Source organism: Lysobacter sp. cf310 (assembly GCF_900114355.1).
GTDB lineage: Bacteria > Pseudomonadota > Gammaproteobacteria > Xanthomonadales > Xanthomonadaceae > Lysobacter.
The window spans coordinates 1,429,026-1,486,696 of the sequence record NZ_FOSS01000001.1 but is presented as its reverse complement, the minus strand read 5'-3'; the positions used below and the strand labels follow the sequence as shown (position 1 = coordinate 1,486,696).

42 protein-coding genes (2 of these 42 cut by a window edge) are annotated in these 57,671 nt (G+C 70.3%); 20 read left to right on the top strand and 22 right to left on the bottom strand.

The features are described 5' to 3' along the window. The 6 genes from BMZ45_RS06535 to rpoH form a co-directional block, all read left to right on the top strand. Positions 1 to 499: the 3' end of a dipeptidase gene (locus tag BMZ45_RS06535; protein ID WP_091633844.1), read on the top strand. The gene continues 653 nt to the left of window position 1, outside the view; the window shows 499 of its 1,152 coding nt (coding positions 654-1,152); its start codon lies beyond the left edge, outside the window; its stop codon occupies positions 497 to 499. A 61-nt stretch (positions 500 to 560) separates the two neighbouring features. After that, positions 561 to 2,816: a TonB-dependent receptor gene (locus BMZ45_RS06530; RefSeq protein WP_175488954.1), complete on the top strand. Its 2,256-nt coding sequence runs from the start codon at positions 561 to 563 to the stop codon at positions 2,814 to 2,816. Between the two features lie 72 nt (positions 2,817 to 2,888). Further along, on the top strand, positions 2,889 to 3,944 hold the full coding sequence (locus tag BMZ45_RS06525) for a DUF1611 domain-containing protein (protein WP_091633839.1): 1,056 nt from the start codon (positions 2,889 to 2,891) through the stop codon (positions 3,942 to 3,944). 138 nt (positions 3,945 to 4,082) lie between these two features. Next, a complete protein-coding gene (locus BMZ45_RS06520; RefSeq protein WP_175488953.1) occupies positions 4,083 to 6,059 on the top strand; it encodes a serine hydrolase domain-containing protein in 1,977 nt (658 codons plus the stop codon). 271 nt (positions 6,060 to 6,330) lie between these two features. Continuing rightward, positions 6,331 to 11,478 carry a non-ribosomal peptide synthetase gene (locus tag BMZ45_RS06515; protein WP_091633833.1) on the top strand — a complete coding sequence of 1,716 codons (5,148 nt, stop codon included), beginning with the start codon at positions 6,331 to 6,333 and terminating at the stop codon, positions 11,476 to 11,478. 408 nt (positions 11,479 to 11,886) lie between these two features. Then, positions 11,887 to 12,765: an RNA polymerase sigma factor RpoH gene (rpoH, locus tag BMZ45_RS06510; protein WP_056177941.1), complete on the top strand. Its 879-nt coding sequence runs from the start codon at positions 11,887 to 11,889 to the stop codon at positions 12,763 to 12,765. A gap of 63 nt (positions 12,766 to 12,828) precedes the next feature. On the opposite strand, the gene BMZ45_RS06505 is transcribed toward rpoH, so the two are convergent. The 3 genes from BMZ45_RS06505 to tal form a co-directional block, all read right to left on the bottom strand. After that, positions 12,829 to 14,313, bottom strand: a complete 1,485-nt coding sequence (locus BMZ45_RS06505) for a hypothetical protein (protein ID WP_091633830.1) — start codon at positions 14,311 to 14,313, stop codon at positions 12,829 to 12,831. A gap of 163 nt (positions 14,314 to 14,476) precedes the next feature. After that, on the bottom strand, positions 14,477 to 15,751 hold the full coding sequence (locus BMZ45_RS06500; protein WP_091633827.1) for an NAD(P)/FAD-dependent oxidoreductase: 1,275 nt from the start codon (positions 15,749 to 15,751) through the stop codon (positions 14,477 to 14,479). Between the two features lie 10 nt (positions 15,752 to 15,761). Further along, positions 15,762 to 16,715, bottom strand: a complete 954-nt coding sequence (gene tal / locus BMZ45_RS06495; RefSeq protein WP_091633825.1) for a transaldolase — start codon at positions 16,713 to 16,715, stop codon at positions 15,762 to 15,764. A gap of 149 nt (positions 16,716 to 16,864) precedes the next feature. Between tal and BMZ45_RS06490 the strand changes: the two genes are divergently transcribed. The 4 genes from BMZ45_RS06490 to BMZ45_RS06475 all read left to right on the top strand — a co-directional run bounded on the left by BMZ45_RS06490 (position 16,865) and on the right by BMZ45_RS06475 (position 22,075). Further along, positions 16,865 to 17,644 carry an NYN domain-containing protein gene (locus BMZ45_RS06490; protein WP_091633822.1) on the top strand — a complete coding sequence of 260 codons (780 nt, stop codon included), beginning with the start codon at positions 16,865 to 16,867 and terminating at the stop codon, positions 17,642 to 17,644. Positions 17,645 to 17,729: 85 nt separating this feature from the next. After that, entirely contained in the window at positions 17,730 to 19,448 is a 1,719-nt protein-coding gene (locus BMZ45_RS06485) for a VanW family protein (RefSeq protein ID WP_254776543.1), read from the top strand. Between the two features lie 114 nt (positions 19,449 to 19,562). Continuing rightward, positions 19,563 to 20,237, top strand: a complete 675-nt coding sequence (locus BMZ45_RS06480) for a response regulator transcription factor (RefSeq protein ID WP_091633819.1) — start codon at positions 19,563 to 19,565, stop codon at positions 20,235 to 20,237. Positions 20,238 to 20,329: 92 nt separating this feature from the next. Then, complete coding sequence (locus BMZ45_RS06475) at positions 20,330 to 22,075, top strand: sensor histidine kinase (protein WP_175488952.1); 1,746 nt, start codon at positions 20,330 to 20,332, stop codon at positions 22,073 to 22,075. Positions 22,076 to 22,093: 18 nt separating this feature from the next. Here BMZ45_RS06475 and BMZ45_RS06470 read toward each other — a convergent pair whose 3' ends face one another. Beyond that, on the bottom strand, positions 22,094 to 24,325 hold the full coding sequence (locus BMZ45_RS06470; protein WP_091633814.1) for a primosomal protein N': 2,232 nt from the start codon (positions 24,323 to 24,325) through the stop codon (positions 22,094 to 22,096). Positions 24,326 to 24,765: 440 nt separating this feature from the next. Between BMZ45_RS06470 and BMZ45_RS06465 the strand changes: the two genes are divergently transcribed. Together BMZ45_RS06465 and BMZ45_RS06460 are read left to right on the top strand one after the other, a co-directional pair. Then, positions 24,766 to 25,794, top strand: coding sequence for a hypothetical protein (locus BMZ45_RS06465; RefSeq protein ID WP_091633812.1), 1,029 nt, complete (start codon positions 24,766 to 24,768; stop codon positions 25,792 to 25,794). Next, positions 25,781 to 26,440 (top strand): DUF3106 domain-containing protein, encoded by a 660-nt coding sequence (locus BMZ45_RS06460; RefSeq protein WP_091633809.1) that lies wholly within the window; start codon positions 25,781 to 25,783, stop codon positions 26,438 to 26,440. The genes BMZ45_RS06465 and BMZ45_RS06460 overlap by 14 nt, the downstream gene beginning before the upstream one ends. 275 nt (positions 26,441 to 26,715) lie before the next feature. Here BMZ45_RS06460 and BMZ45_RS21560 read toward each other — a convergent pair whose 3' ends face one another. Both BMZ45_RS21560 and BMZ45_RS06450 read right to left on the bottom strand, forming a co-directional pair. Next, on the bottom strand, positions 26,716 to 27,027 hold the full coding sequence (locus BMZ45_RS21560; RefSeq protein ID WP_175488950.1) for a DUF4286 family protein: 312 nt from the start codon (positions 27,025 to 27,027) through the stop codon (positions 26,716 to 26,718). Further along, entirely contained in the window at positions 27,024 to 28,517 is a 1,494-nt protein-coding gene (locus tag BMZ45_RS06450; RefSeq protein ID WP_091633807.1) for a DUF3667 domain-containing protein, read from the bottom strand. Before BMZ45_RS06450 ends, BMZ45_RS21560 begins: the two co-directional genes overlap by 4 nt. Before the next feature lie 124 nt (positions 28,518 to 28,641). Between BMZ45_RS06450 and BMZ45_RS06445 the strand changes: the two genes are divergently transcribed. Both BMZ45_RS06445 and sppA read left to right on the top strand, forming a co-directional pair. After that, positions 28,642 to 30,054: an MATE family efflux transporter gene (locus BMZ45_RS06445; protein WP_091633804.1), complete on the top strand. Its 1,413-nt coding sequence runs from the start codon at positions 28,642 to 28,644 to the stop codon at positions 30,052 to 30,054. 130 nt (positions 30,055 to 30,184) lie between these two features. Continuing rightward, positions 30,185 to 32,074, top strand: a complete 1,890-nt coding sequence (gene sppA / locus BMZ45_RS06440; RefSeq protein ID WP_091633801.1) for a signal peptide peptidase SppA — start codon at positions 30,185 to 30,187, stop codon at positions 32,072 to 32,074. 108 nt (positions 32,075 to 32,182) lie between these two features. On the opposite strand, the gene BMZ45_RS06435 is transcribed toward sppA, so the two are convergent. Then, positions 32,183 to 32,431, bottom strand: coding sequence for a hypothetical protein (locus tag BMZ45_RS06435; RefSeq protein WP_091633798.1), 249 nt, complete (start codon positions 32,429 to 32,431; stop codon positions 32,183 to 32,185). A gap of 123 nt (positions 32,432 to 32,554) precedes the next feature. Between BMZ45_RS06435 and BMZ45_RS06430 the strand changes: the two genes are divergently transcribed. Beyond that, positions 32,555 to 33,331: an SDR family oxidoreductase gene (locus BMZ45_RS06430; RefSeq protein ID WP_056177972.1), complete on the top strand. Its 777-nt coding sequence runs from the start codon at positions 32,555 to 32,557 to the stop codon at positions 33,329 to 33,331. Between the two features lie 283 nt (positions 33,332 to 33,614). Here the strand turns inward: BMZ45_RS06430 and BMZ45_RS06425 are convergent, their stop codons facing one another. From BMZ45_RS06425 to BMZ45_RS06380, 10 genes are all read right to left on the bottom strand, one after another. After that, entirely contained in the window at positions 33,615 to 34,250 is a 636-nt protein-coding gene (locus tag BMZ45_RS06425; RefSeq protein ID WP_091633795.1) for a hypothetical protein, read from the bottom strand. Continuing rightward, positions 34,250 to 34,933: a DUF4124 domain-containing protein gene (locus BMZ45_RS06420; RefSeq protein WP_091633792.1), complete on the bottom strand. Its 684-nt coding sequence runs from the start codon at positions 34,931 to 34,933 to the stop codon at positions 34,250 to 34,252. Before BMZ45_RS06420 ends, BMZ45_RS06425 begins: the two co-directional genes overlap by 1 nt. A gap of 76 nt (positions 34,934 to 35,009) precedes the next feature. After that, a complete protein-coding gene (locus BMZ45_RS06415; RefSeq protein ID WP_254776542.1) occupies positions 35,010 to 35,579 on the bottom strand; it encodes a Sua5/YciO/YrdC/YwlC family protein in 570 nt (189 codons plus the stop codon). A gap of 233 nt (positions 35,580 to 35,812) precedes the next feature. Beyond that, the gene (locus tag BMZ45_RS06410) at positions 35,813 to 36,895 is read right to left on the bottom strand and encodes a lytic polysaccharide monooxygenase (RefSeq protein ID WP_254776571.1); all 1,083 of its coding nucleotides are present in this window, start codon (positions 36,893 to 36,895) and stop codon (positions 35,813 to 35,815) included. Between the two features lie 410 nt (positions 36,896 to 37,305). Next, positions 37,306 to 39,840 carry a DNA topoisomerase I gene (locus BMZ45_RS06405; protein ID WP_091633783.1) on the bottom strand — a complete coding sequence of 845 codons (2,535 nt, stop codon included), beginning with the start codon at positions 39,838 to 39,840 and terminating at the stop codon, positions 37,306 to 37,308. A 204-nt stretch (positions 39,841 to 40,044) separates the two neighbouring features. Beyond that, positions 40,045 to 40,977 carry an RDD family protein gene (locus BMZ45_RS06400; protein WP_091633780.1) on the bottom strand — a complete coding sequence of 311 codons (933 nt, stop codon included), beginning with the start codon at positions 40,975 to 40,977 and terminating at the stop codon, positions 40,045 to 40,047. 6 nt (positions 40,978 to 40,983) lie between these two features. Continuing rightward, the gene (locus BMZ45_RS06395) at positions 40,984 to 41,766 is read right to left on the bottom strand and encodes a pilin (protein ID WP_091633777.1); all 783 of its coding nucleotides are present in this window, start codon (positions 41,764 to 41,766) and stop codon (positions 40,984 to 40,986) included. 97 nt (positions 41,767 to 41,863) lie between these two features. Continuing rightward, the gene (locus tag BMZ45_RS06390; protein ID WP_056177988.1) at positions 41,864 to 42,352 is read right to left on the bottom strand and encodes a DUF494 family protein; all 489 of its coding nucleotides are present in this window, start codon (positions 42,350 to 42,352) and stop codon (positions 41,864 to 41,866) included. 77 nt (positions 42,353 to 42,429) lie between these two features. Then, a complete protein-coding gene (gene dprA / locus BMZ45_RS06385; protein WP_091633774.1) occupies positions 42,430 to 43,572 on the bottom strand; it encodes a DNA-processing protein DprA in 1,143 nt (380 codons plus the stop codon). Between the two features lie 87 nt (positions 43,573 to 43,659). Beyond that, complete coding sequence (locus BMZ45_RS06380) at positions 43,660 to 44,823, bottom strand: LysM peptidoglycan-binding domain-containing protein (protein ID WP_091634167.1); 1,164 nt, start codon at positions 44,821 to 44,823, stop codon at positions 43,660 to 43,662. 161 nt (positions 44,824 to 44,984) lie between these two features. On the opposite strand from BMZ45_RS06380, the gene def reads away from it, so the two are divergent. From def to BMZ45_RS06360, 4 genes are all read left to right on the top strand, one after another. Next, positions 44,985 to 45,506, top strand: coding sequence for a peptide deformylase (gene def, locus BMZ45_RS06375; RefSeq protein ID WP_057163512.1), 522 nt, complete (start codon positions 44,985 to 44,987; stop codon positions 45,504 to 45,506). A gap of 220 nt (positions 45,507 to 45,726) precedes the next feature. Beyond that, the gene (gene fmt / locus BMZ45_RS06370; RefSeq protein ID WP_091634164.1) at positions 45,727 to 46,650 is read left to right on the top strand and encodes a methionyl-tRNA formyltransferase; all 924 of its coding nucleotides are present in this window, start codon (positions 45,727 to 45,729) and stop codon (positions 46,648 to 46,650) included. Next, positions 46,647 to 47,948: a 16S rRNA (cytosine(967)-C(5))-methyltransferase RsmB gene (gene rsmB, locus BMZ45_RS06365; RefSeq protein WP_091633771.1), complete on the top strand. Its 1,302-nt coding sequence runs from the start codon at positions 46,647 to 46,649 to the stop codon at positions 47,946 to 47,948. The genes fmt and rsmB overlap by 4 nt, the downstream gene beginning before the upstream one ends. Positions 47,949 to 48,995: 1,047 nt before the next feature. After that, positions 48,996 to 50,678, top strand: coding sequence for an ArnT family glycosyltransferase (locus tag BMZ45_RS06360; protein WP_091633769.1), 1,683 nt, complete (start codon positions 48,996 to 48,998; stop codon positions 50,676 to 50,678). Between the two features lie 559 nt (positions 50,679 to 51,237). Here BMZ45_RS06360 and BMZ45_RS06355 read toward each other — a convergent pair. Next, positions 51,238 to 52,089, bottom strand: coding sequence for a glycosyltransferase family 2 protein (locus tag BMZ45_RS06355; RefSeq protein WP_091633766.1), 852 nt, complete (start codon positions 52,087 to 52,089; stop codon positions 51,238 to 51,240). Beyond that, entirely contained in the window at positions 52,086 to 52,901 is an 816-nt protein-coding gene (locus BMZ45_RS06350; RefSeq protein WP_091633764.1) for a glycosyltransferase family 2 protein, read from the bottom strand. Before BMZ45_RS06350 ends, BMZ45_RS06355 begins: the two co-directional genes overlap by 4 nt. 22 nt (positions 52,902 to 52,923) lie before the next feature. Between BMZ45_RS06350 and BMZ45_RS06345 the strand changes: the two genes are divergently transcribed. Beyond that, on the top strand, positions 52,924 to 53,979 hold the full coding sequence (locus tag BMZ45_RS06345) for a CDP-glycerol glycerophosphotransferase family protein (protein WP_175488949.1): 1,056 nt from the start codon (positions 52,924 to 52,926) through the stop codon (positions 53,977 to 53,979). A 422-nt stretch (positions 53,980 to 54,401) separates the two neighbouring features. Here BMZ45_RS06345 and BMZ45_RS06340 read toward each other — a convergent pair whose 3' ends face one another. The 3 genes from BMZ45_RS06340 to BMZ45_RS06330 form a co-directional block, all read right to left on the bottom strand. After that, entirely contained in the window at positions 54,402 to 55,850 is a 1,449-nt protein-coding gene (locus BMZ45_RS06340; protein ID WP_254776570.1) for a PH domain-containing protein, read from the bottom strand. Between the two features lie 82 nt (positions 55,851 to 55,932). Next, the gene (locus BMZ45_RS06335; RefSeq protein ID WP_091633754.1) at positions 55,933 to 56,463 is read right to left on the bottom strand and encodes a PH domain-containing protein; all 531 of its coding nucleotides are present in this window, start codon (positions 56,461 to 56,463) and stop codon (positions 55,933 to 55,935) included. Continuing rightward, positions 56,460 to 57,671 carry the 3' portion of a tetratricopeptide repeat protein gene (locus BMZ45_RS06330; RefSeq protein WP_139215411.1) on the bottom strand. Its footprint extends 210 nt past the window's final position, so 1,212 of the gene's 1,422 nt are visible here — the last part of the coding sequence; its start codon lies beyond the right edge, outside the window; its stop codon occupies positions 56,460 to 56,462. The genes BMZ45_RS06335 and BMZ45_RS06330 overlap by 4 nt, the downstream gene beginning before the upstream one ends.

The window sequence follows — 57,671 nt, the reverse complement described above, 5'->3', positions numbered from 1 at the left end:
CGGCGCGCGCACCACCCTGGACGCGATCGAGCTGGCCAAGGGACCGATCGCGATCACCCATTCCAACTGCCGTGCGCTCAACGACCATCCGCGCCTGAAGACCGACGAGGCGATCCGCAAGCTCGCGGCCAAGGGCGGCGTGATGGGCATCACCGGCGTGCGCATGTTCGTCGGCGCCAAGGAGCCGACCACCATCGACGGCATCGTCGATCACATCGACCACGTCGCCAAACTGGTCGGCATCGAGCACGTGGGCATCGGCTCCGACGCCGATCTGTACGGCTACGACGCCATGCCGGCCGACCAGCTCAAGGCCCTGCGCGCGGCCTACAAGGCCAGCTACGGCTTCCGCGAGCGCATCGACATCGAGGGCTTCGACCGCCCGACCAAGATCTACGAGCTGACCGAAGCGCTGATCAAGCGCGGCTATGCCGACGCCGACATCGAAGCCGTGCTCGGCGGCAACTTCCGTCGCCTGCTCGGCCAGGTCTGGCGCTGAGCGATCGATCCGCACCATTCGTGCTTCATCCGCAGTCGCATTCCATTCCCGGGGGGAACTCATGCAGAACCAAGATCGCCGTCGTCTCGATCCCAATGCCTTGGGCTGGTGCATCGCCCTGGCCCTGTCCGCCGCGCCCGCCATCGCCCTGGCGCAGGACGCCGCCGCCGAACCGGAGCAGCGCAAACCCTCGGCGACCCTGGAAACCGTCACCGTCACCGCGCAGAAGCGCGCCGAGGACGAGCGCAAGGTACCGGCGGCGATCAGCGTGGTCGGTGAGCAACAGCTGGAGAGCCAGCACGTCACTCAGTTGTCCGACCTCAACGGCTACCTGCCGGCGATGACCATCGACGACGGCGGCACGCCCGGGCAGACCAGCGTGTCGTTGCGCGGCATTCCGACCCTGGGCCCGAGCGCGGTGGTCGCGGCCTACATCGACGACACCCCGCTGGGCTCCAGCGGCAACCTCGCGCGCTCGGGCGCCTTCCTGCTCGATCTGCTGCCCTACGACATCCAGCGCGTGGAAGTGCTGCGCGGCCCGCAAGGCACGCTGTACGGCGCCAGCGCGATGGGCGGCTTGCTCAAGTACGTGCTCAAGGATCCCGATCTGGACGCCCGTGAGGGCCGTGCCGGCGTGGGCGTGTCCAACGTCAAGGGCGCCGATGGCACCGGCTGGAACGCGCGCGCCAGCGTCAATGCGCCGTTGATTCCCGGCAAGCTCGCCTTGCGCGCGTCGTTCGCCAACGAGTTCACCCCGGGCTGGGTCGATAACCACTTCAGCGGTCGCCAGGGCATCAACGACACGCGCCAACGCAGCGGGTTGGCGTCCGTGCTGTGGCAGCCCAACGACGATGTGCGCTTGAAGGTGACCGCCCTGCATCAGCTCATCGATGCCGACGACAACAGCCTGGTCACGCTCGATGCCCTGAGCCTGCGGCCCAGCTTCGGCCGCGACGCCACCGGCAAGCCGGTGCGCGAGCGCTTCGAGAAGCAGGTGGATTATCTCGCAGCTACGCTCAACTGGAATCTGCAATGGGCGGACTTCGTGTCCGCCACCAGCTACTCCAAGACCGACTTGCTGCAGGTCAACGACTTGAGCAAGTCCTACGGGCCGATCATTCCGGCGTTGCTTGGCGAGCCCGAGGGTCGATCCGTGTTTCCGCTGACGCTGGGATTGGAGAAATGGACCCAGGAGTTCCGCCTGGCGTCCAAATCCGAAGGGCCGGTGGAATGGATGCTGGGCGCGTTCTACACCGACGAGCGTTCCACCAACCATCAAAGCGCCAGCGCCGAATCGCTGGCCGGCGTGCCGACTGTTTTGGACCCGCTGCTGGTCGCCGATCTGCCGTCGAGCTATCGCGAGCACGCACTGTTCGGCAATCTGACCTACAAGTTCAGCGAGCGCTTCGACGTTACCGCCGGCCTGCGCTATGCGAGCAACGACCAGAGCTTCAAGCAGATCATCAGCGCCGGCAGCCTGGCCGACGTCGGGGTCACGCCTGGCGCCTCGTCCGAGGAAGTCGTCACCTACCTGCTCGGTTCGCGCTGGCATCTGAGCGACGACGACATGCTGTACCTGCGCGTGGCCAGCGGCTATCGGCCCGGCGGGCCCAATATCGCCTTGCCGGGTGTTCCGCCGACGGTGGACGCCGACAGCCTGGTGAACTACGAACTGGGTTGGAAGTCCTTGCTGCTCGACGGACGCGCGTCGATCGATTTGGCCGCGTACCGGATCGATTGGAAAGACATACAGCTCTCGGCTACGACGGCCAACGGCTTGAGTTATCTGACCAATGCCGGACGGGCGCGAAGCGAGGGTGTCGAGCTGACTTCGGCGTTCAAGCTCACTCCCAATTTTCTCACCGGCTTCAACGCGTCCTATACCAACGCGAAGCTGCTCGACAACAAAGCGGAGCCGGCTTTGGGTGGCCGCAAGGGTGACCATCTGCCCGGCGTCCCGAAGTGGACTATGGCTGCGACCGCCGACTACAACTTCGCTTTGCCCGCGGGCATGTCCGGCCACATCGGCGGCAGCTATCACTGGCTCGGCGAGCGCAAGACCAACGTCGATAGCAATCCGCGGGCGGTGAAGCTGGATAGCAGTGGCCAGCTCAATCTCAATGCCGACATATCAAAAGGCCGATGGACGTTGCGCCTGTACGTGCGCAACCTGACCGACAACCGCGACTACAGCTCGATCGGACCGGTCTTCGATGCCGTCAACGGGCGTAGGGCTCCGAATGAGGGCTTGCGCGAATGGCAGGCAGTCCGCCTGCAACCGCGCACCGTGGGCCTGGAATTCGATGTCTGGTTCTGAGCCCGCCCGTACCGGGGCCGCGCGTCGCCGCGCGGCACGCTCCCGTGGAATGTCTCGCAACGGAATGCCCGCATGTCGCTAGCTACCGCCTGTTCGAACGATGCCCTGCCGATGCTGGATCTGCCGCAGCCCTATCTGCTGTTTCTCGGCGACACCGCCGCGCCGGCGTATGCCAAGACCGCGTTCGGCCTGCGCGATTGGGCCAGCGAGCGCTGCCTGGGCGAGTACGCCTTGCCCGGCGGCGTGAGCCTGGGCATGAGCGCGCTCACGCCGGCGCAGGCGCGCGCGGCCGGTGCGCGCGCGATGGTGATCGGCGTGGCCAACGTCGGCGGCGTGATCCCCGCGCACTGGTTGCCGGCGCTGCTGGAGGCGCTGGCGCAGGGCTTGGACCTGGTCGCCGGCATGCACGCGCGCCTGGTCGATATCCCGGCCTTGCGCGAACAGGCCTCGCGGCATGGCCGGCGCTTGATCGACGTGCGCGAGCCGCCGCCGGGCCTGCCGGTGGCCAGCGGCCGCAAGCGCAGCGGCCAGCGCCTGCTCACGGTCGGCACCGATTGCGCGCTGGGCAAGAAGTACACCGCGCTGAGCCTGGCGCGGGCGATGCGCGCGCTGGGCGTCGACGCCGATTTCCGCGCCAGCGGCCAGACCGGCATCCTGATCGCCGGCCGAGGCCTGCCCATGGACGCGGTGGTGTCCGACTTCGCCGCCGGCGCCGCCGAGTGGCTGAGTCCCGACGCCGATCCCGCGCATTGGGACGTGATCGAAGGCCAGGGCTCGCTGTCGCATCCGGCCTACGCGGGCGTGGCGCTGGCCTTGCTGCACGGCAGCCAGCCCGATGCGATCGTGGTTTGCCACGAGCCGGGGCGGCGCGAGGTGCTCGGTTATCCGGGCTATGCGCTGCCGTCGATCGAGGAGACCATCGAACTCAATCTGTTGCTGGGCCGGCGCACCAATCCGGCGATCCGCTGCGCCGGCGTCAGTCTCAACACCGCGCATCTGGATGCCGACGCCGCGCAGGCGCTGATCGCCGGCGAAAGCCTGCGGTTGGGCCTGCCGGTGGCCGACCCGATCCGCGGCGGCCCCGCCTTGCAGGCGCTGGTGCGTTCCTGCCTCGGGCCTGCGCCCTAGCTCTGCCGTGCATCGAATCGCACGTACTGCAGTTCCCTATCGCGGCGCCTACGCCGTCGCGGCCGATCCGCGTACGCAATGCGGACGCGCGCGTCGGTATCCCTGGCGCTATCCATCGATCGAATCCGGAGCATTAGCATGAAGTTGTCGCGCTGCACTCGTCTGCTCGCCGTCGCCGCGCTGGTCGCCGGCCTCGGCTACGCCCATGCCGATCCCGCATCGACGCCGGCGCCATCGCCGCCGACGGCGTCCGCCGAGGTCGCGCCCGCGCGCCTGGACGCGCAGGACGTCGCCGCCTATGTCGACGGCGTCGTCGATGCTTACCGCCGTCGCTACGGCATCGCCGGCGTCACCGTGGCGGTGGTCGATGCGCAGGGGCCGTTGTTGTTGAAGGGCTATGGCCTGGCCGGTCAGAACCCGGCGCGGCCGGTCACCGCCGACGCCAGCCTGTTCCGGATCGGCTCGGTGTCCAAGACCTTCACTTACCTGGAAGCGCTGAAGCTGATCGAGGCCGGCAAGCTCAAGCTGGACGCGCCGGTCAACGACTACCTGCCCGACGAACTCAAGCTGCCCGACGACGGCTACCGTCCGGTGCTGGTGCGCCATCTGCTCACCCACACCGCCGGCTACGAGGACTCCGCGTTCGGCCATCTGTTCGCCAAGGATCCCAAGGCCGCGCTCAGCCTGCACGACTATGTGCAGCGCCATCGCCCGCAGCGCGTGCGCGAGGCCGGACAGCATGCGGTCTATTCCAACTACAGCGTGACCCTGCTGGGCCTGGTGCTGTCGCGCGTGGCCGGAGTGCCGTTCGAGACCTTGATCGAACGCGACCTGTTCCAGCCCATGGGCATGCACCGCACCACCTTCCGCGAGCCGCTGGGTGCGCAGGATCCGCGCAATGCCGGGCCCGCCTTCAAGGGGCTGTGGTCCGACGGTCACCTGCGCAGCCAGGGCGGCTACAAGACCGAGGGTTTCGAATACATCGCCCAGGTCGGTCCGGCCGGCGCGGTGTCCAGCGATGCCGCCGACATGGCGCGCTACCTGCGCATGCTGCTCAATCGCGGCGAACTCGATGGCCAACGCATCGTGCCGGCGGCCGCGTTCGCCAAGCTCGAAGGCGCGCCCTTGTTCCGCACCGCGCCGGACGCGACCGGTTTCGCGTACGGCTACTTCCGTCGCCAGTACGGCCAGGTGCACAGCCTGGAGCACGGCGGCGCGACCCTGTACTTCCATTCCAATCTGGTCGCGGTGCCGGAGCTGGGCTTCGGCGTGTTCGTGTCCACCAACACCGACACCGGCGTGCGTCTGGCCGCGGAGCTGCCGGCGCTGTTGCTGCAGCGCTATTTCGAGCGCGCGCGGCCGGGGCCGTTGCCGGCGCTGTCCAAGGACGCGGCCAAGCTCGCCGCGCCTTATGCAGGCAAGTACCAGGGCGAGCGCCGCAACTACCGCGCCTTCGAGAAGCTGCTGACCGCGTCCAACGCCGACGTCGGCGTCACCGACGAGGGCTATCTGACGTTGACCGCGGGCGGCGAGACCTCGCGCTGGGTGCTGGAGAAGCCCGACGTGTTCCGCGCGGTCGACGGCCCCGGCCGGCTAGCCTTCCTGCGCGAGGGCGGGGCGGTGGTCGGCTTCGTCTCGCCTTACGGCCACGACGTGCTCGATCGGGTCAGCGCTTTCAACGATCCCAACCTGCTCTACGCGGCGCTGGGCCTGGCGCTGTTGGCCGCGTTGGGCGTGCTGACCGGCGCCTGGCTGCGGCGCAAGCGCCCGGCCGCCGACCGCAAGGCGGCCGGGCAGGGCAGCGCGCGCCTGCTGGCCTGGACCGCGGCGAGCTGGCTGCTGTTCGCGGTCCTGTTCGGCGTAGCCTTCGCCCAGATCGCCTCGGCCGGCAACGACGCCATTTTCAGCTACCCCGCGCCGCTGCTGCGCCTAGCCCTGTGGTCGGCGCTGCTGCCGCTGGCGCTGAGCCTGCTCAGCCTGGTCCGGCTGTGGCCGGCCTGGCGTGCGCCGGACTTCGGGTTCTGGCGCAAGGCGCGGCACAGTCTGGCCCTGCTGGTGTTCCTGGCGGCGGCCTGGGGCCTGTGGTTCTGGAACGTCCTGCCCTGGAAGGTCTGAGCAAAGGGCGCGCCGGTCCCTAGGGGCCGGCCGCCTGCCGAAGGCCAGGGCCTGGGGCCGCCGAGAGCGGCCCCACGTGCTTTGCCGGTGGCGCAACCGGCAACACGCCGCGTCTCGCCTGCCGATCTGACCGGATTCCCCGAAGGCCGTCGTTAGGCTTATTGAGTCGCCGTCTCGGGTGGTTGGGCGTGACCGATCTAGCCGGCCTCGCCGCAGGCGGATCGCCATCGTCTCGTCTGTCCCGCGTGCGACGAAGGGGGGCATCGGGCTCATGTCGGCGACAGTACAGGTCGCGTTCGCGCGTGAAGAAATGCGCTTCGATCCTGTGCACGGACCGATCGAGCGTCAGGCCGCGTGTTCGCCGGATGCGGTGGCCGCGCTCTGCGGCGAGCAATCGCTGCGCTACGCCGAACTCAACGCCCGCGCCAATCGCCTGGCCCGGCACCTGCGCGCGTTGGGCGTCCGGGAGGAAGTCTGCGTCGGCGTTCTGATGGAGCGCTCGCTGGATCTGCCCGTGGCGCTGTTGGCGGTACTGAAGGCGGGGGGCGCGTTCGTACCGCTGGATCCCAGCTACCCGGCGGACCGGCTGGCGTTCATGCTCGCCGACACCGCCGCGCCCGTGGTCCTGACCCAGTCGTGGCTGCGCGAGCGACTGCCCGCGAACAGCCATGACGTCGAATGCGTATGCGTGGATACGGCCTGGGACGCGCTCTCGCAGTGGGCGGCGAGCGATCTGGACATCGAGATAGCGCAAGAGCAACTCGCCTACGTCATCTATACCTCCGGCTCGACCGGGTCGCCCAAGGGCGTGGAGTTGCTGCACCGGGGGCTGGCCAGTCATGCGGCATGGTTGCGCGAGGCTGTCGCCATCGTTCCCGACGACCGCATCCTGCAGTGCAATTCGATCAGTTTCGACGCCACGCTGGTGGAATTCTTCGCGCCCCTGCAAAGCGGCGCCGCGCTGGTGCTGGCCCATCCCTCGCGGCAATTGGACATGCCCTACCTGGCCGCCTTGATCGCGGGGCGGCAAGTGAGCCTGGTGAACTGCGTGCCCTCGTTTCTGCGCGGCCTGCTAGGCGAGCCCTCGCTGGTCCCGGCCAGCTTGCGTTACGTGGCCTGTGGCGGCGACGCGCTGACCGCGGATCTGGCGCGCCGGTTGCGCGAGATTGCGCCCGGCGCGCGGTTGGGCAACTTCTACGGGCCGACCGAGACCACCATCGACGCGACCCACTACGAAGTCCCCGCCGAGCTGGCGGGCGATGCGGCGGTGTCGATCGGCCGACCGATCGACCACGTCTGGTGCGAAGTGCTGGATGCGCAGCAACGGCAGGTGCCGCCGGGCGTGGTCGGCGAATTGCACGTGGGCGGCGCGGGCGTGGCACGCGGTTACCGCAACCAGCCACGGCTGACCGCCGAGCGCTTCATCGAGCATCCCTCGCGCCCCGGCGCGCGCATGTTCCGCACCGGCGATCGGGTGCGCCAGCGCGCGGACGGCAATTTCGACTTCATCGGCCGCACCGATTCGCAGGTGAAGGTGCGCGGCTATCGGATCGAACTGGGCGAGGTGGAGTCGGCCTTGGCCGCGATCGACGGGGTCGAGGACTGCGCGGTGGTGCTGCGCGAGGATGCGCGCGGCGAGCCGCGGCTGGTGGCCTATGCCTCGGGCGCGGATCTGAAGGCCGACGCGCTGCGTGTGGCGCTGCGGTTGCGCTTGCCCGGGCACATGCTGCCCTCCGCCTTCGTGCTGCTTGCGCAGCTGCCGATGCTGGCCAGCGGCAAGATCGATCGCGCGCGGCTGCCGGCGCCGTCGCGCGCATCCCTCGCCCAGCAGGCCTTCGATGCGCCGCGCGGCGAACTCGAGCAGGAGGTCGCCGGCCTCTGGCGGTCGCTGCTGGGTCTGGAGCAGGTCGGCCGCGACGACCACTTCTTCGAACTCGGCGGGCATTCGCTGCTGCTGGTCGCGATGCTGCACCGGCTGCGCCAACACGGGTGGACGGTGGACGCGCACATGGTGTTCGCCCATCCCACGCTTGCGGGCCTGTGCGTCGCGATGACCGCCACGCGGCCGCCGGCCGCCGCCGCGCTGCCGGCGTCGCACGTGCCCGAAGACGCGGTCGTCATCACCCCGGAGATGTTTCCCCTGCTCGATCTCGATGCGCAGGAACTGGCGCGGATCGCGGCCGAGGTGCCGGGCGGGGCGGGCAATATCCAGAACATCTATCCGCTGCTGCCGCTGCAGGAGGGGATGCTGTTCCATCACCGTTTGCAGCAGCAGGGCGATGCCTATCTGTCGCGACGCCTGCTCGGCTTCGATTCGAGTGCGCGCGCGCAGCGGTTCCTGGCCGCGCTGCAACAGGTCATCGACCGCCATGATGCGTTCCGCACGGCGATACTCTGGCGCGGCCTGTCGCGGCCGGTGCAGGTGGTGTTGCGGCGCGCGCAGCTGCCGGTGCTCAAGCTGCGCGGCCGGCGCGATGGCCGCGCGCGCCTGCTGGCGTGCACCGATCCGCTGATGCAGCGCATGGCGCTGGACCAGGCGCCGCTGTTCTCCGCGGTGATGGTGAACGATGCGACGGGCGAGGGCTGCACGCTCGCCTTGCTGTCGCACCACATCATCAACGACAACGTGTCCGAGGATGTGCTGTGGGATGAAGTCGCGGCGATCCTGGCCGGCGCGCCCGAGAGCCTGTCCACGCCGGTGCCGTCGTTCCGCACCTTCGTCGGCCAGACCTTGTCGCGCGACCAGGCCGGCGCGAAAGCCTATTTCGAACGCGAGCTCGGCGACCTGTGCGAACCCACCACCCCGTTCGGCCTGGTCGATGTCCGCAACGATGGCCACCAGGCGACGGAAAGCCGGATCCGGCTGGACCCGGCGATGTGCGCGCGGTTGTCCGCGTCGGCGCGCGCGGCGGGCGTCAGCGCGGCCGTGCTGTTCCATGTGGCCTGGGCGATGGTGCTCGCGCGCTGCGACGGCCGCGACGACGTCGTGTTCGGTACCGTGCTTTCCGGCCGCCTCGCCACCGGCGACGAGACCAACGGATGCGTGGGCCTGTTGATGAATACCTTGCCGCTGCGGGTCAGATTGACGCAGGGCAGTGTGCGCCGGACCGTCGCGGCGGTGCATGCGCAGTTGGCGGAGTTGCTGGAACACGAACACGCCTCGCTGGTGCTGGCGCGATCCTGCAGCGCCGTGCCGGCGCCTTCGCCGCTGTTCAACGCCCTGCTCAACTACCGCCATGGCGACGCGGGGCATTTCCAATCCGGGAGCGGCGCCGCCCGCGATCCGCGCCTGTCCGGCATCACCCTGCTGTCCGACGAGGAGCGCACCAACTATCCGATCTCGCTGACGGTCGACCAGTGCGGCGACGGCTTTCTCCTCACCGCTCAATGCATCGCCGGTGCCGATCCGGCGCGTATCGCCGCCTATGCGTCCACCGCGATCGCCGCCTTGGTGTCGGCCTTGGAAGCCGGCGGCGACGACGACATCGCCACTCTCGACGTGCTGCCAGGCGAGGAGTATCGGCGGCTCGTGGTCGACGGCAATGCGACCGCTCGCCCGCTGGGGCAGGACGGTCGGGTCGTGGACCAGCTGGCCGCGCGCATGGCCCATCGCCCCGATGCGCCGGCACTGCGCTACGGCGACGAATGCTTGAGCTATCGCGAGCTCTGCGCGCAGGTGCACCGCGCCGCGCATCGGTTGCGCGCGCGCGGCGTGGCGCGCGGCTCGCGGGTCGGCGTCTGCCTGCCGCGCGGCACCGGGATGGTGGTGACGCTGCTGGCGATCCTGCGGGCGGGCGCCGCCTACGTGCCGCTCGACCCCGAGTATCCGTGGTCGCGCCTGGCCTATATGGCCGGCGACGCGGGCCTGGATCTGATGGTGGGCGCCGCGGAACGATGGCAGGCGATCCTGCCCCCGGAGCGCGGACTGGATCTGGCCGACTTGATCGCCGAGTCGGACGACGGGGCCGACATCGAATGGAGCGCGGACCCGCAGCGCGACGCGCGCGCGCAAGACCCCGCCTACGTGATCTACACCTCCGGTTCGACCGGAACGCCCAAGGGCGTGGTGGTGCCGCATCGCGCGCTGGAGAACTTTCTCGCCAGCATGGCGTCGGCGCCGGGGCTGAGCGCGTCCGACCGACTGATGGCGGTCACCACCCTGAGTTTCGACATCGCCGCGCTGGAGTTGCTGCTGCCCTTGTGCGTCGGCGCGGAGGTCGTCATCGCCAGCCGCGAGATCGCTTCCGACGGCGTCGCCCTGCGCGCCCTGTTGGAATCCAGCCAGGCCACCGTGATGCAGGCCACGCCGGCGACCTGGCGGATGCTGATCGAGGCCGGCTGGGAGGGCGACGCCCGCTTCAAGATTCTGGTCGGCGGCGAAGCCCTGGCCGACGATCTGTCGCTGGCCTTGCTCGCGCGCAGCGCGGAAACCTGGAACCTGTATGGCCCGACCGAGACCACGGTGTGGTCGACCTGCTGGCAGGTCAGGCCCGAGCGCGCCATGTCGATCGGCGGTCCCATCGCCAATACCAGCATTCACGTGCTCGATGCCCATCTGCGTCCGTGCCCGCTCGACGTGGCGGGCGAGATCTACATCGGCGGCGCCGGGCTCAGCCTGGGCTATCACGACCGCCCCGAGCTGACCGCGCAACGATTCGTGGACGATCCCTTCGACAGCCGGGCCGGCGCGCGCCTGTATCGAACCGGCGACCGCGGGCGCTGGTGCGCCGACGGCCTGCTCGAGCATCTGGGGCGGCTGGATTTCCAGGTCAAGCTGCGCGGGCATCGGATCGAGCCCGGAGAGATCGAAGCCCGGCTGCTCAGCCATCCGCAGGTGGCGCATGCGGTGGTGGTGGTGCGCAAGGACGCCGCGGACGATCCGCGGCTGGTGGCCTATGTGGTCCCGGCGGCGGACGCGCCGGACGCTAACGCGCTGCGTGCGCATCTGCGCGCCGCGCTGCCCGAATACATGCTGCCCAGCCACATCCAGTTCTTGTCGAGCCTGCCCTTGGCGCCCAACGGCAAGCTCGACCGCGCCGCCCTGCCGGCGCCCGAAGCCGCGCGGACCGGTTCCGGTTTCGAGCCGCCGCGCGGCGAGATCGAACAGACGATCGCCGCCATCTGGCAGGCGCTGATCGGCGTGGAGCGGGTCGGCCGCCACGACAACTTCTTCGAGCTGGGCGGCCATTCCCTGTTGGCGATGCGGGCGGTCGCACGGATCGAAGCCGCGACCGGCGCCAGGATCACCATGCTCCAGCTCGCGACCGGCAGCCTGCATGTGCTGGCCAAGCAGGTGGCGGCGAATGCGCGGCCGCCCACGAAGGGCGCGCTGAGTGGCCTGTGGGAACACGGCTGGCGGCGGCTGCGCACGGCGCTGTCGCGCATCGGCCGCGCGGCCTGGGGGGCTGACCGATCTTGAGGCCGCTGCGTTTCCGGGGAGGCGCTGGGCGAACGCGGCGCGCGGGTCAGGCGCCCTGCGGCGGGCGCGCTGGCGGTGGCCTGAGCCTGCGGCTCTGAAACCGTGGCGCCGAAGCGGCGCCGGCCCCCTGCCGAAGGTCAGGGCTTGGGGCCACGCACCGCGGCCCCACGTGCTTTACAGGGGCGCGATGACCCTGGGATGGCAGCCGGGACGCCCGGTTCAGTCCCCGGATACCCTGGGTGTGTTTTCATAAGTAATTGATTTTAGATGTTAATTTCTTGTCTTTCCGGGCAAGGGGACGGCTTGGCGCCGGGCCCGGGCCGGATCGGCGCTCGTTCTATCCACGCAACACTGCGGAACTTCCGGGGTCTTTAGCAGTCATAGACCCCGACTGCTAAGATGGCTGCCATGACCCAGATCCCCCTCTCGAACGCCCTAGTCGCCAACAACCTGCCTGTGCCCAGCGCGCTCGGTTCGCTGGACGCGTATATCGGCGCGGTGCACCGCATCCCGGTGCTGACCGCCGAGGACGAGCAGGACTTGGCGCGTCGCTTCCGCGACGAAGAAGACCTCGACGCCGCCCGCGAGCTGGTGCATTCGCACCTGCGCTTCGTGGTGCACGTCGCCCGTGGCTATAACGGCTACGGCCTCCAGATCGGCGACCTGATCCAGGAAGGCAACATCGGCCTGATGAAGGCGGTGAAGCGCTTCGACCCGGAACAGGGCGTGCGTCTGGTCTCGTTCGCGGTCCATTGGATCCGCGCCGAGATGCACGAGTTCATCCTCAAGAACTGGCGCATCGTCAAGGTCGCCACGACCAAGGCGCAGCGCAAGCTGTTCTTCAACCTGCGCAAGAGCAAGAAGCGCCTGGGTTGGATGAACGCCGAGGAAGTCAGCCAGGTCGCCAAGGACCTCAACGTCTCCGAGCGCGAAGTGCTGGAGATGGAGTCGCGCTTGTCCGGTCGCGACGTCGGTTTCGACGCCCCGGCCGACGAGGACGACGACCACGCGCCGCCGTCGCCGGCCGCGTACCTGCGCGCGCACGACGAAGACCCGTCGCAGAGCTACGAGCGCGAGGACGAGGAAGACAATCAGCTGGCCCTGCTGCGCGAAGGCCTGTCGGGTCTGGACGAGCGTTCGCGCGACATCGTCAAGCGCCGCTGGCTGGATGCCGACAGCAAGATCACGTTGCAGGAGCTGGCCGACGAGTACGGCGTCAGCGCCGAGCGCATCCGCCAGATCGAAGCCAACGCGCTGAAGAAGATGCGGGCGCTGTTCGCGGCCTGATCCGCCGCAGCGCATGCACCACGACGGCCCGGGAAACCGGGCCGTTTCGTTTTCGGCGCCGCCTCAGGGCGCCGCGTTCAAGGCCCGCCCCAGGCGGCGGTACATCGACAGCAACTGCGTGGACGAGCGGATGCCGGCCTGGCCCTGACTGAGGCTGAGGTCGCGGGTTTCGGCCTGCAGCAGACGGCTCAGATCCGCGACCGGCAGTTCCCCATCCGGATGCCGGTAGGCCGCATCGATCAGGATGAAGCGCGGCACCTGCGGAAAGTCGCGCATCGCCTGTTGCAGCATGGCTCGGAACGCGGCGTCCGGCGTTTGCCCCGGGGCCGGGTGGGCATGCTCGATGCGGCTGCGCGCGAAGGCCTCGTCGCGGTAGCGTTTCCAGCCCAGTTCGTCCGACTGCGCCAGGCCGGCTTCGTCCCCGACGCTCTGCTGCAGGAAGGCCAGCACGCGCAGAGCTTCGAAATCGCCGGCGCTGCTGTAGGCGCGCTCGCGCAGGGTCGCGGCGTGGCGGGCGTGGAACGTCGAGAAGTCGAGTTCGTCCTCCGAGTCCGCGGCCAGGCGCCCGAGCACGATCCGGCCCAGCGCCGAGCTCGCCGGATAGGCGTGCGCGCCGACCAGAAGCTGGCAGCGATCGAGGTCGGCGATGCCGAGCTTGCGCTTGCTGTCGATCAACAGCGGCCACAGACAGTCCCATTCGGCGCGTTCGCGCTTCTGCGCGGACCACTGGCGCGCCATCAGGTCGTGCAGCGCGTCGCGCGCGTCCGCGTTCTGTCCGTAGTTCCACCAGTCGCTGCGCCAGTCGAAGGCGCGCGCCAGCGCGCGGTCCAGGGCGAGGCGGTCGCCGGCTTCGGCTTTGCGGTAGTCCTCGTCGTGCAGCGTCAGGTAGTCGGTGCCGCCGAACACGGCGTAGGACATTTTCTCGGCGCCGACATGCGACTCGCCCACGTCGGAGGCCTGCACCAGCTCGTAGGCGCCGCGCTCGTCGCCGGTGGTGAGGTGGCAGTAGGCGTACAGGAAGGTCGCCTGCTGCGGCAACACGCCAACGGTCTTCAGTCGCTTCCATAGCGGCAGCGCGCGCACGCAGTCGTCGTTGCGGGTGTAGTGCAAGGCCAGTTCATAGACGATCAGCGGCTGGTCCGGCAGCAGTTCGTCGGCGCTGCGGTGCAGTTGCTCCGACGTCGTCGGCGCCAGCGCCCATAGCCGGTTGGCGACCACGAAGCGGCGTGCGGCGCCGCCTTTTTCGGCGTAGGCGACTTCGCTGGCGATGGCTTCGGCCAGACGGCCGGTGTAGCCCATGTTGCCTTGCTGTTCGTCGCGGGCATCGGCGGCGTCGCTTTCGACGCGGACCTGCTGCAGGAACTCTTCGACCGCGTCGGCGCTGGCGCGCGCCGCCTGGGGGTTGGCCGCGTCCGCGAACGGCGCGCGCGCCGCGCCGGCGGGCGCGCTGGGTGCGTCGCCGGGGGAGCAGGCGGCCAGCGCCAGCAGCAGCGGGGCGAGCGCGCTAGCGCGCGGCCGGTTCGCGGTGGCGTGCGGTGCGTCGCTCATGGCGTCCCTGCGATGAGAGGAGGCGGGCCTCGGTCCGGGCGATGCTAACGCATCGTCGGCGCGCGCGGCCGGCGCTTAGAGGCGCAGGCGCGGCCGCGTGCGCCTGGTCTGAGCCTCGAGTGCGGGTGCGCGGCGGACGCGGCGCGCGTCCGCCGCGCCGCGGCTAATCGTCGCGATCGCCGAGGATGATGCGGGCGTGGCGCTGATAGCTCCAATACGCCCAGGCCCAGTTGATCAGCACGATCACGCGGTTGCGGAAGCCGATCAGGAAGAATACGTGCGCGGCCAGCCAGAACCACCAGGCCAGCAGGCCCGAGAGTTTGAAGCCGTGCACGTCGACCACCGCGGCCATGCGCCCGATCGTGGCCAGGTTGCCGTAGTCCTTGTAGCGGAACGGGGTGGTCGGCCGTCCTTTGAGGCGGTCGAGGATCGCGCGCGCGACGTGCGCGCCCATCTGCTTGGCCGCGGGCGCGACGCCGGGCACCGGCTTGCCGTCCTGCTGCACGCTGGCCAGGTCGCCGGCGATGAAGATCTCCGGATGGCCGGGCACGCTGAGGTCGGGCAGCACCTGGACCCGGCCGGCGCGGTCGCGCGGCGCATCCAGCAAGGCGCCCAGCTTGGACGCGGCCACGCCCGCGGCCCAGACCACCGTGCGCGCCGGCACGACGGTGTCGCCCAGGGTGTAGCCGTGTTCGTCGATCGCATTGACCGGGGTGCCGGTGACGACTTCGACGCCGAGCTTCTGCAACTGCTTGCGCGCCTTCTCCGACAGTTCCTCGGGGAAACTGGACAGCACGCGCGGGCCGGCTTCGATCAGGCGCACCTTGGCTTGGGCCGGGTCGATGCGGCGGAACTCGCGGCGCAGGGTCTTGCGCGCGATCTCGGCCAGGGTGCCGGCCAGTTCGACGCCGGTGGGGCCGCCGCCGACCACGGCGAAGCTCAGCCAGGCCGCGCGTTCGGCTTCGTCCTGCGCGGCCTCGGCGCGTTCGAACGCGAGCAACAGGCGACGCCGGATGTGCAGGGCGTCGTCCAGGGTCTTCAGACCGGGTGCGTCCGGCGCCCAGTCGTCGTGGCCGAAGTAGGCGTGGGTGGCGCCGCTGGCGAGCAGCAGGGTGTCGTAGCCGATGCGGTCGCCGTCGGCGAGTTCGACCTCGCGCGCGGCCGCATCCAGCCCCACCACTTCGCCCAGCCGCACTTCGACGTTGCGCTGGCTGCGCAGGATGTGGCGCAGCGGCGCGGCGATGTCGGGCGAGGACAGGCCGGCGGTGGCCACCTGGTACAGCAGCGGCTGGAACAGGTGATGGTTGCGGCGGTCGATCAGGGTGATGCGCACGTCGGCCGAGGCCAACGCGCGGGTGGTCCACAGGCCGCCGAAGCCGCCGCCCACGATCACGATATGCGGGACGCGCTTGCCGCCTCCCGGAGGTTCATGGCTCATGCGGGCGTCCTCAGTCTTCCAGACGCTGCCGCAGCAGGTCTTCCAGGGTGTGCTGGTCGGCGGCGAAGCGACGGATGCCGTCGGCGAGCTTGTCGGTGGCCATCGCGTCCTGGTTGTGCAGCCAGCGGAACTCGGCCTCGCTCATCGGGCGCGGGCCTTCGTAGCGTTCGCCGTCGTCGATGAGGACGCGCGGCACCTCGCCGTCGCGCTTTTCGAGTTCGCCCAGCAGATCCGGCGAGATCGTCAGTCGGTCGCAGCCGGCCAGCGCCAACACCTGGCCGACGTTGCGGAAGCTCGCGCCCATGACCACGGTCTTGTAGCCCAGGGCCTTGTAGTAGCGCCAGATCTGGGTCACCGACTGCACGCCGGGATCGTCCTGCGGCGTGGCCGGCGGGCTCATGCCGTTGGCCAGATGCCAATCGAGGATGCGGCCGACGAAGGGCGAAATCAGATAGACGCCGGCCTCGGCGCAGGCGATGGCCTGGGCGAAGGAGAACAGCAGGGTGAGGTTGCAGTGGATGCCTTCGCGTTCGAGCTGCTCGGCGGCGCGGATGCCTTCCCAGGTCGAGGCGATCTTGATCAGCAGGCGGTCGCGGTGGATGCCGGCTTCGGCGTACAGCTGGACCAGCCGGCGCGCCTTGGCCAGGGTGGCCTCGGTGTCGAAGCTCAGGCGCGCGTCGACTTCGGTGGAGACGCGGCCGGGAATCAGCTTGAGGATCTCGCCGCCGATGGCCACGGCCAGGCGGTCGCTGGCGTCGGCGATGCGGTCGTCGCTGAATTCGTAGCGGGAGCGGGCGAGCGCGGCGTCGATCAGCGGCGCGTACGCCGGCAGCGAGGCCGCCTTCAACAGCAGGGAGGGGTTGGTGGTGGCGTCGAGCGGTCGGAAGCGCGCGATCGCCTCGATGTCGCCGGTGTCGGCGACCACCGAGGACAGCGTCCGCAGGTGTTCGAGTTGGCTGGTCATGGGCTGGTTTCTTTCGTCGTCGGATTCGCCGCCATTCTCGCCTATCGCGGCGCGGCGGTGATGAAGCCGGCCTATCTTCTGACACGCGCCGCACAGGCGGTTGCGCTAGGCTGGCGGCAAGGGGCCGGCCGCGGCCCGGGAGCGCGCGCATGGCCGCCAATACCGAAGAGAAACGCATCGCCTTGCTGATCGACGCCGACAACGCGCCGGCGGCGAAGATCGACGTGATCCTGGCCGAGGTCGCGCGCTACGGCGCGGCCAACGTGCGTCGCGCCTACGGCAACTGGAAAAGCCAGAGCCTCAAGGGCTGGGAAGCGGTGCTGCACGAATACGCGATCCGACCGATCCAGCAGTTCGCCTACAGCAAGGGCAAGAACGCTTCGGACATGGCGATGGTGATCGACGCCATGGACCTGCTGTACGCGCGCAACCTGGACGGTTTCGCGATCGTGTCCAGCGACGCCGATTTCACCCCGCTGGTGATGCGCCTGCTCACCGACGGCGTCAAGGTCTACGGTTTCGGCGAGAAGAAGACGCCCGAGCCCTTCGTCAACGCCTGCTCCAAGTTCACCTACGTCGAAGCGCTGGGCCAGCCGGCCAGCGCCGACGTGCCGGCCGGCGAACGCGCGACCACGCCGCAGCGCAGCGCCAAGGAACTGCGCGGCGACACCAAGCTGCTGCAGATGCTGCGCAGCGCGATCGACGCAGTCAGCGGCGACGACGGCTGGTCGCACCTGGGCGCGGTCGGCCATCAGATCGGCAACCAGGCCTCGTTCGACTCGCGCAACTACGGTTACCGCAAGCTCAGCGATCTGATCGAGGCCACCGGCCTGTTCGAGGTGCGCCGCGACAACCAGATCGTGTGGATCCGCGAGCCGCCCAAGGGCGGCAAGGCCGGCGCCAAGGCGGCCCAGAAGGGCAAGGCCTAGCGCGGCCGCGCAGGCGAACGGATAGGATGGATGTCGCGGCGGCCGGCCCTGCCGGGCCGCGTGTTTGCAGGGGGAGGGAACCGGCATGAACACCGTGGCGATCGCCATCGCGGCCACCGCGCCGCCGCCGACGCGCGGCCAGGCGCTGGTGTTCGCGTGCAAGGCCTGGGGCCTGCGCGGGCTGCGCTGGTGGCGCGACGCCCTGGATCGGCAACGCCCGCGCCGGCACGCGCGCGCCGAGGCGTTGCGCGACGCGCCGGTGCTGGCCGAATTCGAAAGCTCGCTGTGGCCGCTGGACGAGGCCGATCCGCTGCTGGTCGCCGGCAAGCTGCAGAACCTGCGCCTGGCGCTGAAGCGGCTGCACGGCGTGGAAGTGCCGGCCGGCGCCAGCTTCGGTTTCTGGAAGCAGGTCGGGCGCGCCACCCGCGCACGCGGTTACGCGGTCGGCCGCGAGTTGCGCGAGGGCTGCGTGATCCCGGCGGTGGGCGGCGGCCTGTGCCAGCTCAGCAATGCGCTCTACGACGGCGCGGTGCGCGCGGGGCTGGAGATCGTCGAGCGTCACCGTCATTCGCGCGTATTGCCTGGCTCGCTGGCCGAACAGGATCGCGATGCCACCGTGTTCTGGAATTATCTGGACCTGCGCTTGCGCGCGCCGTATGCATGGCGGCTGGAGGCGAGCATGGACGCGCAGCGTCTGCTGCTGCGCATTCGCGGCTATCGCAACGCGGGCGAACAGAGCTGGCCGCTGGCGATGTCGCCGCGCCGGCCGCCCGAGGCCAGCAACGACTGCGGCAGTTGCGAGCAGCACGCCTGCCATCGCCACACCGGCCCCAGCGCGGACGGCTTGCATCGGCTGTGGTGGATGGAGGAGGCCTGGCCCGAGTTTCGCGCGGCGCTGCAAGCGCAACGCGAGGACGGCGATCGCGTGTTCGGTCCTGGCGGCCTGCGCTTTCCAGCCCAGGCGCCGGCGCGGCGCGTGCTGCAATCGCTGGCCTGGCGCTATGGCCGCTGGCGCGGCCAGGCCCTGCCGCAGGTGCGCCTGGCCCAGCTGCGCGCGCACGCGCGCGATCTGGCGCGACAGTTGCGGCCCAACGATCTGGACCTGGTGCTGCCGCAGAGCCTGCTGCCCTTTCTTTGGCGCGAGGGCGAACTCGCCGGCCGCCGCTACGCGGTGATGATGAGCGCGCTGCCGATGCGCGCGCTGCAGTCCGAACTCGACCGCGCTTCGCAGCGGCATCCGCAAGTGCTGTCGCTGCGCGACTTCCGCGCCGATCCGGCCCTGATCGAAGCCGAGTGGAACGGCCTGCTCGCCGCCGATGCCTGGTGGAGCCCGCATGCGCAGATCCTGGCGCTGGCCGGCGCGCGCGCGCGGCCGCTGGCCTGGACCCTGCCCGAGCCCGTGCCCGTCGATGCGCGCGTGCCGCGCAACGACCGACCGCGCGTGTTCTTTCCCGCCTCGCCGTTGGCGCGCAAGGGCATCCTCGAATTGCTGGCCGCGCTGGGCGATGAGGCGGTCGAGATCCTGCTGCCGCCCGGCGACAGCGAGCGCGGCCTCGACCCGGGACGCGCCAGGCTGCGTCGCGTCGCCTCGTACCGGGAGGGTCTGCTCGAAGCCGATGCGGTGGCGTTGCCGGCCTGGGTCGAACATCAGCCGCGCGCCTTGTTGAGCGCGCTGGCCAGCGGCGTGCCGGTGATCGCGACCGCGGCCTGCGGCCTGGATCCGACCCTGGGCGGCTGGCGCGAGGTCGCCGCCGGCGATGTCGCGGCGCTGCGTGCGGCGGTGCTCGACGCCTTGCCGCACTGAGGCGCGCGCCGCGCCACTCGCGTGCGCCGCGGTACGGCGGCGCGCTCCGCTCATCCCGCTGCGCGCGGAGGCTACACTGATGCGGCCGCTACGGCCGGCGCGCGAGACAGAGGCATGGAACCGCAGCCCATCGATCTGAGTACGGTGCTGATCGTCGAGGACGAGGCCTCGGCGCGCACGCGCATGCTCGGCCTGATGCGCGCCCTGGCCGGTCCGCAGGCGCGCATCGACAGCGCCGCCGATCTGGCTCAGGCGCGCGCGCGCCTGCAGCAGGGCCGCTACGACCTGGCCTTGATCGACGTGCAACTGCCCGACGGCAGCGGCATCGAGCTGATCGCATGGCTGGGCGCGCACCGGCCGCAGACCGCGGCGGTGATCGTGTCGGCCTATGCCGAGGAAGAGACCCTGCTGGCCGCGGTGCAGGCCGGCGCGATCGGTTACCTGCTCAAGGACCGCGACGACGACGAACTGCGCCTGTGCCTGCAAAGCCTGCAACGCGGCGGCGCGCCGATCGATCCTTTGATCGCGCGCAGGATCCTGGCGCTGGTGCAGCAGGCGCCGGCGCGCGCCGCGCCGCCGGTACCCGAGCCCGCGGCGCAGTTGTCCGAACGCGAACGCGAAATCCTGCGCTTGGTCGCGCAGGGGTTCAGCAACCGCGAGATCGCCGAACTGGTGGCGCTGTCCAAGCTCACCATCGAATGCCACACCAAGAACATCTACCGCAAACTCGCGGTGGGTTCGCGCACCGCGGCGGTGTTCGAGGCGCGCGCGCTGGGATTGCTCAACTGAAGCCGTCGCGCGCCGGCGCGGCTTGGCTGCTGATCCTGTGGATCTGCCTGAGCTTCGCCTCGTTGCCGGTTCATGCGGCCGAAGAACCCGGCGTGCAGCTGCTGGATCGCGGCGAGGCGGTGCGTTCGGATTGGAACGCGGCCGCGCCGCCGGCCTCGGGCTGGACGCCGGTGCGCTTGCTGGATCTGTGGCAGGAGCGCTGGCCCGACCACGACGGGGTGGTCTGGTACCGGCTGCGCTGGCGCCAGGACGATCCGCGCCGGCCGACCGCGTTGCTGGCCGACTACATGAGCCTGAGCGGCGCGATCTACGTCAACGGCGAAGCGGTGGCGCGCGATCCGCAACTGGTCGAACCGCTGTCGCGCACCTGGAACGCGCCGCACTACGCGCTGCTGCCGCCTTCGCTGCTGCGCGCGGGCGACAACGTCGTATGGTTGCGCGTGTCCGGTCTGGCGGCCTACCAACCCGGCGCCGGGCCGGTGCGGGTCGGCGATCCGCAGGCCCTGCAGCAGCGCTACCGCAGCGAACGCTTCCTGCGCTACGACATCAAGCTGATCAACCTGGCCATGTCGGCGGTGCTGGGCGGCGTGTTTCTGCTGATGTGGCTGCTGCGGCGCAAGGACAGCGTGTACGGCTGGTTCGCCCTGACCGAACTGATCGGATCGCTGTACGCCTACAACCACATCGCCACCGAGATCTGGCCGCTGACCGGCACCGATGCCTGGCAGGCCTTCAACGCCGCGTTCTACGTGGCCGCCGGCGCCAGCTATGCGCTGTTCCTGCTGCGTTACTGCGAGCGTCGGTATCCGCGCCTGGAGCGCGTGCTCGCCGCGCTGGCGGCGCTGTCGTTGCTGGCGGCGGCGTTGGCGCCGGCCTGGATGGGCCACCACCGCAACCTGTGGTTCGCGCTGGGCGGCTTGATCTACTACATCAGCATCGGCTGGTTCCTGGTCCAGGCCTGGCGCAGCCGCCGCCCGGACGCCTTGGTGCTGGCGGCCTGCCTGCTGCTGCCGGTGCTGGTGTCGTTCCGCGATTTCGCGCTGTTCTTCGGCTGGGTGCAGGGCACGACCTATTGGTTGAGTCTGACGTCGGTGCTGACCCTGGTCGGCATCGGCTTCGTGCTGTCCTACCGTTTCGTGAGCGCGATGCGGCGCGTGGAAGGCTTCAACCTGGAACTCAAGCGCGAAGTCGACATGGCCACCTCCGAACTGGCGACCACGCTGTCGCGCCAGCACGCCTTGGAGCTCGCGCACAGCCGCGCCGGCGAGCGCCTGCAACTGGTGCGCGACCTGCACGACGGTTTCGGCGGCACCCTGGTCGGCGCGATCGCGCAGCTGCAGCAGGCGCCCGACGACATGCCCAAGGCGGCGGTGATCGCGACCCTGAAGGACATGCGCGACGACCTGCGCCTGGTGATCGACAGCACCGCGCGCGAACACGCCGACCTGGGCGCGCAGCTGGCACCGCTGCGGCATCGCCTGGGGCGCCTGCTGGAAACGGCCGATATCGACAGCCGCTGGCAGCTGGACGGACTGGACGGCGTCGAGCTGGGCAGCGCGCGCAGCCTGGACTTGCTGCGGCTGCTGCAGGAGGCGTTGACCAACGTGTTCAAGCACAGCCGCGCGCGCCGCGTGGACGTGCAACTGCGCCGCGTCGACGACCGCCTGCAGCTGCGCATCGACGACGACGGCGCGGGCATCGCGTCGGCGCCTGCGGACGACGGCGGCGCCGGCTTGGCCAGCATGCGGCTGCGCGCGCAGCGTCTGGGCGGCGAGCTGCGGATCGAATCCGGCCCCCGGGGCACCGGCCTGCGTCTGGACTTTCCGCTGGCGGTGTAGCCCGGCCGTACGCCGGCGTCAGTACAAGTCCGCCGGGTCCACGTCCAGCGACCAGCGCACCTTGCGCGCCTCGGGCAGGGCGTGGATCGAAGGCAGGGCGCGATCCAGCGCCGCGTGCAGCGCGCGCCGCTCCGGCGCCGACAGGATCAGCTGCGCGCGTTGGTAGCCGGCGCGGCGCGGCATCGGCGCCGGCACCGGGCCGTTGAGCTCGAGCGTGTCGTCGCCGACTTCGCGCAACGCCAGCCGCGCGGCCTGCAGGAAGGCGTTGGCGAGCTCGGTCTCCTTGGCCTCGGCGCGCAGCAAGGCCATGTGCGCATACGGCGGGAAACCGGCCAGCTCGCGCTGCGCCAGTTCCAGCTCGGCGAAGGCCGCATAGCCGCCCGCGAGCAGGGTGCTCAGCAGCGGATGCTCGGGGTGATGGGTTTGCAGCACCACTTCGCCGGGCTTGTGCGCGCGGCCGGCGCGGCCGGCGACCTGGATCAGCAGCTGCGCGAGTTTTTCCGGCGCGCGAAAGTCGGCGCTGAACAAGCCTTCGTCGATGCCGACCACCGCGACCAGGGTCAGGTGCGGCAGGTCGTGGCCCTTGGCCAGCATCTGGGTGCCGACCAGGATGCCGCGCGCGGTGCCGAACTCGGCCAGATGGTGTTCCAGCGCGTCGCGGCGTTGGGTGGTGCCGCGATCGATGCGCAGCACTGGCACCTCCGGAAAGCGCGCGGCCAGCGCTTCCTCGATGCGCTCGGTGCCGGCGCCCTGCGATTGCAGCGCCAGCCCGCCGCAGTCCGGGCAGGCGTTGGGTGCGGGCCGGCGCGCGCCGCAGTGGTGGCATTGCAGGCGGCGGCCGGCCGCGTGCACGGTCATCGGCGTGGGCGAAGTCGGCGTGCTGCAACGGTGGCAGTGCGCGCTCCAGCCGCAGTCGTGGCAGATCAGCACCGGCGCGTAGCCGCGACGGTTCTTGAACACCAGCACCTGGCCGTCGGCATCGAGCGCGCGCGCGATGGTGTCGATCAGTTCCGGCGACAGGCCGGCCTCGAGCGGGCGCTTGCGCACGTCGACCACGCGCACCCGCGGCGGCTTGGCGTTGCCGGCGCGTTGCAGCAGGCGCAAGTGCGCGTAGCGTCCGGCCTGGGCGTTGCGCAGCGATTCCAGCGACGGCGTCGCGCTGCCCAGCAGCACCGGCACGTTCAGCGCCTTGGCGCGCACCAGGGCGAAGTCGCGGGCGTGGTAACGGATGCCGTCGAGCTGCTTGAAGCTGCCGTCGTGCTCCTCGTCGATCACGATCAGGCCGGCCTCGGGCAGAGGCAGGAAGATCGCCGAGCGGGTGCCCACGATTACCCGCGCCTCGCCGCGCAGGCAGGCGGCCCAGGTGCGCGCGCGTTCGCCGTCGCCCAGGCCGGAATGCAGCGCATGCACCGGCACGCCCAGACGCGCGCGGAAGCGCGCCAGGGTCTGCGGGGTCAGGCCGATCTCCGGCACCAGCACCAACGCCTGGCGGCCGCGTGCGAGGCAGTCGGCGATCGCGCGCAGATAAACCTCGGTCTTGCCGCTGCCGGTGACGCCGTCCAGCAGCAGCGGGGCGAAGCCGTCGCGCACCGCCAGGATGGCGTCGACGGCGGCCTGCTGTTCGTCGTTGAGCGCGGGCCCGGGCTGCGGCACGGCGGCCAGGGTGTTGGCCGGCACCGCGATGCGCTCGGCCAGGCCGCGCTTGGCCAGCGCGCGCGCGGCGGCGCGCCAGTCGGGATCGTGGGCGGCGTCGACCAGTTCCAGCGCGTCCTCGTCGCAGGGGCCGGCCGCGAGGCGGTCGGCGAGGCGGCGCGGGCGGCCCGCGCGCAGGCCCGGACGCGCGGTCGCCCCGGTCTCGGTGAGCCGCCAGGCCCAGGCGTGGGTATCGGCCAACGGTTCGCCGTGGCGCAGCGGCGCCGGCAGCGCGGTCGCGAACACTTCGCCCAGCGGGGCATGGGTGTAGCGGGCCAGCCAGCGCAGCGACTCCAGCAGCTCACCGTGGAACAGCGGCTGCGGGTCGAGCCGGCTCAGCGCGGATTTGGGTTCCGGCGCGCTGGCGTCGGCGGCGCCGGTGTCGGCGACCACCCCGACCAGCTCGCGGCTGCCGAAGGGCACGCGCACCCGCATGCCGACGTCGGCAGGCGTCGCCTCGAGGCCGTCGGCGGGGCGGTAATCGAACAGGCGCGGCAGGGGCACGGGCAGGGCGACCCGCCAGACGTGTGTAAGTGACTGAGCGGAGCCGTCGGACATGCGCTCAGTCTAGCGAGCGCGGTCGCGAATCGGCGCCGACGCAGTTGCGACCTATTGCTGCCCCCGCCGTGACAAAGCGCACGCAAGTGGCGGTGCTTAAAGAAAATTCACCCTTATCCACACGAGCTGTGGATAAATCTGTGCATGCCGCGTCGGCAGGGCTGCGCGATGAAGCTGGAATAAGCTCTGCAGCCAGGTTGGTGAAAAAATCGCCAATGCGTATATCTCTTTGATAATCAAAGGCTTGACCGTGAAACATCGTTGTAATGCAGGGCGTTTGGGGGTTCTTCCTCAGCCTGATGACGGTTCCGTTACCGCTGTGCACAACCGTTTTTTCCTGCAGGCCGCGTCCTGCTTCGCGGAGCAGGTATTGGCGCCGTGTCAAGCGGTTTTATGCGACCGCCGCCTCGCTATGATGCGGTCATGCTGATGCGTACGCGATGAGCCCCGCCGCAACGGGCTCCACATCCTCCGGCACCGCCGGGCACTCGAACGATGCGCCGGCCGCCCTGGCCGCGTTTCTGCGCGGCGTCGAGCGTCGCGGCGCGGTCCTGGCCGAGCTGCAGGCGGGCGACGCCGGCGCCGGCGACGCCGCCCTGGCGGCGGCGATGCAGGCCTTCCGCGCCGGCATCGAGGCCGCGCCCATGGCCGATTGGCCGCGCCGCTTCTGGTCGCAGCTGCTGGCCCAGCCCGGGCTGCACCAGCGCACCCGGGTCGCGATCCCCTTGGACGCCACCGACCGCCTCGGCGAGCTCGGCCATGGCCCGCGCGCGGCCTTGCTGCTGCGCCTGGCGGCCGGGTTGTCCGAACCCGACGCGGCCGCGGCCCTGGGCGTGGCCCAGCCGACCTACCGCCTGGCCCTGCAACGCGCCCTGCCGCACCACGCCGACGGCCGCGCCGACCCGGCGGCCTGGCAACAACTGCGTGAGCAGATCCATCGCCGCATCAAGACCCTGCCGCCGGAACGGCTGGCACGGCTGAGCGCGGCGCGCGAGGCGGCCTTGCGCGGCACGCCGGTCGCCGCCGCGGGCGCGCGTGGCGACGCGCCCCTGGCCGCCACGCGGCGGCCGCGCTGGGTCATGGCGCTGCTGTGGAGCCTGCTGGCGCTGTGCGCGCTGGCGTTCGCGGCGACCTGGTGGTGGCCGCTGGGCGGCGTGGCCGACTGGCTGGGCGGCCCGCGCATCCGCGTCGAGCCCCTGCCCAAGGCCGCGGCCCCGGCCTCGCGCTACGGCCACGAGGCCGGTCTGATCGGCGACCGCGACTTCGCCCTGCTCGCCGATCCCGAGGGCGAAGCCGGCGCGCGCGAGCTGGCTTTCCACAGTTGGTTGGCCGCGCGCGAACGCGCCGGCCCCGAGGGGCTGCCCGGCGAACGCGTCGAACCGGCGGTCGGCGAGACCGGCGCCGCGACCGCGTCGGGCGCCGAGACCACCACCGAATCCGAGACCGAGAGCGCCGATGTCCCGGGCTGAGCGCACACGCTCGCGCGCCCCGGTGCGCGCGCTCGCCTTCGCGGCGCTGAGCCTGTGTCTGGGCGCGCTGGCGGCGCAAAGCCTGCCGCCGGAATACCAAAGCCTGGGCCGGCGCCTGCCGGCGGACGCGCGCGCGCGTTTGCAGGCCAATGCGGCGCAGTGGGCGGCCTGGAGCGCCGAGCAACGCGCCGCCTTCGCCACCCGCGCCGCGCGCTGGAACGCGCTGCCCGCGCCCGAACGCGCGCGCCTGCGCGAGCGCTACGCCGCCTGGCAGGCCCTGCCCACGGACGAGCGCGCGCTGGCCCAGGCCGCGGCGGCGCGCTACGCGGCGTTGCCGCCGGAGCAACAGCAGGCGCTGCGCGCGCGTTTCGACGCCCTCGACGGCAGCCTGCAACGCGGCTGGCTGCTGGGGCCGATCCTGGGCGCCGACTACGCGGCGCTGCAGCCGCTGTTGGCGCAACTGCCGTTGCAGCAGCACGAGCCGATGCTGCGGGTGCTGCGCGAACTCAGTCCGCAGCAACGCAAGGATCTCGCCGTGCTGGTGCAACGCACGCCCCCGCAGGCGCGCGACGCGCTGCGCCGCGAATTGCTGGCGACGCGCTGGGATGAGCGCGACGGGTGGTTCTGGCACAAGTTGGGGCAGTAGGGCCGTAGTCCCTCTCCCGTCTTCAAGCCCCTCTCCCATTTCAGGGGCGAGCGCAGCGCTTGCGAGCCATGGGCTCGCGCTGCACCGAACGCCCGACCGCTGTGCGGTTGGGCCGGGGTATGGGTTGGGGTGTGGGCCGAGGCGCGGGTGCAACCGCAACCACAACCACATGCGCTGCCCTCATCCGCCCTGGCGGGCAATTGCTCCCGCAAGCGGGAACAGCGAACGCAGACATGCTCCGCGCGGACTGGCGCGCTCTAGCCCACGCGCCGCGCTCAATCCTCGCGCAACACCCGCCGCGTGGCGCTGAACCTGTCGCCGAACCGCGTCACCGCGTCCGCGCGCATCCGCGGCGCGTGATCGCGCAGGTAGGCGTCCAGCGATTCCAGACGGTCGAGCCGATAGCGCACGCTCAGGCGCACCCGTCCGGGCTCGGCCGGCGGGTCCAGCTGGGTGTGGATGCGCGCTTCCAGAAAGCCGGGCAGGGCCAGGATTTCGCGCGTATGCGGCCCCAGCCAGGCGCGGTAGTCCTCGGCGATGGCCGCGTCGAGGTCGAGGTTGACCTCGTACACCACGCCCGCGCTCACATGCGCACCAGGCTGGCGATCATCAGGAAGCCCACCGCGAACGCCAGCATGAAGAAGTAGCAGCCGCCGACCACCAGATAGCGCAGCAGGGTCACGATCCAGCCGTTGCCGTACACGCGTTTCTGCATCAGCAGCAGATAGATCGGCATCCACAGCCATAGCCCGGCCTCGAGAATGCCGGCGATCCAGCCGAAGCCGGACCAATGCGGCGAGATCCAGGCGTCCAGGCCGAACATCAGGAACATCGCCAGCAGGCTCAGACACAGGTAGGCGTGGCTGTACAAGGCCACCACCAGGTGCTCCAGGTAACCGCGGCCCGAACCCAGGTAGGTCAGCTTGAGCAGCAGCGCGAACATCGGCACCAGCAGGAACAGCGCCGAGGGCACCGCGCTCAGCGCGGCATGCTCGTACAGCGAGGGGTCCTGGGTGGCGCGCTTGAAGTTGGTGTAGCCGCGGCCGATCTGCTTGTTGAGCCAGCGGTTGAAGAACTCCGGCGCGCCGGCCATCACCACCGGGTTGGTTTCCGCGTCCCAGGGCGCGTTGCCGAAGAAGGTCAGGCCCTCGTTGCATTCGCCGTCGCCGTAGGTCTGCGCGTCGGTCGCGGCCTTGCGCTTGAGCGCGCCCTCGGTGTCGACGGCGTGGTCGATCTGCAACTGCGCGGCGCGGCAGCCGGCACGGCGGTTGATATCGCGGATCGCGTTGGCGTTGCGCGCCAGCGCGGTGGCGTTGCCGGCGGCGATGCCGGCGCGTTCGGCCTGCAGCGGCTTGAGCCTTTCGTCGCGCAGGGCTTCCAGCTCGGCCAGCGAGCTGGCGTTCTCGATCGTGGCCGGGAGCGCGGCGTTCTCTTCCTCTTGGGAGGGCGCGACGATGCCGGCGGCCTCGGCGGCGGCGTCCGGCCGCGTCCGCTCGCGCAGCTCGGCCACGCGCTTGTCGGCGATCGCGTTGACCTCCTTGATGCCGGCGGCGATGCCGACCTGCGCGCCGCCGGGCACGCTGACCGGGATCGCGGCGCGCGCCTGCTCGAGTTCCTTCAGGGCCTGCGCGCGTTCGCTCTCGACTTCGGACACGCTGCGCGCGTTCTCGATGCGTTCGCCGGTGCGGCCCAGGCGTACCTTCTTGCCGTCGATCACCATAGGGCCGTTGCCCTTGTAGCTGCCGCCGTCGTCCTCGCCGAAATGCACCGTGAACTGAGCGATGAAGAAGGTCAGCACGCTCAGGATCACGAACAGCCGCAGCGGCGGCACGTAGCGCACGCGATGACCGCGCAGGTAATTGAGCGCGACCCGGCCCGGTGACAGCAGGTCGCGCACGGTGCGGAAGATGCGGCCGTCGAGATGCCAGAACGACTCGAACACTTCCTCCAGCGCATGCCCGGCATGGCGCAGCGGATTGACGATCGACTGCCCGCACTGGTGGCAGTAGTGGCCCTGCAGCGGCGCCGCGCAGTTTTCGCAGTGGGTCGGCGTGGGGTGGTCTTGGGCTTCGCTCATAGGTCCGATCGCTCGCGGCTCCCAGGCCGTTCATGGGCGAGCGCGTAAGATAGCGGGCTGCTATGGCCCGGCGCCAGCGCCCTTTGCGGTTGCGCGGCCGAAGTCGTGGTTCTGGTTCCGCGTCATGTCGTCTCATTCCTCTTCCGTGCGCCCCGGATTGTCGGGCGAAATCCGCACCACCGCCCTGCTCGCCGCGCCGCTGGTCGCCGGCCACGTGTCCACCGGCCTGATCGGCTTCATCGACAACGTCCTGGCCGGGCACCACAGCACGACCACACTCGCGTCGGTCACCATCGGCACCGCGCTGTGGTGGCTGCCGATGATGATTCCGATCGGCACCCTGCTGTCGGTGCCGCCGTCGGTGTCGCAGCTCGACGGCGCCGGCCGCCGCGGCGAAATCGGCGCGCTGTTCCGTCAGGCGCTATGGCTGGCCTTGGGCCTGGGCGTGCTGCTGTTCGCGTTCCTGACCTTCATCCCGCACGCGCTGGGGCCGATGGGCATGGCGCCGGAGATCATTCCGGGCGCGCGCGACTTCCTGCACGGCATCCGCTGGGGCGTGTTCGCGCTGACCCTGTTCTTCTGCATGCGCTATCTGGCCGAGGGCCTGCACTGGACCTTGCCGACCATGCTGATCAGCGCCGGCAGCCTGCTGGTGCTGCTGCCGATCGGCTACGTGCTGACTTTCGGCAAGCTCGGTTTCCCGGAAATGGGCGCCGGCGGCCTGGGCATCGCCTCGGCGATCATGCTGTGGATCGAGGCGTTCGCGTTCGCGGTGGTGTTGTGGAAGGCCAAGCGCTTCGCCGATCTCAAACTGTTCGAGCGCTTCGATCCGCCGAACTGGCCGACCATCCGCGGCCTGCTCGCCACCGGTCTGCCGATCGGCGTGACCGTGCTGATGGAAGGCAGCTTGTTCATCGTCACCGCCCTGCTGATCGGGCGCCTGGGCGAAGTGCCGGCAGCCGCGCACCAGATCGCGATCAACCTGTCGGCGCTGTGCTTCATGATCCCGATGGGCCTGGCCGAGGCGACCACGGTGCGGGTCGGCCATTCGCTGGGCCGCAACGACCTGCACGGCGTGCGCCGGGCGGCCGCGGCCGGCTACGCGATCGTGCTGTGCACGCAGCTGGTGTCGGGCATCGTCTTGTTCAGCGCCAGCGACTTCCTGGTCGGCTTCTACACCGCCGACGCCGCCGTCGCGACCCTGGCCGCCTCGCTGCTGCTGTACGCGGCCGCGTTCCAGTTCCCGGACGGGATCCAGGTGCTGTCGGCCGGCGCCCTGCGCGGGCTCAAGGACACCAAGGTGCCGATGCTGCTGGCCGCCCTGGCCTACTGGGGCATCGGCATGCCCCTGGGCGCGGGCCTGGGCCTGGGCCTGGGCTGGGGCCCGAAGGGCATGTGGATCGGCCTGATCGCCGGCCTCACCGTGGCCTCGATCCTGCTGTGCACCCGCTTCGTACGCTCCAGCCACCCGCACCGGATCGCCGAGCGGGCCGCCCGCCAGGTCCCGCAGGTCCCGGCGCTGCAGGCCGAGGCCTGATTCCCGGGCCTGGCCCTGGTCGGCCCGGCCCGCCGATCTTGGCCGTATGCGAAAAATCCGCGTTACGAATGGCGGATGAAGAAAAACCCCGGGTCGCGGTACGCTGCGAACGTCTAATGGAGTGTGCGCAATGAACGATACCTCGCGTCGCGGCCCGGTGGCCCGGTTTTTCGTCGGCCTCTGGGATGCGATGAACTTCACCCGCCGGCTGATCTTCAACCTGGTGTTCTTCACCTTGTTGTTCCTGTTCCTGATCGCCATGAGTTCGGCCGGGCGGATCAAACCGCTGCTGGAAGGCACCACCCTGGTGATCGCGCCGGAAGCCACCCTGGTCGAGCAGTACAGCAGCGACCCGGCCTCGCGCGCGCTCGGCAAGGTGGTGGGCGAAAAGAGCGGCGAAGTGCAGCTGCGCGACCTGCTGCGCGCGCTGGACGCGGCCAAGGACGACAAGCGCATCAACCGCGTGGTGCTGCGCCTGGATCAGCTGCAGGGCAGCGGCATGGCCTCGATGCGCGACGTCGCCGCGGCGATCGCGCGCGTGCGCGCCGCCGGCAAGCAGGTGATCGCCTTCAGCGAAGCCATGGACCAGAAGCAGTACCTGCTGGCCGCGCAGGCCAACGAGATCTATCTGGATCCGATGGGTCAGCTGATGCTCGAGGGCCTGGGCCGTTACCGTCTGTACTACCGTCAGGGCCTGCAGGAAAAGCTCGGCGTCGACGTGCACCTGTTCAAGGTCGGCGAGTACAAGTCCGCGGCCGAACCCTACGTGCTGGATGCGGCCTCGGCGGAAGCCAAGGAAGCCGACCTGTACTGGATGAACGACGTGTGGCAGCGCTACCTGGCCGACGTGGCCAAGGCGCGCAAGCTCGACGCCGCCAAGATCGCCGCCGACATCGACCAGATGCCGGCCCAGATCGAAGCCGCGCAGGGCGACCTGGCCAAGTACGCGCTGCAGCAGAAGCTGGTCGACGGCCTGAAGACGCGCGAGCAGGTCGACGACCTGCTGATCGAGCGCGGCGTGGCCGACGAAGACGCCGAGGGCGGCTTCCGCCAGGTGTCGCTGGACGGTTACCTGGCCCAGCTCAACAGCGCCTCCCTGCCGGCCGCCGCCGACAGCCGTCCGCAGATCGCGGTGGTGGTCGCCGAGGGCGAAATCAGCGGCGGCGAGCAGCCGCCGGGCACGGTCGGCGGCGTGTCGACCGCCGCGCTGCTGCGCGAGGCGCGCGACGACGAGAACGTCAAGGCGCTGGTGCTGCGCGTGGATTCGCCCGGCGGCGAAGTGTTCGCCTCCGAGCAGATCCGTCGCGAGATCGTCGCGCTCAAGGCCGCCGGCAAGCCGGTCGTGGTCTCGATGGGCGACCTGGCCGCTTCGGGCGGCTACTGGATCTCGATGAACGCCGACAAGATCTACGCCGATCCCTCGACCATCACCGGTTCGATCGGCATCTTCGGCATGATCCCGACCATCCCGCGCACCCTGGAGAAGATCGGCGTGCGCGCCGACGGCGTCGGCACCACCCGTTTCGCCGGCGCGTTCGACATCACCCGCCCGCTGGCGCCGGAAGTCGGCCAGGTGATCCAGTCGGTGATCGACAAGGGTTACCGCGACTTCACCGGCAAGGTCGCCACCGCGCGCAAGCGTCCGGTGGAAGAGATCGACGGCATCGCGCGCGGTCGCGTGTGGAGCGGTGCGCAGGCGAAGGAGCGCGGCCTGGTCGACGACTTCGGCGGCCTGCAGACCGCGATCGAAGACGTGGCCAAGCGCGCCAAGCTGGCCAAGGACGACTACCAGCTGCGTTACATCGAGAAGAGCGCGACCCCGTTCGAACGCTTCTTCGCCGGCTTCGCCGAGAGCCGCATCGGCGCGGCCTGGCTGCGCAACGATTCCGATCTGGCGCGCAGCCTGATCGGCAAGGCCATGCCGCAGGCCGCGGCCGACCTGCGCTTCCTGCAGAGCTCGGTGCAGCCCACCCGCGGCGTGCCGGTGAAGTCGCTGGCCTATTGCTTCTGCGGGCTCTGATCCGCGGCGCAAGAAAAAGCCCCGCTACGGCGGGGCTTTTTTGTTTGTGAGAAGCGAGTAAGGGCGGAGCTTTCGCTCGCTCCTCACTTCTCCACACTCACTCCTGCCTCAATTCGCCTGCGCCTCGATCGCGTCGCGCTGCTTGTCCGCGGCCTCGATCACGTCGGCCTCCACCGCCTGCGCCTTCTGGATCGGCTGCTGGATGCTGTCGCGCAGCTGGGTGGCCTTGGGGTCGACCGGGCGTTCCTTCTCCGGCGGCTGCGGCTTGGAGCAGCCGGCCGCCAGCAGCAGCGCCAGCGTGGCCGCGCCCAGCGGCGCCAGGCGGAGCGGGGTGGTGCGGGACTTCGGTGAGCGCATCGCGGCATCCTCGTCGGTGACGCGGCTATGCTACGCCGGCGGCCGCGCGCGACAAGCGCAGGCCGCCGCAAAACGGCGACGCCGCGACGGCGATCGGCCGGACATTCGGAGGCGGAGGCAGGCATGGACCCCAAACGTTGGCGACTGGACGGACAGCTGGCCCTGGTGACCGGCGGCAGCGCGGGCATCGGCCGCGCGATCGCGCGCGAACTGTTGGGCTTCGGCGCCGACGTGCTGCTGGCCGCGCGCGACATCGCCGCGCTGGACGCGGCGCGCGCCGAGCTGCTGGAGGACTTTCCCGAGCGCGAAGTCCAGGCCTTCGTCGCCGACGTCGCCGACGAGGAGCAGCGCCGCGAGCTGCTGGACTGGGTCGAGGACTTCGGCGAAGGCCTGCACATCCTGGTCAACAACGCCGGCGGCAACCTGGTCAAGGCGTCCACCGACTACACCGAGGACGAATGGCGGCAGGTGTTCGAGATCAACCTGTTCTCGGCCTTCGAGCTGTCGCGCTACGCGCATCCGCTGCTGACCCGGCATGCGGCCTCCAGCATCGTCAACGTCGGCAGCGTGTCCGGCGTCACCCATGTGCGCACCGGCGCGCCCTACGGCATGAGCAAGGCGGCGATGCACCAGATGACCCGCAACCTCGCGGTCGAATGGGCCGAGGACGGCGTGCGCGTGAACGCGGTCGCGCCCTGGTACATACGCACCCGCCGCACCTCCGACAAGCTCGCCGATCCGGACTACCTGGACGAAGTGCTGCTGCGCACGCCGCTGGGCCGCATCGGCGAAGCCGAGGAAGTCGCCGCCGCGGTCGCCTTCCTATGCCTGCCCGCGGCCGGCTACATCACCGGCGAATGCATCGCGGTGGACGGCGGATTCCTGCGCTACGGGTTCTGAAACGGGCGTAGCGCAACGCGCACGGGACTGCGCCTGCTCTATCCCCTCAAGACCGGCGCCTGCGGCGGCGCGTGCAAGGCGTGTCTTCCTCCTTCGAAAAAGGGTGTTGAGTGGGATTGGCTTTTGGAGACACGCGAGCCCGCCGCTCATGGCTCAAATGACTCACCACGAACGGCCCGGAAACCGCGCCATCGCCGCTCTGCCTCCCCCTTTGAAAAAGGGGGATTGAGGGGGATTTGCTCTTGCCAGCACGCGCGTCGCCGCGGCGTGCGACACCCCGGACCTATTGCCCGCAGGTGCTCTCGCGCACGATCCGCCCCATGCGCTCGACGTCCGCCTGCGCGCCCGCGCGCTGATCGGCGGGGCCGAAGCGCAACTGCGACTCGGCCTGCCGCAGGCGCTGCCGCCAGCTCTCGCACAAGGCGCCGTCGGCGACGCGCTGGCATTGATCGGTGACCATCTGGCAGGCGGCGCCCGCGCTGGGCCCGCCGTTGACGCCGACCGTCTGCAGCGGCGCACAGCGCTCGGGCTGGTCGCCCTTGTCGCTGAGGTAGCGGTCGTTGTCGAAGGTGCGGCACTCGAACAGGGTCGGCGGCGGCAGACGGTCGCCGGCGGCGACGTTGTCCTTCGGCGCCGCGTTCGCGGGCGCGGCGCTGGGCGCCGGCGTTGCGGCCGGGGCTGCGCTCGGCGCGGGCGGCGGCACCGGCGGCCCTGCGACCGGCGTAACGAACGAGGGTGGGGTCGACACGGTCGGCGCCGAGCCGATCACGCGCTTGTCCTGCTTGCTGCCCTTCGGACAGGGCACGTCGTTCTGCACCGTCAGCGCGCCGCTGGCGTCGGTGCAGCGATAAATCGTGACCTGCTGCGCCTGCGCGGCGCCGGCCAGGGCCAGCAACACCAAACTCCACAGCAACCGCATCAGTACGCTCCGCAATCGTCGGCCAAGCGCGCATCGATGCCGCGCTGTTCGGTCTGGATGCGCGCGCGCTCGCTCTGCAGCGCGCTGTTGTAGCGGCGGTCGAGCTCGTAGCGGCGATCGCTCAAGCGCGCGCAGACTTCGCGTTGCGGCAGAGCGTGGCATTCGTCGCGTACCCAGGTGCCCGCAGGGTACGCGAATCCCACCCCCGGCGGCAGCGGACGCGGCGGACCGGGGCGAAACTCGGTCGGCGGCGGCCGGCGCGCGCCGACGCGGTCGCCCAGCGGATTGCGCGTGGCGATCACCGGCATCAGCGTCCACAGCGGCACCCAGCGCGGATTGCCCTCGGCGGTTTCGCTGGTGTAGCGGTCGCCGTCGGGCGTCACGCAGTCGTACATCGGGCGCGGCGTGTTGACCACGATCACCTGCGGACGCGGCTGCGGCGTCGCCGCCGGCGCCGGCGCCGGCTCGGTGCGCGCGACCGCATCGGTCGGACGCGGCGGCGGATCGCGCGGCACCGTCATCGCACGGGTCTGCTGCTGCTCGCCGCGCGCGCAGGGCGTGTCGCGCAGGCTCAGCCGGCCCTGGGCGTCGGTGCAGCGGTAGATCGTGACCTCGGCCGCCTGCGCGCCGCCGGCCAGGGCCAGCAGGGCGAACAGCAGGCAGGGGCGCGTACGCGGCTTCATGCGCGCATCTTGCGCCTGCGCCAGGGGGTGCGGAAGTCGAGGCGGACCACGCACGGGCGGCGGCGTTGACCGCCGTTCAGGCGCGCAGCACCGCGCCGCTGCGGGCGTCGCGGATCTGGGTCGGTGCGTTCAGGCCGCCGGTCTCGCCCAGACTGACCCCGTCGACCAGGGCCAGCACCGCGGGGTCCAGGGCGGCGCGCGAGGGTGCGGGCGGGGCGCCGGCGAGGTTGGCGCTGGTCGAGACCAGGGCGCCGCCGAACGCGGCGCACAGCGCGATCACGGTGGGGTGCGCGCTGACCCGCACGGCGACGCCGTCGTGGGCGCCGGTGATCCAGCGCGGCACGCGCGCGGTGGTCGGCACGATCCAGGTATGCGGGCCGGGCCAGCTCGCGTGCACGGCTGCGCGCTGCTCCGGCGCGAGCGCGTCCCAGTCCAGCAGACCGTCGAACTGGGCGAGCGCGCCGGCGATCAGGATCACGCCCTTGTCGACCGGACGCTGCTTGATCGCCAGCAGGCGCAACAGGGCGGCCTCGTCGAAGGGATCGCAGCCCAGGCCCCAGACGGCCTCGGTCGGGTAGGCGATCACGCCGCCACGGCGCAGCGCGGCGGCGGCGGCTTCGATGGTCATGGGTGCGGCGGTGTGCATGCGGATAGTGTCGCACCGCGCCGCGGCGGCCGGAATGCGGTGGCTTGCCTTGGGGTAGGAGCGGCGTGAGCCGCGACGCCGAAGCGACGAATCGCCGGACGCCGAGCCTCGGCCCGACACCGAAATCTGCGTGTGTCGCCGCCTGTCGCGGTCGCGGCTCGCGCCGCTCCTACCCCGAAGCCAGGCGACACCGGCAAGCGACGCAGGGGCGCAACCCCTGCGTCGCGCGTGCCTCAGTAGGCGATCCAGGCGTCGCGCCAAGCCCAGCCGGTGCCGGGGCGGTAGGCGTCGGCGTCGATGTTGCACCAGGCGCCCTCGGGGAAGGGCTTGCAGGCGTAGAGCTTGCCGTCGCTGGCCTTGACCACGGTCTGGCCGGGCACGTACTGACCGATGCCGGCCGGGTAGACGTAGTCGTAATCCGGCGTGGGGCCCGGCGGTTCCGGCGGCTGCGGCGGATCGGGCAGGCGCACGTCGATCTGATGCGTGCGTCCGCTGCCGTTGAGGTAGACGCGGTTGCCGGTGGCGGCGGGCACCGGCGTGATCGCGCCGTTCTGGAGCACGCCGATGCGCACCGTGCTGGCCTGCGCGTTCACGTTCTGCGCGACCCGCAGCGGCCAGGCCGCGGCGCTGGTCTGGCCGGCCATCAGCACGGTGTCGATGCGTTCGGCATCGCTGCCGTTGGCGTTGAACACGCGCACGCTGACCGTGGTGCCGATCGGGTGATCGTTCTGCGCGGTCAGCGGGCCGGCGTCGCGCCATTGCGGCGGCGGAGGCGGATTGCCGCCGCCGGCGAACTTCACGTCCATGCAGGTGTAGAAGGCCTCGGTCGAATCCGAGCGCTGCCAGGTGTTGTAGATCACGTGGCGGCCCGTGCGCTGCGGGATCGTGCATTGCAGACGGTAGATGCCGCCGACCACGGGCGTGTTGCCGATGCTGCAGAAGTGTTCGAGATCGTTCCAGCGCAGCGGCGTGTTCGGATCCCAGCCTTCGCGGGTGATGTAGAACGCCCATTCGCGCGTGGCGTGCGGCGCGGTGCCGCGGAACTGGAACTCGTAGCTGCCGGCTGCGATGTCGGTGGCCTGCCAATCGTCGCGCGCCAGGTCCAGGCCGCGGAAAGTGGCGTTGTTGCCGCTGCACAGCTTGCCGTCGGGCACCACCGCGCGGTGATTGTCGTTGGCGTTGGCCTGGTTGATGCTCATCCAGTCGTAGAACGCCTGGGTGCCGCCGACCTGGGTCGCGGCGCGACAGGCCGGATCGGTGGGGTTCTCGATGTTGCCCTGCGCGCAGTAGTACACGCGGCTGTAGGGATGGATCATGGTGCCGTGCGCTTGCGCCGCGCCGTGCGGCCACAAGGCGGCCAGAGCGAGCGCGGCGGCACAGCCGGCCTGCGCCCGCGAGTTGAGGATGGTCATGTCGACTCCCGACAAGAGTGGAAGGGTGGGTGGTGCCCCCTCGGTCAGGAAATGCTGCGTCGTGCGCGTCGCGGGACATGGCCGCGATCTGTCGTAGCCGTCGATAGTAGGACGCGCGGACGCGCGAATCTGTGGCGCAGTTCGCTATGCGGTCACGTCCGCCCGCATCGAAACGCCTCGATGCGACTGCGCGCGGCATCGCGCGTGCGTCCGCGCGCCATACCGCCGCGCATGTTGCGCGCATGCGTCGCGCGCATACGAAAAACCCCGGACAGGCCGGGGTTTTCGTTTCGTCGGCAGCGATGCGCGCGCGATCAGGAGGCTTTCTTGACCAGCTTCTTGGCGGTGCTGATCGGCTTCTTGGGCGGCGCCACGGTCTCGACCGCTTTCACCGGCGCCGTCTTGGCCGCGGTCTTCTTGGTCGCTTTCTTCGCAGTCTTCTTGGCGGCCTTCTTGACCGCCTTCTTCGCCGCCGGCTTCTTTTCCGTGGTCTTCTTGGCCGCCGCCTTCTTGGCCGGCGCGTCCTTCTTGGCCGCGGTCTTCTTGCCGAAACGGCCGCGCATCGGCTTGCCGGTCTCTTCCATCAGCTTGACCACTTCCTCCAGCGTCAGCGACGCCGGCTCGCGGTCCTTGGGAATGCGGCCGTTGAGCTTGCCGTCGCTGATGTAGGGGCCGAAGCGGCCGTTGAGGACCTGGATCTCGCTGCCTTCGAATTCCTTGATGATGCGATTGCGCGCGATCTCTTCCTTCTCTTCGATCAGGAACACCGCGCGCGCCAGGTCGATCGTGTACGGATCGTCCTCCTTCTTCAGCGAGGCATAGGTGCTGCCGCGCTTGGCGAAGGGGCCGAAGCGGCCGATGCCGACGCTGACTTCCTCGTCCTTGTCCTGGCCTAGCTTGCGCGGCAGCTTGAACAGCTCCAGCGCGTCGTCCAGGCCGATGGTGTGCATGCTCTGGCCCGGGCGCAGCGAGGCGAAGGTCGGCTTGTCCTCGTCCTCGGCGGTGCCGATCTGCGCGTACGGCCCGTAACGGCCCAGGCGCACGCTGACCGGCTTGCCGCTCTTGGGATCGGTGCCGAGCTCGCGCGCGCCGGTGGCCTCGCTGCGATCGACCGATTCCTTCTTCTCCTCGACCAGCTTCTTGAACGGTTCCCAGAACCGCTCCATCAGCGGCACCCATTCCTCTTCGCCGCGCGATACCGCGTCGAGCTCGTCCTCGAGCTTGGCGGTGAAGTCGTAGTCGACGTACTGGGTGAAGTGGCCGGACAGGAACTTGGACACAGCGCGGCCGACGTCGCTAGGGCGGAAGCTGCGGCTTTCCAATTCCACGTACTTGCGGAACAGCAGGGTCTGGATGATCGAGGCGTAGGTCGAGGGACGGCCGATGCCGTACTCCTCCAGCGCCTTGACCAGGGCCGCTTCGGTGTAGCGCGCGGGCGGCTGGGTGAAGTGCTGATCGGTGTGGATGCGGTCCAGCGGCACGCGGTCGCCGGTCTTCATCGACGGCAGCTTGCGGCCTTCGTCCTCGTCCTCGGCGCCCTTGCTGTCCTTGCCTTCCTCGTACACGGCCAGGAAGCCCGGATCGATCACGGTGGTGCCGCTGGCGCGGAAGCTGTGCTCGCTGCCCGCGGCCAGGTCGACCGAGACGGTGTTGAGCGTGGCCGGCACCATCTGCGAGGCGACGGTGCGCTTCCAGATCAGTTCGTACAGGCGGCGTGCGTCGTCGTCGAGGAAGCGCGACACCTGCGAGGGCGTGCGCAGCGCCGAGGTCGGACGCACCGCTTCGTGCGCTTCCTGGGCGTTCTTGGACTTGGTCTTGTAGACGTTGGGCTGGTCGGGCAGGGCGCGGGTGCCGTAGTCGCGCGCGATCACGTCGCGCAGCTCGACCAGGGCATCGGCCGACAGCGCGACCGAGTCGGTACGCATATAGCTGATCAGGCCGACCGTGCCTTCGTCGCCGATCGCCACGCCCTCGTACAGCTTCTGCGCGACCTGCATGGTGCGCTTGGTGGTGAAGCCGAGCTTGCGCGCGGCCTCCTGTTGCAGGGTCGAGGTGGTGAACGGCGGCGCCGGGCGGCGCTTGCGCTCCTTGCTGGCCACGTCGGTGACGTGCAGGGCGCCGTTGGCGGCCGCGACGATGCGCTTGCGCGCGTCCTCGGCGGTGTCGCCCTGGGTGATGGTGAACTGCTCGAACTTCTTGCCGTCCAGCTTGGCCAGCTTGGCGGTGAAGGTCTGGCTGGGGTGCGCGCACTCGGCCTCGATGGTCCAGTACTCGCGCGCGACGAAGGCTTCGATCTCCTCCTCGCGCTCGACGATCATGCGCAGCGCCGGCGACTGCACGCGGCCGGCGGACAGGCCGCGCTGGACCTTGCGCCACAGCACCGGCGAGAGATTGAAGCCGACCAGGTAGTCCAGGGCGCGGCGCGCCTGCTGGGCGTCGACCAGATCCCCGGCGATCGCGCGCGGGTGGTTCATGGCCTCCTTGATCGCGCGCGGGGTGATCTCGGTGAACACCACGCGCTGCAGGGGCTTGCCTTCGAGCAGGCCGCGCTCGCGCAGGATCTCGCCGATGTGCCAGCTGATCGCTTCGCCTTCGCGGTCCGGGTCGGTCGCCAGAAACAGGTTGTCGGCGCTCTTGGCGGCCTTGGCGATCGCATCGACGTGTTTTTCGTTCTTCTCGATGACCGCGTAGTCCATCGCGAAGTGATTGTCCGGATCGACCGCGCCTTCCTTGGGCACCAGATCGCGGACGTGGCCGTAGGAGGCCAGGACGGTGAAGTCCTTGCCGAGGTACTTATTGATCGTCTTGGCCTTGGCGGGCGACTCGACGATGAGGAGGTTCTTGGCCATTGGAGCTCCGCAGGGGCCATTGCCGGCGCACTGCAACTGACTAACGCAAAGAAGGCTACGCCCGCGGCAATGAAGCCGCGGGCGTTCAGGGTTTCCTTTTTTATTGGGACCATGCGGCGGCCCCGGCTGTCAAGCGCGGGGCGTTGCGAGTGCGACCGGGAGCCGCTTAGGACCGGGCTCCCATTCAGCTTCGTCCGTTCAGGTTCAGCGGCTGGCCAGGCCGACCGCGGCCAGCATGAACAGCAGGAACACCACGTACAGGGCGATCAGGACGCCGAAGATCACCAGGATCACCGTCGCGACCGTGCCCAGCTCGTGGCGCTGGCGCTCCGGGTGGGCGGTGTAGGCCCACTGGTCCACCACCAGGGTGCTGGCCATCATGTCGTGCAGGCCGCGCTTGCGGTCGGTGAAGGCCACCATCAACACGCCGATGCCCAGGGTCAGGCTGCTCACCAGGTAGGCGAAGAAGCGGCCGATGCCGCGCGCCAGGCTGATCCGGCCGCCGTTGTCGTCGACCACCTTGATGCCGATCGCCATCTTGCCCAGGGTGGCCTGCTTGGCCGAGGAATGGAACATGCCGAAGTACAGCGCCTGCATCGCCAGCGGCAGCAGGTAGACCAGGACCAGCAGGGCGATCGCGCCGCCGCTTTCGAACATGGTCTCCGGGTTGCCGCTGAGGCCGGCGCCGATGCCGAAGAACACCATCATCAGGATCATCTGCAGGATGCCGCCGACGATGCCGACCACGAAGCCGTCGATCATGCTGGCCGCCACGCGCTTCCAGAACCCGGCGTAGACCACTTCGCCGCCCAGCACGACCTCGGCGGTCTCGGCCAGCGCCGCGCGCGGCGGGGCGTAGGGCGAGGCCGGTTCGGCGATCGCGTAGGGGTTGGCGTCGGCGTCGGGTGCGGCATCGGCCGAGGCGGTCGCGAACGTCGCCGCGGCCGGCGCGGGACGGCCGGCGCCGGGGATGACTTCGCCGATCATCTCGCGCCAGGGGCGCCAGGTTTCCATGCCTTCGCGCCACACCAGGGTCTCGGGCGAGAGCTGGCCGTGGCTGTGCAGCTGCTCCAGATCTTCGGCGCGCACCGGGCCGTGACGGTTGCGGTCGCTGTCGCTGTAGTACCAATCGGTCATGTCGGTTCAGCCGTTGCTGATGGAGGTGCCCGGGCGGCAGGTGCCCGGTCGGTAGATCGCGGGCAGATCGCCGCCGCTGCAGTCCCAGTCCACGCGGTCGCCCTCGGGGATGGCTTCGAACCAGATGGTCTTGCCGTCCACCTTGGGGCCGATGCCGCGCAGCTCGAGCTCGAGCGCGCAGTGGCCGTTGTGCATGGTGCCGATCTTGATCTGCGCGGTGGTCGCGCTGGCGTAGTCGGTGGCTGCGCCGAAACCGTCGTCGCCGTTGTTGGGGCAGCGGCCGTTGGCGGCCAGGTGCTCGGCCACCGCCAGCTTGACCGCGTTGGCTTCGTTGAAGCTCTGCGCGGTCTTGGCGCGCAGGGTGTAGTCCTGATACGCGGGCAACGCGATCGCGGCCAGGATGCCGACCACCGGCAGCGCCAGCACTGCCAGCACGATGAAGGCGATCAGGCAGCCGGACATGCCGCGCTTGGGCGGCGCGGTGTAGCGCACGTCGGTGCGCACGCTGCCCGCGCCCGCAGCCGCGGCGGGGCCGGCGTAGGCGGTGCTGGCGTTCATGCCGATCGGGCCGCCCGGCGGCAGCGGCGGCGGCTTGGCGGTGTCCTGCTGGATGCCGTCCAGGCCCAGTTCCTCGGACAGCCGATCCAGCGGCTGCCATTCGCGCAGGCCTTCGCGCCATACGAGGGTGTCGCGCTGGATGCGGCGTTCGCGATAGCGCGCCTGCAGGTCTTCCGCGCTCAAAGGTCCGACACGGCCTTGCGCCGCATCGTGGTAATACCAATCCGCCATCTTCGCTCCCCCTGGAGTCGTCCTTGATAGGGCGTCGCCACGGGGTCGACGCCGGCGCGGCGCCTCCCCAGGCGCCGCGCGCTTGATTCGTGCGCCCTTAATGTACCGGTTCGGGCTCGTCCTCGAACATCTGCGTTTCCATCCAGGCGTAGGCCGCTTCCGACCCGGGCTGGTTGAACAGCACCATCAGCACGACCCATTTGAGGTCGTCCAGATCGAGCTCGTCCTGATCCAGCGCCATCGCGCGGTCCAGCACCAGTTCGCGCTGATCGGCGTCGAGGATGCCGTGCTGTTCCAGGAACATCAGGAAGCCGCGGCATTCGACATCCAGCTTGTCCAGCTCGGGGCCGAAGTAGATGCGGGTGGGGCCGTTCGCGCGCGGCGCGCTGACGCCCGGCCGCTGTTGCGCCAGCGCATCGAGCCACTCGAAGGCTTTGTTGATTTCGGCGGGACTGAAACCGGCCTGGCCCAATTCGTCGAACAGGGGGCCGCTGCGGAGCGAATCGCGGTCGCGGACCAGGTCCGCATCGTCGGTGAAGTAATGCTCGAACAGGTACAGCAGGACGTCCAGGATGCTCTCTTTCATTTCCCTCGGCCTGCGCCGCATGCGGCGCGGTGGGTCCGGAGTGGCTACGACCGCTAGGCCCCTCGGCAGGGAGTGGCTCAGCGGTTGCGGAAGTAACGGCCGTGTTGCGCCGCTACGCGACCCTCAAGCTCCATGAGCAGCAGCATGGAGGACAGTACGGCAGGCGTCAATCCGGTCCGCTCGACCAGGCGATCCATACCGGTGGGGTCGTGGCCGAGCGCGTTCCACAAGGACTGGTAGTCGCGATCCTCGAGGCGCTCATCCTGAACGGGCCTCGTGACGAACGTGTGGCCGCACTGTATGGGGGCGTTCAGGCGCAGCCGCAAGTCGGCGGCCAGCTCCTGGGCCAGCGGCGCCAAGGCCTCGCTCAGCTCCGCCGCGCTTTCGACCAGGGCGGCGCCGTCGCGGATCAGGCGGTGGCAGCCGCGCGCGAGCGGGTTGTGGATCGAACCGGGCAGGGCGAACACCTCGCGCCCGGCCTCGGCGGCCAGGCGCGCGGTGATCAAGGCGCCGGAGCGTTCGGCCGCCTCGACCACCAGGGTGCCCAGGCTGAGGCCGGCGATGATGCGGTTGCGCGAGGGGAAGTGCGAAGGCCGGCCCTGGGTGCCCGGCAAGTGCTCGCTGACCACCGCTCCGGCCTCGGCGATGCGCGCGTGCAGGGCCGCATTGGCGCGCGGATAGGCCAGGTCCGGCCCGGTGCCGAGCACGGCCACGGTCAGGCCGCCTGCGTCCAGCGCGGCCTGGTGCGCGGCGGTGTCGATGCCGGCCGCGAGCCCGCTGGTCACGCCCAGGCCCGCGCCGGCCAGGGCGCGGGCGAAATCCGCGGCGTTGTCGCGTCCGCCCGGCGTGGGCGCGCGGCTGCCGACCACGGCCACCGCCGGGTGCCACAGCCGGACCGGATCGCCGGCCACGAACAGGGCCAGCGGCGGATTCGGCGCGCGCCGCAGCAGCGCCGGGTAGTCCGGGTGGCCCCAACCGAGCAGGTGGCGGCCGGGTGACGCCAGCCAGGCCTGGGTGCGCGCCAGCGCCATCGCGTCAGGTGCGCGCAGGGCCGCGATCTGGGCCGGGTCCAACCCCGCCTCGCGCCAGGCCGCGGCACCGGCCGCGAGCGCCGCAGCGGGGCCGGCATGGCGTTCCAGCAGGGTCCGCCGCGGCGCGCAGGCGCCGTCGGCGGCGACCAGGGCGATCAAGGCGTGGCGGTCGGCGGCGGTCTCGGACATGCGTACAGCCTGGCCCGGAAACGACGACGGCGCCCTCAGGCGCCGTCGCATCGTGCGGTAGGAAAACCCCGTATCCGGGGCGCCGGATCAGTACGGCGCGTCCGGATGCTTGAGTTCGTAGCCGACCCGGGTCGGGCGCACGCCTTCCATCACCAGGCCGTAGCTGACCTTGTCGAAGGTGCGGAAGATCATCACGTGACCGGCGTATTCGTCCGGCACGCGGACCTTGTTGGCGCGGCCGACGGTGTCCTCGGAGCGCTCCGCGCCGACCTTGACCCGGTCGACCACGTTGCGGCCGACGCGCCAGGTCGACAGCACGGTGCCGTTGTCGATGCCGTCCAGGCGGCCCACCGACAGGGCGACCACGTCGCGCGCGCCGCCGCTGGTGAGCTGGTCGGCCACCGCCAGGACGCGGGCGTGTCCGTACTGGAACTCCTGCTTCGGCGGGTGCGGGAAGAACTGCAGGTCGTAGGGCTGGGCTTCGACCGGGATCAGGCGGTCGCCGACCCGGACTTCGCGGCCGGCATCGTCGATCACCAGCGTGCTGGCGCCGACGCCGCCGACTTCGCCGCGGCTCACGGTGCCCGTGGTCAGCTGCATCAGCTCGTAACCGAGCAGATCGCCGCGGCCCTGGGGCAGGGTGGAATCGGTCCACAGGGCCTGGAACCCGGGCGGGTTGCGGCCGTTGAAGTCCAGATCGTGGCTGCGCAGGGTGGTGGTGCGGCCGGTGACGTCGCAGCACTTTTCCTTGGTCAGGCGGGTGTAGCGCTGGGTCGCGCGGACCACGGCGTAGCGCTGGCCGGCCTGAGCGCCTTCCAGCCCCTTGATGTAGGCGACCTGGCCCTGGGAGCCGCGCAGGCGGTCCTCTTCCAGGCTGACCACATAGGGCAGCTGCTCGAAGCTGTCGACCACGCGCAGGTTCTTCAGGAACGGCTCGACCTGATCCAGCGGGATGCCCGTGACCGGGGCTTCCTGGCGCGGGCCGGGCTGCACGCCCAGGCGGTCCAGGTAAGCCAGCGAGATCACGTCGCCCGGGTAGATCAGGTGCGGATTCTTGATCTGCGGGTTGGCCTGCCAGATTTCCGGCCACAGCCACGGACGCTTAAGGAAGCGGCCGGCGATGTCCCACAGGGTGTCGCCCCGCTTGACCACGTAGGTGTCGGGGTGACCGCCCTGCATCTCCGCCGCGAGGGCGTAGGTGGCGATCGTCAGCAACGCGGCGGTTGCAACCGCGCGGAATGGTTTAAACATGGCGGCCATCTACCTGATTCCCCTTGCAGGTTTGCCCTTTGCGGGCCTCGGAACTATAGCCCAGAAGAACCCCGTGCTTGCAAGCTTTCGAGGCCCAAAACGGGGTTACAATCCCCTTCTTGCTTGTGTATGTGACCAACGCCCCCATTTTTTTCGACGCTATGTCTCTGTTGCCGATCCTTGAATTTCCCGACCCGCGGCTGCGCACCAAAGCCGTGCCCGTCGACCCCGCCCGTGTCACCGAGCCGGCGTTCCAGACGCTGCTCGACGACATGTTCGAGACCATGTACGAGGCCCCGGGCATCGGTCTGGCGGCCAGCCAGGTCGACGTGCACCAGCGCTTCATGGTGATAGACGTGTCCGAGGAGCACGACCGGCCGTTGGTCTTCATCAACCCCGAAATCGTGGCCAAGGCCGGCGAGCAGGTGTACCAGGAAGGCTGCCTGTCGGTGCCCGGCATCTTCGCCGACGTGACCCGCGCCAACGAGATCACGGTGCGCGCGATCGGCCGCGACGGCCAGCCCTTCGAGCTGCAGATCGACGGCCTGCTCGCGGTCTGCATCCAGCACGAGATGGACCACCTCGACGGCAAGCTGTTCGTCGACTACCTCTCGCCGCTGAAGCGCGAGATGGTGCGCAAGAAGCTGGCCAAGCAGCGCAAGCTCGCCGGCGACGCGGCCTGAGGCCGCACGCGCGGCGATCGTGTCGCGCGCCGCGCCGATAGCCTGCTTACGGCGCTTCCGCACAGGTTTCAGGCCGCCCGCCGCAGGGGCGGCCTGTCGCGATTCCCGCACACGCCCTGCGCGCGGCGCCCACCGCGCCCGCCGCAAGCGGCATGCTAGTCCCCGGACCTCCGTCGCACGGACGCGTCCGCTATCCCGCTTCCGGAGTTTGCGCATGTCCTTGAGGATCGTCTTCGCCGGCACGCCCGAGTTCGCCGTGCCCTGCCTGCGCGCCGCCGCGCAGCACAACGAAGTCGTGGCCGTGTACACCCAACCCGATCGCCCGGCCGGGCGCGGGCGCGAACTCACGCCCTCGCCGGTCAAGCGCGAGGCGGTGCTGCGCGGCATCCCGGTGCTGCAGCCGGAGAACTTCAAGGCCGCGCTCTCGCGCAAGGCGCTGCGCGCGCTCGAGCCCGACCTGATGATCGTGGTCGCCTACGGCCTGATCCTGCCGCAGTCGGTGCTCGACATTCCGGTCCACGGCTGCTGGAACGTGCACGCCTCGCTGCTGCCGCGCTGGCGCGGCGCCGCGCCGATCCAGCGCGCGATCGAGGCCGGCGACCGCGAGACCGGCGTGTGCCTGATGCAGATGGAAAAGGGCCTGGATTCCGGCCCGGTGCTGTTGGCGCAGACCACCGAGATCGGCGAGCAGGAAACCGGCGGCCAGCTGCACGACCGCCTGGCCGAACTCGGCGCGCAGGTGATCCGCGACGGTCTGGGCCTGTTGCGCGCGGATCTGTATCCGCGCCCCTGGGTGCAGCCCGAGGAGGGCGTGACCTACGCCCACAAGCTCGACAAGGCCGAGGCGCGCCTGGACTGGAGCCAGTCCGCGACCGCGTTGGCGGCCAAGGTGCGCGCCTTCAATCCCTGGCCCATGGCCGAGGCCGTGTTGGCCGGCGAGCGGGTGCGCCTGCACGGCGCGGTCGCGTTGGATCTGGCCCACGGCGCCGACCCGGGCGCGGTGCTGCAGGCCGGCCGCGACGGCATCGACGTCGCCTGCGGCCAGGGCGCGCTGCGCATCCGCGTGCTGCAACGCGACGGCGGCAAGGCCATCACCGCGGCCGACTACCTCAACGGCCGCCGCGACCTGGCGGTCGGCGCGTGAACGCCGCCAGCGGCGCCGAAAGCCGCGCGGTCGCCGCGCGCGTGCTCGATGCGGTGCTGCACCGCGGCCGCTCGCTCAAGCCCGAACTCGCCAACGCGCTGCCGGCGCTGAAGGACCCGCGCGATCGCGCCCTGGTCGAGGCGATCTGCTTCGCCGTGCTGCGCCGTCCGGCGCGCTACGAGGCCGCGCTCAAGGCCTGGATGCCGCGCCCGCTGGGCAAGCGCGACAGCGATCTGCGCGCGCTGCTGTTCGTCGGCTTCGCCCAGCTCGATCTGGCCCTGCCCGCGCACGCCGCGGTCGCGGCTACGGTCGACGCCGCACGCGCGATCGGTCGCAGCCATCAGGCCGGCCTGGTCAACGCGCTGCTGCGGCGCGCGCAACGCGACGGTCTGCCCACGGTGGAGGCGCATGCGCATTGGCCGGCCTGGCTGCGCGCGCGCCTGCGTCGCGACTGGCCGCAGGACGAGGCCGCGATTCTCGACGCCAGCACCAGCGCGCCGCCGCTGTGGCTGCGCGTGAACCGCCAGCAGGGCGGGCGCGACGATTATCGCGCGCGTCTGAGCGAAGCCGGCCTGATCGCCCGCGTCGACGAGGCCTTGGCCGATGCGCTGCGTCTGGACGAGGCGGTCGCGATCGCGTCGCTGCCGGGTTTCGCCGACGGTGCGGTCTCGGTGCAGGACGGCGCCGCGCAACGGGTCGCCGACGCGCTCGCGCCGCCCGCCGGCGCACGCGTGCTCGACGCCTGCGCCGCGCCTGGCGGCAAGGCCGCGCATCTGCTCGAGCGCGATCCCACGCTGCGCCTCACCGCGCTGGACGTGGACGCGGCGCGTTTGAACACGGTGCGCAGCGGTCTGGCGCGTCTGCGTTTGGGCACGGACGCGCGTCTGGTCGCGGCCGACGCGTCGGAGCTGTCGGCCTGGTGGGACGGGACGCCGTTCGATGCGGTGCTGTTGGACGCGCCGTGTTCGGCCACCGGGATCGTGCGGCGCCAGCCCGATGTGCTGATGCACCGGCGCGAAACCGACATCGCGGCGGTGACGGCGGTGCAGGCGCGTTTGCTCGATGCGCTGTGGCGGACGGTCGCGCCGGGCGGGGTGTTGTTGTACGCGACCTGTTCGATCCTCAAGCAGGAGAACGAGGATCAGGTGCGCGCTTTCCTGGCGCGGACCGACGATGCGCAGGTCGAGGCCTTGGATGCGGGCTACGGGCGCGATTGCGAAGTCGGTCGGCAACGGCTGCCTGGGGAGTTGGGCTACGACGGTTTCTTCTATTCGCGGTTGAGGAAGGCTGCGCGGTAGCGACGGGTGTCGCTGTCCGCTACCGCTGTCTCGAAGTTGTAGCCATCCGGCGCGGTTATTCTTGCCTGGGCGTGGGTCCCGTTCCGTAGGCTGCAGCGCCATAGGCAAACGGCGTCGCATATCGCCATCTCCCCTCACGGGCGCTTTCTGTAGGAGCGGCGCAAGCCGCGACCGCGAATCCCGGCCGCGTTGCTCGTTCCGGATTGGACCGGGCTTCTGTGGGAGCGACGTAAGCCGCGACCGCGAACTCCGGCGCGTTGCTCGTTCCGGGCGGCACCGGCCTTCTGTGGGAGCGGCGTAAGCCGCGATGGCGAACTCCGGCTGCGGCGCCGGCTGGGGTTTTGTTGAGATCTGCTGGCATCGGACTTCCGCTTTGGATCAAGCGCTTGCGCCTGCTGCGCATGTGCGTCACTTGCTTTTGCTTCTGCTCCCTCCTTTGAAAAAAGGTGAAGCCGTGCGGCTTACGGACCGCAGGTTCGTGCACGGATGAACACTAGCAAGCTCTTGCTCCTAGCTCCCTCCTTTGAAAAAGGAGGGTTGGGGAGGATTTGCTGTTGCTTTGCTGTTGCCTCTTCTGGACGAAGGTCAAAGGCTTCCGCCTGCTGCGCATGCGGGTCACTTTCTCTTGCTAGCCCAAGAGAAAGTAACCAAAGAGAAGGGCTAGCGTGACCAACCCTCCCTTGCGAGTTCGGTGCGCGCGCCGGGATTTTTCGATAGGACATCCCTGTCCTATCGAAAAACGGCGCGCGTCCTGCGCGCCGCCCTTCGGGTCTACGGTTGGTCGGGTGAGTGCGGTGCCTTTGGACTTCAATGCCGGGGCAACGGCAACGGCAACGGCAACGGCAACGGCAGGTGCAGGTGCAGAGGCACGGCCACGGGAGTGCAGGAGCAGCGGTCGGGTGCTGGTCGCGATCGCGGGGCTGGGTTCTTGGGGCGCTTTGGCAATAGGGGAGACAGCGCGCGGGTTCCGCGCCCGCCCGGCGAGTCCGCCGGGCTCTGAACGTTTCTCCGACATTCGCGCGCGGCTTCGCGGCTATCATCCCGCGCATGCCGAATTCGACCCGTTCCCGCGACGCCTGGTTGTTCTGGATCATCGCCTTGCTGGTGCTGGGCGCCGGCCTCGGGCTGCGCGATCCCTGGCCGGCCGATGAGCCGCGGTTCACCCTGGTGGCCAAGCAGATGGTCGAGAGCGGGGACTGGCTGTTCCCGCATCGCGGCGTCGAGTTGTACTCGGACAAGCCGCCCTTGTTCATGTGGTTGCAGGCCGCGGCCTACACCGTGTTCCGCGATTGGCGGGTGGCTTTCCTGCTGCCCTCGCTGCTGGCCGCGCTGGGCACGCTGTGGTGCGTGGTCGATCTCGGCCGGCGCCTGTGGACGCGCAAGGTCGGGCTGTATGCGGGCTGGGCGCTGCTGTTCGCGTTCCAGTTCACCTGGCAGTCCAAGAAGGCCCAGATCGATCCGCTGGTGGTGTTCTGGATCACCTTGGCCAATTACGGCCTGCTGCGGCACGTGTTGTCCTGGCGCAAGGACGGCGGCGGCGACTGGCGGATGTGGACCCTGGCCTGGGCCGCCGCCGGGCTGGGCACGATCAGCAAGGGCGTGGGCGCGATCGCGCTGCTGATGCTGGTGCCGGCCGGCATCGCCTCGCTGCGCTGTTGGCGCGTGCGCGTGCAGGCAGGCAACTGGCGGTTCTGGTTGGGCCCGCTGGCGTTCGTAGCCGCGGCCTGCGTGTGGCTGGTGCCGATGGTGATCGCCGCGACCAGCAACGGTTCGCCCGAATACCGCGCCTACATGGACGACATCCTGCTGCGCCAGACCGCCAAGCGTTACGGCGCGTCCTGGGACCACGGCCAGCCGCCGTGGTACTTCCTGGAAGTCGTGCTGACCATGTGGCTGCCGACCATGCTGGCGCTGCCCTGGGCGCTGCCGGCCTGGTGGCGCCGCCTGCGGCGGCGCGATCCGCGTTACCTGCTGCCGCTGGCCTGGTGGCTGTTGGTGCTGGTGTTCTTCACCCTGCCCAATGGCAAGCGCGACATGTACATCCTGCCGGCGCTGCCGATGGTGTGCCTGGCGCTGGCGCCGCTGCTGCCGGGCATCGTGCGCAAGCTGTGGCCGCGCCGCATCGCCGCGGGGTTCAGCTGGCTGTTCGCGTTGGGTCTGTTGGGCCTGGGCGCGGCGATGTGGTTCGGCAACCCCGGTTTCGAACGCAAGCTGGTCGCCGAGCGCGGCATTGCCGAGGGCGCGCATGCGATGGCGGCCAGCCTGATGGCGGTCGGCGTGTGGGGCCTGGCCAGCTTGTTGTGGTTCGGTCCCAAGCGTCCGCTGGCGGCGATGGTGTCGCTGCTGACCGGCCTGTGGGTCGGTTTCGGCCTGCTGATGGCGCCGCTGCTCAACGACTCCTCGTCCGCGCGCGGCCTGATGACCGAGGTCGGCCAGAAGATCGGGCCGCAGGCCGAGTTGGCGCTGGTCGCCTGGCGCGAACAGAACCTGCTGATGGCCGACCGTCCGGCCACCACCTTCGGCTTCAAGCTCGACTTCAAGAAGCAGATGCGCCGCGGCCTGGCCTGGCAGGCGCAGCGTCCGGACACGCGCTGGCTGCTGGTGCAGGACGTGGCCTTGGATGCCTGCGTGGACGAAACCAAGACCACCCACATGGGCAACGCCAACCGCCGCGGCTGGACCTTGGTGCCGGGCGCAGCCATCCACGCCTGCGTCATCCAACGCGAATGAGAGGCGGGGCCCTGTGCCCGCACGCAACCACCTGCCCCTGTGGGAGCGGCGTAAGCCGCGATGCGCTGCGGCAACGACGCTAGCCCCGAATCCGTTTCGCGAAACGGTTCCGGTACGGTCTCGCTCTCGGGGAAATGCGCCGCCTCCGGCGGCATCGCGGCTTACGCCGCTCCCACAGAGAGCTGGCTGCATCGTCGCGCCGATCCTCGCCTGCGCTATGGATCGCGAATGAGTGGCGCGGGTTTCCGCCCTCCCACAACCGCTCCTGACCCTGTGGGAGCGGCGTAAGCCGCGATGCGCTGCGGCAGCGACGCAGGCTCCGAGCCCGGCTCATGAAATGGCGCCCAGCGAAGGCACGCTCTTTGGATCGATGCGCCGCCTTCGGCGGCATCGCGGCTTACGCCGCTCCCACAGGAAGCGGGCCGTATCCCGCAGAGAGCGGGCCGTAGGATGCGGTGAGCCGCAGGCGAACCGCATCGCCGCGTCAAACCGAATGCTGGCGTAGGTGCGGCTATGGCCGCGCGCCGCCGCCTGAATCGGCGGGCGCAACGCGGCCGCGCTACCTGCTGCGCAAATCCGCCAACGGCGCCGCCGCGAACTCCGCCAAATGCCGATCCAGCCCCTCCAGCGCGCGCACCCGCCCGCTGGCCTTGGCCTCGGCGAGCAAGGCGTCGTTGGGGCTGTCGCCGTCGTCGTGGCGTTCGCGGTGGTACAGATGCGTGGCCAGGCCGGCGAAGCGCAGCGAGCGCCGCTCCAGGCCGGCGTGAAACGCGCGCACGGCCAGGTCCTTGTCCTCGCGGCCCCAGCCTTCGTAGCGCTCGTCGAAGCCGTTGAGCGCGACCAGGTCCTCGCGCCACCAGCCCTGGTTGCAGGTCTTGATCGCGGCGGTGCTCTGGCCGCGCGTGCTGCGCAGCGACAGCGCCGCCAGCGGCGGGATGCGCAGCGTATGGCGGCGCCGGGTCAGGCCGCGGTCGAAGAAACCCAATGCTCGGGTCTCGCCCGACAGCAGGCGGTCGCGGCCGACCTCGTCGGTGAGCACGCGCTGGCCCTGCACGAAGCTGCCCGGCTGCGCGGCGCGCAGATGATCGGCGACGAATTGCGGGTGCGCGACCATGTCGCCGTCCAGCAACAGCAAGTAATCGCCGGAGCTGGCCGCGATCGCGCGGTTGCGCGCCAGGGCGACGCGGAACCCGCGGTCTTCCTGCCAGCTGTGGCGCAGCGGCACCGGGTAGTCGCGCGCGGTCGCGGCGATCAGCGCGCGGGTTTCATCGCGCGAGCCGTCGTCGGCCACCACCACCTCGTAGGGCAGGTGGCGCTGGCGCGCGAGCGCGCCCAAGGCCAGCCCCAGCGCTTCGGGCCAGTTGTAGGTGGTGATGACCACGCTCGCGCGCGGGGCGGTGGCTGCGTTCATGGCTCGGAAGTGGTGACGGGCTGACCGTTCTGCAACATCCACAGCATGATGGTTTTCTGGCGCACGTAGTTGGCGCGCACGTAGGCATAGACCAGGCCGTGCCAACCGTCCAGGAAGCCCAGGCGCAGCACGTAGCCGCGCCAGAAGCGCCAGGCCGGCGCCAGCACCAGCTTGGCCAGGGTGGCGCGCTTGCCGCGCGCGTAGTCGTGCTCGGCCATCATGCGCGCGTAGCGCTGGGTCTTGCTCAGCTGCTGTTCCAGCGAGCGGTAGGGGTAGTGGATCAGGTCGCCGGGCAGGGTCAGCACGCCGCCGTCGACGCTGGCGGCCTCGTGCACCTCGCGCTGGCCGCGCCAGCCGCCGCGGCGGCGGTCGAACAGGCGCAGCACACGGTCGGGGTAGGCGTTGCCGTGGCGCAGGAACTTGCCGAAATACGCCGACAGCCGCGCGAAGCGGTAGCCGGCCGCGGCGGCGAAGCCGGTGGCCTGCTCGGCCTGGATCGCCGCGCGCAGGGCCTCGTCGACGCGCTCGTCGGCGTCCAGGCACAGCACCCAGTCGTGCGCGGCCTGCTCGATCGCGAACTGCTTCTGGCTGCGGAACCCGTCGAACGGCCGCTGCAGCACGCGCGCGCCGGCCGCGCGTGCGATCTCGACGGTGGCGTCGGTGGAATAGGAGTCCACCACCACCACCTCGTCGCAGAAGGCCAGCGAGGCCAGGCAGTCGCCGATGCGATCGGCCTCGTTGAACGCGATGATGCAGGCCGAAAGCTGGCAAGATGCCTGCGCCGCGTGCGCTTGCGCGCCCGCGGCGGCCACGTTCGATTCAGTCCGGGATGCGTTGATGGCGGATTACCTGTTGTTCGCGAGCGAGCGTTATGCGCTGCCCATCCTGCAACCGCTGGCCGATGCGCTGCAAGCGCAAGGGCATGCGGTGCACGCCTGGTTCGTCGACGGCGCGGCCGGCGCCAGCCTGGCCGCACCGGTGCGCAACGTCGGCCTGCACGAGGCGGTGGCGCTGAAACCGCGCGCCGTGTTCAGCGCCGCTAACTGGGTGCCGCCCTTCGTCAGCGGGGCCAAGGTCCAGCTGTTCCACGGCTTCAACGTCGAAAAACGCGAGGACGCGCGCGGCCATTTCCGCGTGCGCGGCCTGTTCGACCTGTACTGCACCCAGGGCCCGGCGACCACCGCGCCGTTCCGTACCCTGGCCGCCGAGGCCGGCCATTTCGCCGTGGTCGAAACCGGCTGGCCCAAGCTCGACCCGCTGTTCCGCGACGACGACGGCAGCGCCGCGCGCCTGCGCCGGCGCGCCGGCCGGCGCCCGGTGGTGCTGTTCGCCTCCACCTTCACCGAGCGCCTGAGCGCGGCCCCGCACCTGTACGACGCGATCGCCCAGGAAGTCCGGCGCGGCGACCGTTACTGGCTGCTGACCCTGCACCCCAAGTGCCCGCCGGCCTTGTTCGAGCGCTACCGCAAGCTGGCCGGCCCGAACGCCGATTTCGTCGAGACCGAACAGTTGATCGCGGCCCAGCGCGCCGCCGATGTGCTGGTGGCCGATACCACCTCGGTGGTCTCGGAGTTCGTGGTTCAGCGCAAGCCGGTGGTGACCTTCCGCAACCGCGCGCCGAAAGCGCACATGATCGATTTCCACGAACCGGCCGAGTTGCCGGCGATGCTGGAGCACGCGTTCACGCCGACGCCGGAGCTGCAGGCCTCGTTGGACGCCTACGCCGACGCGATCCATCCCTACCGCGACGGGCGTTCGTCCGAGCGCGTGATCGCGGCCACCGAGGACCTGCTCGCGGGCCGTCTCGGCCGCCTGAGCGCCAAGCCGTTCTCGGCGCGCCTGCGCGCGCTGCAGATCCGCCGCGAGCTGGGGTATTGGGGCCGCGGCTGAGCCGGGCGCAGGGTTGTCGCCGCATCCCAAGGCTGCTGTCTTCAGCGACAGCGACCCGCCGCTGGCGCTCGTAGGATGCGGTGAGCCGAAGGCGAACCGCATCGTGGCGCGGATCCATAGGTCCGCGATGGTGCGGTTATCACCGCACCCTACGGCCGGCGCGGCTTCTGCGTCCGGACAGGCCGCCGCGAATCCCGCCTTCGTAGGCTGCGGCGAGCCTCAGGCGAATCGGGTCGTCGCGCGGATCCGCAAGTCCGCGATGGTGCGGTTATCACCGCACCCTACGGCCGGCGCGGCCTCTGCGTCGGACAGGCCGCCGCGAATCCCGCCCTCGTAGGATGCGGTGAGCCGAAGGCGAACCGCATCGTCGCGCCGGCTCGCCGCTCCGCGATGGTGCGCCTATCGCCGCGCCCTGCGTCCGCCTACCAATGCAGCCTGCGCACCGCCAAGGTCGCCGACAGCTCGCGGTACAGCGCCTCGGCCTCGGCCACCGGCAGGAACCGGATCCGCAGCGGCGGCGCCAGGGCGCCGGCGCCGGCGGTGTCCAGCCACAGCGTAGCGGTGCCGCAGCGGCGGTCGATCGGGCTGCGCACCAGCTGCAGCGCCTGCAGCTTGTCGATCTCGGCGAAGCGCCAATAGCGTTTCCACCAACCCTCGCGCACCGCCACCACTTCGTCGCCCAGCGCATAGCCCATGCGGCGCGCGCGCTGGCGCGCCTTGAACACCGCCCACGGCAGCCACAGCAGCGTCAGCAGGCCCCAGGCGCCGAAGCGCACGCACAGCAGGCCGGTGATCGCCGCCAGCCAGGGCATGCCGGGCAGGAACAGCCGCCACCAGCTCGACAGCGGCAGTGCGCGCCAATCCAGGCGCGACCAGCCGGCCTTCGGCAGCAGGTGCTCGATCAGCGATTCGCAGACCGCCGGCGGCGCGACCGGCGCCAGTTCGCGCAGGGCGCGTTCCTGTTCCTGCTCGTTGCCGACCGCGGTTTCGATTTCCAGCGTGCGCCGGCGCAACAGCCGATGCATCGGGCCTTCGCGCAGCGTCCAGGCCTGGATCCGTCGCCGCGACGCGCTGGTGCGCCAGCGCGCCAGCAGGCCGCGTTCGACGGTCAGGCGGCGCCCGTGCTCGCTCAGGCTGAAACCGTAGTACTGCAGCAGCGCCAGCAGCATCGACAGCAGCCGCACCAGGCCGAAGAACAGCCCCACCAGCACCAGCGCCGCCAGCAGGTACTGCGGCGCGCCGAAGTGGTGTTCGCTGGTCCAGCCGAACAGGGACAGTACCGCCTGCCGGATCTGGCTGCCCATGCCTTCCGGCAGCAGGTCGCGGCTGTAGGGCATGAAGCCGGCGATGCCGGCGCCGACCACCAGCATGCCGCGGTTGTTGATCAGGCCCAGGCGCAGCACCTCGCCCAGCGACATCGTCAGCAGCGGCGGCGCGCTGCTGTCGTCGGCGGCCAGGGCGGCGGCCGCGGCCGCGCCGCGTCGGCGCACCAGCGCTTCCAGGGCCAGCGCGTCGGACAGCTTGAGCACGCGCATCTCGGCTTCGGGCTTGTTGCCGCCGGCCGATTCCAGGCGCACCTCGGCCACCCCGAACACCCGGTGCAGCGCCGACTGCCGCAGCGCGACGTTATGGATGCGCGCGAACGGAATCACCCGCAGGCTGCGTTCGAACAGGCCGCTGCGCACCACCAGGCTGTCGCCGGTGGCGCCGTAGCGATAAGTGAAGTACTGCCACAGCGACAGCACCACCAGCACGCCGACCGCGAGCAGCGACCACAGCTCGTTGCGGTCGCCGCGCCCGAACACCAGCAGCAGGATCAACGGGAAGATGAACTGGCGCAGCTGCGCCAGCAGCACGAACAGCCACGACATCGGATGCAGGCGGCGTTCGGCGCTCGCGGCCTCGGCCGCGGTCGGTGGCGCCCGCCCGCCCGCGGGCTCGCCCGCGATCGGATCAGGCGTCGTCATCGAGATCGATCTGCCGGCCCAGGCGGTCGCGCAGGCGCTGCGCGTCGTCGGCGTCCAGGTGGGGCACGTTGACCGAGCTGTGGCGGGTGCCGGCGGTGTGCACCACCAGCGTCGCCAGCTTGCGCCGGCGCTGCCAGGGGCCGTGCTTGATGTCCAGGTGCTGCACGCGGGTGATCGGCACCCGCGTCTCGCGCTGCCACAGGCGCCCGCGGCGCACCGCCAGGCCGTGCTCGTCCAGGCGCCAGTAGCAATGATTGAACTGCTTGGTGCCGATCCAGATCCCGGTGGCGATGCCGAGCAGGGCGCCGGTGGCGCCGGCGGCGATGCCCGCGGCCATGCCCAGGCCCAGCGTGCCCGACACCACCCCGGCCACGCCGAACAGCACGCCCAGCGAGATCGAGGTATCCAGCAGGAACAGCGGCCGCGCGCGCGCCGGCAGCGCCTGCCATTCGACCGTGCTCGGGGGCGCGTCGTCGCGCGTCGCCGCCTCGGCGGCCTCGGGCGGGGTCGGGTTCATTCGATCGGCAGTTCCAAGGCGTTGTAATCCTGGACCCAGTCGCGGCGCGCGCTGTAGGCCTTGAGGCGCGCACGCGCGCGCTGCAGCGTGTTCGGTGCGTCGGCGAACTTGGCGATCGCGCGATTCTGGAAATCCACCGCTTCGTCGAACTTGCCGTTGGCCGCGTAGACGGCGGCCAGGGTGTCGAGTTCGGCGCCGGACAGGGTGTCGGCGTCGGCGATCATGCGTTGGGCCAGCGTCAGCGCGCGCGCCGGATCGCGTTGCTGCGGGATCGGGCACACCGCCAGGTTCCAGACCCGGTCGTTGCGCGCCTTCTGGCTGCCCGCGTCTTCGGCGCGCGCGATCCATTCGTCGGCCTGGCGACAGTCGCGCTTCAGGCCCGCCGCGCCGTTGAAGTACAGCGTCGACAGCATGCTCATCGCATTGGCCTGCCCGCTTTCGGCCGCGCGCCGCACGTGCGGCAGGGCCTGGGTCAGGCGTTCGGCGGAAGGCGGCTTGCCCTTGCCATCGCTGGTGTCCAGCAGGGCGCCGACGACCAGCAGCGAGGCGGTGGCGTTGCCGCCGTTGCTGGAGGTTTCCAGCAGCTTCATGCCGCGCGCCTTGTCCTGCACCACCCAATCCGAAGGTTGGCCGGTGTAAAGCATCGCGCCCAGTCCCAGTTGCGCCAGCGAATCGCCGTCTTCGGCCTTGCGCTCCAGCGCCGCCACCCGGGTCTTGTAGACCGCCAGGTACTTGGGCCAGCGGTCGTTGAGGCCGGCGCGCAGGGCGGCGTCGTCCTGCAAGGGTTGTTCCAGGCTCGCGAGCGGCGGCGTGTCGGTGTCGTCGCCGAGCAGGCGGGCCAGGAGGGACTGGGCCATGTCGGCTTCGCTCATGCCGGCCTGCTGCGCGTACAGCCCGATCTGGATCGACTCGTCGTTGACCAGCGATTCGGTCACCACCTTCCAGGCGCCGTCGGCGCGCACGAATTCGGGGCCGAATTGGAAATTGGTGCCGGTCGGCGGACCGAGCTCGCCAAGCGCGCGGTCGCTGCCGATCAGGGTCACGTGGCTCAGGCTGGGCAGCGCCTCGCCTTCGTCCGGCGGGGCCACGCCGCACCAGCCGCGGCTCAGGCACAGCCGGGCCAGGCCGACGCCGTCGAGCTGGGCCAATTGGGCGTCGTTATGGCTGGCGCGCAGCGCGTACACGATCACGCGGTCGCTGACCGGGAT

What these genes read in the sequence shown, in the direction of transcription:
- BMZ45_RS06530 (WP_175488954.1), top strand. Translation starts at nt 561, where the DNA reads ATGCAGAACCAAGATCGCCGTCGTCTCGATCCCAATGCCTTGGGCTGG.
- BMZ45_RS06525 (WP_091633839.1), top strand. Translation starts at nt 2,889, where the DNA reads ATGTCGCTAGCTACCGCCTGTTCGAACGATGCCCTGCCGATGCTGGAT.
- BMZ45_RS06520 (WP_175488953.1), top strand. Translation starts at nt 4,083, where the DNA reads ATGAAGTTGTCGCGCTGCACTCGTCTGCTCGCCGTCGCCGCGCTGGTC.
- BMZ45_RS06515 (WP_091633833.1), top strand. Translation starts at nt 6,331, where the DNA reads ATGTCGGCGACAGTACAGGTCGCGTTCGCGCGTGAAGAAATGCGCTTC.
- rpoH (WP_056177941.1), top strand. Translation starts at nt 11,887, where the DNA reads ATGACCCAGATCCCCCTCTCGAACGCCCTAGTCGCCAACAACCTGCCT.
- BMZ45_RS06505 (WP_091633830.1), bottom strand. Translation starts at nt 14,313, where the DNA reads ATGAGCGACGCACCGCACGCCACCGCGAACCGGCCGCGCGCTAGCGCG.
- BMZ45_RS06500 (WP_091633827.1), bottom strand. Translation starts at nt 15,751, where the DNA reads ATGAGCCATGAACCTCCGGGAGGCGGCAAGCGCGTCCCGCATATCGTG.
- tal (WP_091633825.1), bottom strand. Translation starts at nt 16,715, where the DNA reads ATGACCAGCCAACTCGAACACCTGCGGACGCTGTCCTCGGTGGTCGCC.
- BMZ45_RS06490 (WP_091633822.1), top strand. Translation starts at nt 16,865, where the DNA reads ATGGCCGCCAATACCGAAGAGAAACGCATCGCCTTGCTGATCGACGCC.
- BMZ45_RS06485 (WP_254776543.1), top strand. Translation starts at nt 17,730, where the DNA reads ATGAACACCGTGGCGATCGCCATCGCGGCCACCGCGCCGCCGCCGACG.
- BMZ45_RS06480 (WP_091633819.1), top strand. Translation starts at nt 19,563, where the DNA reads ATGGAACCGCAGCCCATCGATCTGAGTACGGTGCTGATCGTCGAGGAC.
- BMZ45_RS06470 (WP_091633814.1), bottom strand. Translation starts at nt 24,325, where the DNA reads ATGTCCGACGGCTCCGCTCAGTCACTTACACACGTCTGGCGGGTCGCC.
- BMZ45_RS06465 (WP_091633812.1), top strand. Translation starts at nt 24,766, where the DNA reads ATGAGCCCCGCCGCAACGGGCTCCACATCCTCCGGCACCGCCGGGCAC.
- BMZ45_RS06460 (WP_091633809.1), top strand. Translation starts at nt 25,781, where the DNA reads ATGTCCCGGGCTGAGCGCACACGCTCGCGCGCCCCGGTGCGCGCGCTC.
- BMZ45_RS06450 (WP_091633807.1), bottom strand. Translation starts at nt 28,517, where the DNA reads ATGAGCGAAGCCCAAGACCACCCCACGCCGACCCACTGCGAAAACTGC.
- BMZ45_RS06445 (WP_091633804.1), top strand. Translation starts at nt 28,642, where the DNA reads ATGTCGTCTCATTCCTCTTCCGTGCGCCCCGGATTGTCGGGCGAAATC.
- sppA (WP_091633801.1), top strand. Translation starts at nt 30,185, where the DNA reads ATGAACGATACCTCGCGTCGCGGCCCGGTGGCCCGGTTTTTCGTCGGC.
- BMZ45_RS06435 (WP_091633798.1), bottom strand. Translation starts at nt 32,431, where the DNA reads ATGCGCTCACCGAAGTCCCGCACCACCCCGCTCCGCCTGGCGCCGCTG.
- BMZ45_RS06430 (WP_056177972.1), top strand. Translation starts at nt 32,555, where the DNA reads ATGGACCCCAAACGTTGGCGACTGGACGGACAGCTGGCCCTGGTGACC.
- BMZ45_RS06425 (WP_091633795.1), bottom strand. Translation starts at nt 34,250, where the DNA reads ATGCGGTTGCTGTGGAGTTTGGTGTTGCTGGCCCTGGCCGGCGCCGCG.
- BMZ45_RS06420 (WP_091633792.1), bottom strand. Translation starts at nt 34,933, where the DNA reads ATGAAGCCGCGTACGCGCCCCTGCCTGCTGTTCGCCCTGCTGGCCCTG.
- BMZ45_RS06415 (WP_254776542.1), bottom strand. Translation starts at nt 35,579, where the DNA reads ATGCACACCGCCGCACCCATGACCATCGAAGCCGCCGCCGCCGCGCTG.
- BMZ45_RS06410 (WP_254776571.1), bottom strand. Translation starts at nt 36,895, where the DNA reads ATGATCCATCCCTACAGCCGCGTGTACTACTGCGCGCAGGGCAACATC.
- BMZ45_RS06405 (WP_091633783.1), bottom strand. Translation starts at nt 39,840, where the DNA reads ATGGCCAAGAACCTCCTCATCGTCGAGTCGCCCGCCAAGGCCAAGACG.
- BMZ45_RS06400 (WP_091633780.1), bottom strand. Translation starts at nt 40,977, where the DNA reads ATGACCGATTGGTACTACAGCGACAGCGACCGCAACCGTCACGGCCCG.
- BMZ45_RS06395 (WP_091633777.1), bottom strand. Translation starts at nt 41,766, where the DNA reads ATGGCGGATTGGTATTACCACGATGCGGCGCAAGGCCGTGTCGGACCT.
- BMZ45_RS06390 (WP_056177988.1), bottom strand. Translation starts at nt 42,352, where the DNA reads ATGAAAGAGAGCATCCTGGACGTCCTGCTGTACCTGTTCGAGCATTAC.
- dprA (WP_091633774.1), bottom strand. Translation starts at nt 43,572, where the DNA reads ATGTCCGAGACCGCCGCCGACCGCCACGCCTTGATCGCCCTGGTCGCC.
- BMZ45_RS06380 (WP_091634167.1), bottom strand. Translation starts at nt 44,823, where the DNA reads ATGTTTAAACCATTCCGCGCGGTTGCAACCGCCGCGTTGCTGACGATC.
- def (WP_057163512.1), top strand. Translation starts at nt 44,985, where the DNA reads ATGTCTCTGTTGCCGATCCTTGAATTTCCCGACCCGCGGCTGCGCACC.
- BMZ45_RS06360 (WP_091633769.1), top strand. Translation starts at nt 48,996, where the DNA reads ATGCCGAATTCGACCCGTTCCCGCGACGCCTGGTTGTTCTGGATCATC.
- BMZ45_RS06355 (WP_091633766.1), bottom strand. Translation starts at nt 52,089, where the DNA reads ATGAACGCAGCCACCGCCCCGCGCGCGAGCGTGGTCATCACCACCTAC.
- BMZ45_RS06340 (WP_254776570.1), bottom strand. Translation starts at nt 55,850, where the DNA reads ATGTCGTGGCTGTTCGTGCTGCTGGCGCAGCTGCGCCAGTTCATCTTC.
- BMZ45_RS06335 (WP_091633754.1), bottom strand. Translation starts at nt 56,463, where the DNA reads ATGAACCCGACCCCGCCCGAGGCCGCCGAGGCGGCGACGCGCGACGAC.